At 64.1% G+C, this 57,671-nt stretch carries 46 protein-coding genes, 1 tRNA gene and 4 pseudogenes; 15 read left to right on the top strand and 36 right to left on the bottom strand.

All coding sequences use genetic code 11. From position 1 onward, the window contains the following. Positions 1-57 precede the first annotated feature (57 nt). From LY284_RS16075 to LY284_RS16060, 4 genes and pseudogenes are all read right to left on the bottom strand, one after another. A pseudogene (locus LY284_RS16075) lies at positions 58-382 on the bottom strand (hypothetical protein). A 96-nt stretch (positions 383-478) separates the two neighbouring features. Further along, the gene (locus tag LY284_RS16070; protein ID WP_233387253.1) at positions 479-886 is read right to left on the bottom strand and encodes a hypothetical protein; all 408 of its coding nucleotides are present in this window, start codon (positions 884-886) and stop codon (positions 479-481) included. Positions 887-1,201: 315 nt separating this feature from the next. Further along, positions 1,202-1,672 carry an RES family NAD+ phosphorylase gene (locus LY284_RS16065; RefSeq protein WP_233387252.1) on the bottom strand — a complete coding sequence of 157 codons (471 nt, stop codon included), beginning with the start codon at positions 1,670-1,672 and terminating at the stop codon, positions 1,202-1,204. Continuing rightward, positions 1,669-2,124 (bottom strand): antitoxin Xre/MbcA/ParS toxin-binding domain-containing protein, encoded by a 456-nt coding sequence (locus LY284_RS16060; RefSeq protein ID WP_053568901.1) that lies wholly within the window; start codon positions 2,122-2,124, stop codon positions 1,669-1,671. The genes LY284_RS16065 and LY284_RS16060 overlap by 4 nt, the downstream gene beginning before the upstream one ends. Before the next feature lie 681 nt (positions 2,125-2,805). Between LY284_RS16060 and LY284_RS16055 the strand changes: the two genes are divergently transcribed. Then, complete coding sequence (locus tag LY284_RS16055; protein WP_233387251.1) at positions 2,806-4,749, top strand: AAA family ATPase; 1,944 nt, start codon at positions 2,806-2,808, stop codon at positions 4,747-4,749. A gap of 485 nt (positions 4,750-5,234) precedes the next feature. Here LY284_RS16055 and LY284_RS16050 read toward each other — a convergent pair whose 3' ends face one another. Next, complete coding sequence (locus LY284_RS16050; RefSeq protein ID WP_233387250.1) at positions 5,235-7,076, bottom strand: ABC transporter transmembrane domain-containing protein; 1,842 nt, start codon at positions 7,074-7,076, stop codon at positions 5,235-5,237. Positions 7,077-7,569: 493 nt separating this feature from the next. Between LY284_RS16050 and LY284_RS16045 the strand changes: the two genes are divergently transcribed. Further along, positions 7,570-7,839: a phage tail protein gene (locus tag LY284_RS16045; protein WP_014250348.1), complete on the top strand. Its 270-nt coding sequence runs from the start codon at positions 7,570-7,572 to the stop codon at positions 7,837-7,839. A gap of 646 nt (positions 7,840-8,485) precedes the next feature. After that, on the top strand, positions 8,486-8,974 hold the full coding sequence (locus tag LY284_RS16040) for an Hcp family type VI secretion system effector (protein ID WP_233387249.1): 489 nt from the start codon (positions 8,486-8,488) through the stop codon (positions 8,972-8,974). A gap of 125 nt (positions 8,975-9,099) precedes the next feature. Here LY284_RS16040 and ltrA read toward each other — a convergent pair. The 11 genes and pseudogenes from ltrA to hfq form a co-directional block, all read right to left on the bottom strand. After that, positions 9,100-10,467, bottom strand: a pseudogene (gene ltrA / locus LY284_RS16035) (group II intron reverse transcriptase/maturase). A 213-nt stretch (positions 10,468-10,680) separates the two neighbouring features. Continuing rightward, complete coding sequence (locus LY284_RS16030; RefSeq protein ID WP_233388326.1) at positions 10,681-11,640, bottom strand: spore coat protein U domain-containing protein; 960 nt, start codon at positions 11,638-11,640, stop codon at positions 10,681-10,683. Next, positions 11,637-11,921: a FimD/PapC C-terminal domain-containing protein gene (locus LY284_RS16025; protein ID WP_233388323.1), complete on the bottom strand. Its 285-nt coding sequence runs from the start codon at positions 11,919-11,921 to the stop codon at positions 11,637-11,639. The genes LY284_RS16030 and LY284_RS16025 overlap by 4 nt, the downstream gene beginning before the upstream one ends. A 139-nt stretch (positions 11,922-12,060) precedes the next feature. Beyond that, a pseudogene (locus tag LY284_RS16020) lies at positions 12,061-12,444 on the bottom strand (fimbria/pilus outer membrane usher protein); the annotation flags it as partial. A gap of 121 nt (positions 12,445-12,565) precedes the next feature. Further along, entirely contained in the window at positions 12,566-14,164 is a 1,599-nt protein-coding gene (locus LY284_RS16015) for a fimbria/pilus outer membrane usher protein (protein WP_233387248.1), read from the bottom strand. A 317-nt stretch (positions 14,165-14,481) separates the two neighbouring features. Next, the gene (gene ftsH, locus LY284_RS16010; RefSeq protein ID WP_233387247.1) at positions 14,482-16,404 is read right to left on the bottom strand and encodes an ATP-dependent zinc metalloprotease FtsH; all 1,923 of its coding nucleotides are present in this window, start codon (positions 16,402-16,404) and stop codon (positions 14,482-14,484) included. A gap of 600 nt (positions 16,405-17,004) precedes the next feature. After that, complete coding sequence (locus tag LY284_RS16005) at positions 17,005-17,451, bottom strand: GreA/GreB family elongation factor (RefSeq protein ID WP_233387246.1); 447 nt, start codon at positions 17,449-17,451, stop codon at positions 17,005-17,007. Beyond that, positions 17,415-17,777, bottom strand: a complete 363-nt coding sequence (locus tag LY284_RS16000; RefSeq protein WP_233387245.1) for a hypothetical protein — start codon at positions 17,775-17,777, stop codon at positions 17,415-17,417. Before LY284_RS16000 ends, LY284_RS16005 begins: the two co-directional genes overlap by 37 nt. Continuing rightward, positions 17,770-18,213 (bottom strand): hypothetical protein, encoded by a 444-nt coding sequence (locus LY284_RS15995; RefSeq protein ID WP_233387244.1) that lies wholly within the window; start codon positions 18,211-18,213, stop codon positions 17,770-17,772. Before LY284_RS15995 ends, LY284_RS16000 begins: the two co-directional genes overlap by 8 nt. Before the next feature lie 605 nt (positions 18,214-18,818). Further along, positions 18,819-19,466, bottom strand: coding sequence for a hypothetical protein (locus LY284_RS15990; RefSeq protein ID WP_233387243.1), 648 nt, complete (start codon positions 19,464-19,466; stop codon positions 18,819-18,821). 129 nt (positions 19,467-19,595) lie between these two features. Next, a complete protein-coding gene (gene hfq, locus LY284_RS15985; RefSeq protein WP_255724575.1) occupies positions 19,596-19,871 on the bottom strand; it encodes an RNA chaperone Hfq in 276 nt (91 codons plus the stop codon). Between hfq and LY284_RS39240 the strand changes: the two are divergent. Beyond that, positions 19,762-20,169: pseudogene (locus LY284_RS39240) on the top strand (TniQ family protein); the annotation flags it as partial. The gene hfq and the pseudogene LY284_RS39240 sit on opposite strands and share 110 nt — an antisense overlap. 129 nt (positions 20,170-20,298) lie before the next feature. Further along, positions 20,299-21,099 carry a hypothetical protein gene (locus LY284_RS15980; protein WP_233387242.1) on the top strand — a complete coding sequence of 267 codons (801 nt, stop codon included), beginning with the start codon at positions 20,299-20,301 and terminating at the stop codon, positions 21,097-21,099. A gap of 273 nt (positions 21,100-21,372) precedes the next feature. Here the strand turns inward: LY284_RS15980 and LY284_RS15975 are convergent. From LY284_RS15975 to fdnG, 9 genes are all read right to left on the bottom strand, one after another. Further along, positions 21,373-21,468, bottom strand: a tRNA-Sec gene (locus LY284_RS15975). A 67-nt stretch (positions 21,469-21,535) separates the two neighbouring features. After that, positions 21,536-22,171 carry a DedA family protein gene (locus tag LY284_RS15970; protein ID WP_077158156.1) on the bottom strand — a complete coding sequence of 212 codons (636 nt, stop codon included), beginning with the start codon at positions 22,169-22,171 and terminating at the stop codon, positions 21,536-21,538. 31 nt (positions 22,172-22,202) lie between these two features. Then, positions 22,203-24,206, bottom strand: coding sequence for a bifunctional DedA family/phosphatase PAP2 family protein (locus tag LY284_RS15965; protein WP_233387241.1), 2,004 nt, complete (start codon positions 24,204-24,206; stop codon positions 22,203-22,205). A gap of 42 nt (positions 24,207-24,248) precedes the next feature. After that, positions 24,249-26,156 (bottom strand): selenocysteine-specific translation elongation factor, encoded by a 1,908-nt coding sequence (gene selB / locus LY284_RS15960; RefSeq protein ID WP_233387240.1) that lies wholly within the window; start codon positions 26,154-26,156, stop codon positions 24,249-24,251. Beyond that, positions 26,153-27,589, bottom strand: coding sequence for an L-seryl-tRNA(Sec) selenium transferase (gene selA, locus LY284_RS15955; RefSeq protein ID WP_233387239.1), 1,437 nt, complete (start codon positions 27,587-27,589; stop codon positions 26,153-26,155). Before selA ends, selB begins: the two co-directional genes overlap by 4 nt. Continuing rightward, on the bottom strand, positions 27,586-28,560 hold the full coding sequence (gene fdhE, locus LY284_RS15950; protein WP_233387238.1) for a formate dehydrogenase accessory protein FdhE: 975 nt from the start codon (positions 28,558-28,560) through the stop codon (positions 27,586-27,588). The genes selA and fdhE overlap by 4 nt, the downstream gene beginning before the upstream one ends. A gap of 107 nt (positions 28,561-28,667) precedes the next feature. Continuing rightward, on the bottom strand, positions 28,668-29,318 hold the full coding sequence (locus tag LY284_RS15945) for a formate dehydrogenase subunit gamma (protein ID WP_233387237.1): 651 nt from the start codon (positions 29,316-29,318) through the stop codon (positions 28,668-28,670). Beyond that, positions 29,305-30,249, bottom strand: a complete 945-nt coding sequence (gene fdxH, locus LY284_RS15940) for a formate dehydrogenase subunit beta (protein ID WP_014250278.1) — start codon at positions 30,247-30,249, stop codon at positions 29,305-29,307. The genes LY284_RS15945 and fdxH overlap by 14 nt, the downstream gene beginning before the upstream one ends. Before the next feature lie 9 nt (positions 30,250-30,258). Further along, positions 30,259-33,327, bottom strand: a complete 3,069-nt coding sequence (fdnG, locus tag LY284_RS15935; protein ID WP_233387236.1) for a formate dehydrogenase-N subunit alpha — start codon at positions 33,325-33,327, stop codon at positions 30,259-30,261. A gap of 242 nt (positions 33,328-33,569) precedes the next feature. Between fdnG and LY284_RS15930 the strand changes: the two genes are divergently transcribed. The 3 genes from LY284_RS15930 (at position 33,570) to LY284_RS15920 (ending at position 37,589) form a co-directional block, all read left to right on the top strand. After that, a complete protein-coding gene (locus LY284_RS15930; protein ID WP_233387235.1) occupies positions 33,570-34,898 on the top strand; it encodes a YihY/virulence factor BrkB family protein in 1,329 nt (442 codons plus the stop codon). 349 nt (positions 34,899-35,247) lie between these two features. Continuing rightward, complete coding sequence (locus LY284_RS15925) at positions 35,248-36,402, top strand: porin (RefSeq protein WP_014250274.1); 1,155 nt, start codon at positions 35,248-35,250, stop codon at positions 36,400-36,402. A 209-nt stretch (positions 36,403-36,611) separates the two neighbouring features. Further along, positions 36,612-37,589, top strand: coding sequence for a glycerophosphodiester phosphodiesterase family protein (locus LY284_RS15920; protein ID WP_233387234.1), 978 nt, complete (start codon positions 36,612-36,614; stop codon positions 37,587-37,589). Between the two features lie 7 nt (positions 37,590-37,596). Here the strand turns inward: LY284_RS15920 and LY284_RS15915 are convergent, their stop codons facing one another. The 4 genes from LY284_RS15915 to LY284_RS15900 all read right to left on the bottom strand — a co-directional run bounded on the left by LY284_RS15915 (position 37,597) and on the right by LY284_RS15900 (position 41,677). Then, the gene (locus tag LY284_RS15915; protein ID WP_233387233.1) at positions 37,597-38,463 is read right to left on the bottom strand and encodes a proteasome-type protease; all 867 of its coding nucleotides are present in this window, start codon (positions 38,461-38,463) and stop codon (positions 37,597-37,599) included. A gap of 69 nt (positions 38,464-38,532) precedes the next feature. Next, complete coding sequence (locus LY284_RS15910; RefSeq protein ID WP_233387232.1) at positions 38,533-39,303, bottom strand: transglutaminase family protein; 771 nt, start codon at positions 39,301-39,303, stop codon at positions 38,533-38,535. A gap of 3 nt (positions 39,304-39,306) precedes the next feature. Then, positions 39,307-40,260, bottom strand: a complete 954-nt coding sequence (locus tag LY284_RS15905) for an alpha-E domain-containing protein (RefSeq protein ID WP_014250270.1) — start codon at positions 40,258-40,260, stop codon at positions 39,307-39,309. Position 40,261: 1 nt separating this feature from the next. Beyond that, positions 40,262-41,677 (bottom strand): circularly permuted type 2 ATP-grasp protein, encoded by a 1,416-nt coding sequence (locus tag LY284_RS15900; protein WP_233387231.1) that lies wholly within the window; start codon positions 41,675-41,677, stop codon positions 40,262-40,264. A gap of 126 nt (positions 41,678-41,803) precedes the next feature. On the opposite strand from LY284_RS15900, the gene LY284_RS15895 reads away from it, so the two are divergent. Then, on the top strand, positions 41,804-43,402 hold the full coding sequence (locus LY284_RS15895; protein ID WP_233387230.1) for a 3'-5' exonuclease family protein: 1,599 nt from the start codon (positions 41,804-41,806) through the stop codon (positions 43,400-43,402). Between the two features lie 7 nt (positions 43,403-43,409). On the opposite strand, the gene LY284_RS15890 is transcribed toward LY284_RS15895, so the two are convergent. After that, the gene (locus LY284_RS15890) at positions 43,410-44,159 is read right to left on the bottom strand and encodes an SDR family oxidoreductase (RefSeq protein ID WP_233387229.1); all 750 of its coding nucleotides are present in this window, start codon (positions 44,157-44,159) and stop codon (positions 43,410-43,412) included. A gap of 122 nt (positions 44,160-44,281) precedes the next feature. Here LY284_RS15890 and LY284_RS15885 point away from each other — a divergent pair, with 122 nt between their 5' ends. After that, a complete protein-coding gene (locus LY284_RS15885) occupies positions 44,282-45,178 on the top strand; it encodes a LysR family transcriptional regulator (RefSeq protein WP_014250266.1) in 897 nt (298 codons plus the stop codon). An 86-nt stretch (positions 45,179-45,264) separates the two neighbouring features. Here the strand turns inward: LY284_RS15885 and LY284_RS15880 are convergent, their stop codons facing one another. The 3 genes from LY284_RS15880 to LY284_RS15870 form a co-directional block, all read right to left on the bottom strand. After that, on the bottom strand, positions 45,265-45,723 hold the full coding sequence (locus LY284_RS15880) for an HU family DNA-binding protein (RefSeq protein WP_014250265.1): 459 nt from the start codon (positions 45,721-45,723) through the stop codon (positions 45,265-45,267). Positions 45,724-45,922: 199 nt separating this feature from the next. Then, positions 45,923-46,690: an endonuclease/exonuclease/phosphatase family protein gene (locus LY284_RS15875; protein WP_045453008.1), complete on the bottom strand. Its 768-nt coding sequence runs from the start codon at positions 46,688-46,690 to the stop codon at positions 45,923-45,925. Further along, positions 46,687-48,969 carry a VTT domain-containing protein gene (locus tag LY284_RS15870; RefSeq protein WP_233387228.1) on the bottom strand — a complete coding sequence of 761 codons (2,283 nt, stop codon included), beginning with the start codon at positions 48,967-48,969 and terminating at the stop codon, positions 46,687-46,689. Before LY284_RS15870 ends, LY284_RS15875 begins: the two co-directional genes overlap by 4 nt. A 112-nt stretch (positions 48,970-49,081) precedes the next feature. Between LY284_RS15870 and clcA the strand changes: the two genes are divergently transcribed. The 5 genes from clcA to LY284_RS15845 all read left to right on the top strand — a co-directional run bounded on the left by clcA (position 49,082) and on the right by LY284_RS15845 (position 53,179). After that, positions 49,082-50,416: a H(+)/Cl(-) exchange transporter ClcA gene (gene clcA / locus LY284_RS15865; protein ID WP_014250262.1), complete on the top strand. Its 1,335-nt coding sequence runs from the start codon at positions 49,082-49,084 to the stop codon at positions 50,414-50,416. Between the two features lie 73 nt (positions 50,417-50,489). Beyond that, positions 50,490-51,518 carry an aldo/keto reductase gene (locus tag LY284_RS15860; RefSeq protein ID WP_233387227.1) on the top strand — a complete coding sequence of 343 codons (1,029 nt, stop codon included), beginning with the start codon at positions 50,490-50,492 and terminating at the stop codon, positions 51,516-51,518. A gap of 138 nt (positions 51,519-51,656) precedes the next feature. Further along, complete coding sequence (locus LY284_RS15855) at positions 51,657-52,271, top strand: LysE family translocator (protein WP_014250260.1); 615 nt, start codon at positions 51,657-51,659, stop codon at positions 52,269-52,271. Positions 52,272-52,602: 331 nt separating this feature from the next. Further along, positions 52,603-52,767, top strand: coding sequence for a hypothetical protein (locus LY284_RS15850; protein WP_156903107.1), 165 nt, complete (start codon positions 52,603-52,605; stop codon positions 52,765-52,767). Between the two features lie 250 nt (positions 52,768-53,017). After that, a complete protein-coding gene (locus LY284_RS15845; protein ID WP_035509367.1) occupies positions 53,018-53,179 on the top strand; it encodes a DUF1328 family protein in 162 nt (53 codons plus the stop codon). 102 nt (positions 53,180-53,281) lie between these two features. On the opposite strand, the gene LY284_RS15840 is transcribed toward LY284_RS15845, so the two are convergent. From LY284_RS15840 to LY284_RS15830, 3 genes are read right to left on the bottom strand one after another with little or no spacing between them, the layout of a single operon-like run. After that, on the bottom strand, positions 53,282-54,400 hold the full coding sequence (locus tag LY284_RS15840; protein WP_014250259.1) for a diguanylate cyclase: 1,119 nt from the start codon (positions 54,398-54,400) through the stop codon (positions 53,282-53,284). 35 nt (positions 54,401-54,435) lie between these two features. Then, positions 54,436-55,419, bottom strand: coding sequence for a chemotaxis response regulator protein-glutamate methylesterase (locus LY284_RS15835; protein ID WP_233387226.1), 984 nt, complete (start codon positions 55,417-55,419; stop codon positions 54,436-54,438). Beyond that, positions 55,416-57,671, bottom strand: a complete 2,256-nt coding sequence (locus tag LY284_RS15830) for a hybrid sensor histidine kinase/response regulator (protein WP_233387225.1) — start codon at positions 57,669-57,671, stop codon at positions 55,416-55,418. Before LY284_RS15830 ends, LY284_RS15835 begins: the two co-directional genes overlap by 4 nt.

Raw genomic sequence — 57,671 nt, 5'->3', positions numbered from 1 at the left:
GGATAAAAGGTGCAGCATTGCACTTCATTTGATACCGCACTTCGCTCGGCGGAACCGTCATCGGGGCTTTGTCGGCCTTCGCCGTGGTTTTGGATCGACGCCTATGCGTGGATCACGTGAGCGTACAAGCGATGTGACATGACAAGCGACATCCTCAAATGCAGGGTCGCTCTGCTTTACGCAAAGCCACTTCCCCAGCACCTGATGTGGCTGTACATACAAGCAGCCCATTCCACGGTTCGGCCCGGTCGGCGACCACCAGGCTCAACAATCCGTCGACGTACGCCGCGTCGCAGCCAAACATTCGTCTTCGGAAATATGTCTCGTCGTTCTCGAGAGCCTCGAAAATCCAGAGCAGTGAGTTTCTGACCTTAGACGGCATCTGATTTCAGCGGATTATCCTGCTAGTTTCAGCCTCGACACATCGTTGACAGACCGGAGGAACGATCCGGTTGAGCGTCAGATGAGCACCCGACGTTCATCGATGGATGTTCAGGGCTGCCCCCCCCCCCGCAGACCACGCCCATGCAGTTGCCTCCGGGTCGGAGCACTGAATGACGGCCCGATATAGTGGCGCGTCTGGGTGCATGCTCGTTTCGTCTATGAGTTGTAGCATCTTGCGTTGCCCTGCATAGAGGTTGCCGTCCATCAACGATCGAAAGCAGCGTGGAGTAATCGCAAGATGGCCTGTCTCGTGAAGCGGGGTGGATAGCCGACATTCCGGATCGACGGCCAAGGTGCCATGATCGATCCGGCAACCCTTCGAAAAGCCGGTCGCGCCGGTCTCGTAGCGCGAGATGATACCGATTTCGTTCAAAAATCGCATCGCCTCGTCCCGCTTGGGCGAAGCATCAAACACATAGTCATTCAACGCCTGTTTTTGCATTTTCAGAGTACGCTCAGATTGATAACTTCACCGCCCGGGCGGCATGGTGGATCCGTCTCGCTGCGGAATGCAGGCGAATCTGAATATAACGACCAGTCGTGATGCCACCATGCAATTACGGCTGCGGTGTCTCGCTCGGTCCTGGCGCGAGCGACCTGCTCGATCTCGTCGGCTACCTCGTCCCACCAACTAGTTCATTCACCGTCTCTTGCGCGCGGGTCGGTCGCTTCGCGGTATTTCGCCTTGTTCGATTTTGATTTTCATCGACTGTCCGTTGTCCGTCTGCATGATCACCGAAGCCAGACCGTAGCCCGCTCAGGGACGTGTCAGTAAGCGCAAGATGCGCGGATCATGCCGGACGTCAATCACCATCTCAATCTTGATATTGGCTGCGTCGGCTTGCACTGGGTTGAGAATGTAGTTGTATGCAAAAGGCATCACTGCGCTGGGTACTTTGAGCAACGCTGTCGATCCCCCTTCAAGCCATTCGCTCCCAGCCGATTGCGTGTACGACCGATCCTCTCTCCAGTTCTCCGGTAAAACGCTCTCGCCCAACTCGGCAATGGACGCGCTTTCGCTGACTGCAACGCGCAGGAGCCGACAGGTGTCGGGCAGATCCGAGGTGGACCGAATTTCTTGATGAACGAGTGTCTCGAGCAGCGCGCCGGCCGGATGCTCGGCCAAATACACCACCGGCCGTCCGGCAAAGTGCCAACCACCCGGTGCACGCAGGCCGCCTATGCCTTTGAGGTCGGCGTAGTTGCTGATCCTCCACAAGACCATCAAGCGAAGTATCCTTCGTCAATCTGTACCAATGCGTCCTCAACGAGGCGAGCACCATGCTCGGTGGCGGCCATTTCGAGGGCGGTACGGCCGGCGAAGCGCTTCTGCGGATTGCGCAACCAACTCAAGGCCTTTTCGTTGCTGCCAAATGCGGTGTTCGCTTGCGCGACGATCCTGGCCAAACGGATTGCTCGATCGGACTCTTCTGTCGACAGGCGTTCGTGTTGCTGCCGGCGATGCGTGAGCGTGCGTCGCGGGATGATGAAGGCTAACTCGTCTGCCTTCAGTCCTCGGGCACTGAGCCGCTCGATTACGTCGACGTCGATACGCCCCTGAGCCAATCCGGCGAGATCAGCGTCATCCCGCACGCGCGCATCCAGTAACTTGCCCAGCAATGCGTACTCAGCCCGTCGCGGATTGCCGGCGCCAGTGGGAGTAAATGCCATCGTTCCCATAATCTCTCCTTTGGCAAAATGCCACATGATTATAGGCGTTTTGCCACGAAACACGCAACTCACCGGAGTCATCGCGTTTTTATCCCTCTCATCCGCTTGTCCGGAGACACGCTCTAACCCATTGTTTTTGCGTGATTTTATCTTCACGCTATGTTTATAAGATTGAGGCAGCGGAAAAAATGTCGAAAACAAACGCGGTGATCATAAAGCCCCGCCTGCCCCCGCCGACCTCCCATGCACTGCAGCCTACACTGCTCAAAACGCTCGTTGGATGGCAGCGCGGGCCCGCGTACAGGCGTCTGCCGTTGCCTTGGACTGACGGTGCGACTTGTCGAGACGTCACGGATCCCCGCCCGATCCTCGTCGGGCGCGGCTCATTTGGGGCTCTTCGCCCTCTCCAATCGATCGTTCTCGCTTGGTCACGTCCGCTGCTTTCCCCCGAATCGGTGTTCATCAGAGAAAGACACATGATCGACCGAGACTCGTCCACGGCCCCGGCAACGATTGGACGCCCCCGGTCGAAGGCGGTGGTCCGTACGGACGGGAATCTTCATCGCGTGCAACATTTGTAGCCTGCGCTCGTGCGTCGCCGCCAACGCATAGAGGACGCAAGGGTCGGCGCATGGGAGGCGAGTCCCCGCACGAGAGGGACGCACATCTTCGCGATACGGGGAAAAACGTATGAAACCGGGAAGGAACGGCCGATGGACCTGGCGTGGCCGGCGGCGGCTCTTCATCGCCTTCGCTGCGCTTGTCGCCGTGCTGATCGCGATCGGCTCAGGCGTGCTGCGACATGTCAGGGCGGACCGGCACGACAGTGCGCTTCAGGCGACGAGCATCGTCTATCACATGCGGCAGGATCCGTCGCCGTGGACGCATACCGAGGAGGACGCCTCACGCATGCTCGCAGATATCCGCGAAAAGCGCGTGGCCGCGATCGGCGTGACGGTCGATGCCATGCTCGTTTCGACGAAAAGCGGCACGCGCTATTTCGTCACCGATCGTTTCGCCGTGTTCTCCCAATCGCTGCTGCTCAATCCGACCAAAGGCGACGGCGCGCCGGACTACCAGATCGCGTGGTTGCCGAACGTTTCCGTCGGTGCGCAAGCAGGCTTCGGCCCGCTGCTCGGCGTGCTTCGCGACTGGGCCAGCATGCTGGTGTACGCGCTGATGCTGGCCCTGATGCTCTGGTACATGCGCCGTGAGATGAGGGGCGACGTCACGGTGATCGACACGCCGCCCGACATGTGCTTTGACGACGTGATCGGTGCAGTCGAAGCGAAGGCCGCGCTTGACGACATCAAGGCCTATCTGCGCGATCCGAAGTCGTTCACAAAGATGGGCATCCGTCCTCCCTGCGGCGTGCTGATGACGGGCGGTCCCGGCGTCGGCAAGACTCGGCTCGCGCAGGCACTGGCGGGCGAATGCGGCGCGCATTTCATCGCCATCACGGGGAGTTATTTCAGCGCAAAGTATTACGGCGCCGGCATTCAGAAGGTCAAACATCTGTTCAGGACGGCGCGCAAGCACGGCCCAACGGTGATCTTCATCGACGAAGCCGATGGGCTCTCCGCGCGCACCAGCGGTGCATCCAGTTCCACCGATGGCGAAAGCAACCGCATCATCAATCAGTTGCTCGCGGAGATGGATGGTTTCGAGAAGAACGAAGGCGTGATTCTCGTCGCCGCGACCAACTTTCCCGACAACCTCGACGAAGCGCTGCGTCGTCCAGGCCGCTTCGATCGCATCGTGCCGGTGCGTCTGCCGGATGTAGCAGATCGCGTGAAGATATTCGAGTACTACCTAAGCAAGCTGCCGTCACGTTCGACGGACATCGACTGCGATCAACTCGCGCGGCTGACGGTCGGTTTGTCGCCCGCGTCGCTGTCGATGATCGTCAATCAGGCCGGGCTGATCGCGCGCAAACAAGGCGCGGGCATGGTGTGCGCCGGGCATCTGCGCGAGGCGGTCAAGGTGGTGCGTATCGGCGATGTGAGCGGCGCGCAGAAGGCGCTCGATGCAGACGAAGTGCGTCGCGTCGGCGTGCATGAAGCGGGACATGGCATCGTAGCGGCACTGCTGGGCGCGGGCGTGCTGGAGGAGCTGACGGTATTGCCGCGCGGCGGCGCATTGGGCATGGCGCTCATCACGAAGCCGCAGGACAAGCATCTGTATCGGCGCAGCGAACTGGAAAAAGAACTCATCGTGCTGCTCGGCGGACGCAATGCGGAATTGCTGATGTTTGGCGAGGCGTCGAGCGGCGCGGCGCAGGACTTGCAGGAAGCATCGCGCATCAGTCTGGAGATGGTGTCGCGGCTCGGATTCGGCAGCGATGGCAATCTGTTCAGTCTCGCCGCGCTGCCACGCGAGAGCGCCGGACGGCAACTCGACAGCGCGATCGAACAGGCCAACGCGCTATTGAAGGAGATGAACGAGCGCTGCTTCGACCTTCTCAGGCGCAATCGGTCGATTCTGGAAGATGTCACGCACGCGCTGACAGAGACCGAGACGGTGCCCGGCGCATACGTCTATGAACTCATCCGCAAGAGCGAAGTCACGCCATTGCGCGAGCGGGAAGCGGTGTGTTTCAGTGTTGTGGCGTCTGATACGAAAGCACGCGGGTGAATGCCTCCCGAGCGCTTCCACGACAATCACGGCTGGTTGCCGAGTTGCTTGCAGGAGATCGTCAACGCGATTCATCGATGCAAGGTGACGATCGTGCGCACCTTGCGGCAAATCCCGGCTGAAGACCGTACTGCGAGGCGCGAGAATATATCGCACATAGGCGATCTCGGCGACCTGCCGGTCACGTCCCGCTGACTGGATCGCAGACGACATGCGGAAAACTTTCGCCGCGCCACCACAACAGCGAATCGCGCACGCGCAAGGCCGCCGCGTAGGCGGACCATCCGCCCCGCGACGTCGTTTGACCGGCGCCCGCCCTCGCCCTGCATCGATGCGCCGAGCGGTCCGCCCTGCGTCACGCCGGCCATCGCGTGAACATCGAGGCGAGCGCGCCGACGCGCACGGTCTGCGTGAGCTTGCCCTGCAATTCTTCGGCGTTGACCTGGCTAGCAGCTGCCCAGCGAAATTGTCGGGGGAATAAAGTGCTACGTTTTGGCGTCCGAACTTCGAGCAGCTACCTGGCACGGACGCGACTGTTCAACCCGATGTGCATCTCGGCCTCCGGGCGATGGCTCGTAAAACTGTAGTGCAGCAAGTCGGGCGTAGAGTGGCGAGTGCTCCAGCAACTCGGCGTGACGGCCTTGCGCAACGATGCGACCTTGGTCAAGTACGACGATTCGATCGGCCTGTTGCACGGTCGCAAGACGGTGAGCGATGACCAAAGTCGTGCGGTTGTGGGCGGCATTGTTCAATGCCGTCTGCACAAGCCGTTCGCTCGCCGCATCGAGCGCGCTGGTAGCTTCATCGAGAAGCAGGATCGGCGGATCCTTGAGAATGGCGCGCGCAATGGCGATTCGCTGACGCTGTCCACCTGATAGCCGCACGCCCCGCTCACCCAGATACGTGTCATACCCTTGCGGCAGTTGGTTGATGAAGTCGGCAGCAGCAGCCATCTCAGCAGCTCGTTGCACCTCTTGGAGTGTCGCGTCGAGCTTGCCGTAGCGGATATTGTCGAGCACGCTTCCCGAAAAAATCACCGATTCCTGCATCACTACGCCAATCGTCTTTCGTAACTCGGCGAGCGACACTTGCCGCGTCGGAACACCGCTTATGAAAATGTTTCCAGATCGCGAGTCGTAAAAGCGAAGTAGAAGTTGAAATAGTGTGGTTTTCCCCGCCCCGGATGGGCCGACCAGCGCAACGTGCTCGCCGGGGCCGACCTCGAGTGTGAATCCGGATAGTGCCGAGATACCAGGACGAGACGGATAAGAAAAGCTGACGTTCTCGAAGCGAATGCCCTCGGCATGACGCGGAAGCGGGATCGTCGTTTCCGGCTCCGCTACAGGCGAACGCATCGCCAGCAGTTGAAGCAGTCGCTCGGCAGCACCGGCGGCTCGCTGGAGGTCTCCCCACACCTCTGCGACCGCTCCAACGGCACCCGCAGTAAATACCGCATAGAGGATGAACTGGGACAGTTGCCCAGCCGTCATCTCGCCGGCCAGCACGGCCTTCGCGCCGAGCCAAAGCACAAATACGACCGCAGCAAAAACAAACACGATGACCACGGCGGTCAAGCCGGCGCGCGCCCGAATCCGTATCAGCGCTGTATCGAAGGCTGCTTCCACGGCTCCCTCGAAGCGCCTCGATTCGTGCGCCTCCCGCGTGTATGACTGCACCGTCGGCATGGCATTGAGCACCTCGCCCGCGAGCGCGCTGGCGCTTGCGACCTTTGCCTGACTGTCACGTGAGAGCCTGCGCACCTGACGCCCGAAAATGACGATGGGCGCGACCACCACGATTAGCGTCGCGATGATGTAACCCGACAACACCGGGCTCGTTATTATCAGCATCGCCAAGCCGCCGAACGTCAGCAACGAGTTGCGCAATCCGAGCGACAGACTGGTTCCTACCACTGTCTGAATCAACGTCGTGTCGGTCGTGAGCCGCGACAGTACCTCTCCCGTTTGGGTAGTCTCGTAGAACTCCGGACTCATCCTTGTCGCGTGATCGTAGACGGCTCGGCGTATGTCAGCCGTCACCCTTTCTCCCAGCCACGAGACACAGTAGAAGCGCAGCGCCGTGGCACCGGCGAGGACCAGCGAAAGGATGAATAGCGCGATGAAGTAGCGGTCGATGTGCGCGTGCTCGCCACTGGCGAAACCGCGGTCGATCAGATATTTGAAGGCCACGGGGAGCGCCAGCGTCGCGCCGGCCGACGTCAAGAGCGCCAGGAACGCAACTGCCCAACGCGCGGCGTAAGGACGTAAAAACGGCAGCAGAGCGAAAAGCGGACTGACACGCGACGGAGGAAGTGCGGCAGGCGACATGGGGTAACCCGAAGCGAGTCTGAGATGCACCTATTATCCCAGTCCCTGGCATTGAGCCGTCACCACGGACGCCTGTTTCGACAATGAACTCGTCACGACCGCCGAAGGACGGCGCCAATATCGCCAAGAAAACGGTCTACCGAGGCGCGATCAAATTTCTAGTAGACCCAGTTCTTGATCTTCCTGGGAATGACGAACCCCGCTTTCGCCACATCCGGGGCCGCTCAGGATTGGCTATTGATGTGTCGCACAACGACATATGACGGCGTCATGTCAGCATTCGACCGCCCAACCCCGCCTGCGAAACGGAATCGCGCCGGTAGTCAGTGATGACTCGGTTTCACACCATGACTTTGTGGCTGTCCGTCCTATTGCTGCCGCAAAAGCACAGGAGATTGCCGCCTATAATGATTACGCCATCGTTTCGTGTAGGTCGAGCAGCAGTGTGGTGCAGGCGTCGTTCGTTTGATCAATGACAACCAAGGAGAAGTGAATGGACGCGTATATTGGCGAAATCCGCATGTTCAGCTTTGACTGGGCGCCCAGGGGCTGGATGCTGTGCCAAGGCCAGACGCTGCAAATAGCGCAATTCCAGGCGCTGTTCGCATTGATTGGCAATTTCTACGGTGGCGATGGGACGCAGACGTTTCAATTGCCCAATCTAACGCCACTGCCGGTAGCCGGCGGCGGGGCCAACGAAAAGACCGGCCCGGCGATGAACTTTGCGATCTGTATAAACGGCATCTTCCCGACTAGGGATTGACCATACCCGGGCGCGGCGACTCATTTTCCCGGTCGCCGTTCCGAGGTTGAGACCGTCGCTGCCGAGATTGCTTCGAACGACGAGTTCCGTCTTCGTGAGATTCGAACAGACTCTCTCTCCGTGGTCCCAGAAGATCTCACCGCTTTTGGTCAGATGCCCTCAAGCCAGCGTCTTCGCTTGCCCATACCCGATGAGTTCCCAAACCACGCTTCGTCCTGCTAAGCGCGCACACCGCGTATCCCTGGCGCGCGGTCTCTACCCTTGCGCTTGCAACCGTATGCTCCGATGACGACCCCGAAGATGACGACCAAAAGCATCAGCCGACGCACTTTCCTTCTCGGCATGGGGGCATCGAGCCTCCTCGCCGCATGCGGAGGCAGTCCGGGTTCGAACGCGGCGTCGGGATCCACGGGTTCGTCGACCAGTCCAGCGCCCTAATCGGCGCTCCAGGCGGGAGGCGTGCAACCCACCGCGAAGGCGCCGCTGACGCCCGATCTAACGCAGACCGATCTGCCGGCCGGTGCTTTGGGATCGTGTTTCATTCGTAATCTGAATCCCCATTTCTGAAACGCGGCCGTAACGGCACGCCCATAGAATTCCTACCATGCGCTAAACGAGACGCGCGAATCTAACCGGAGAACAAATCATGCCCATGCCGTGCTACCTCACCCTCGAAGGCAAGAGCCAGGGCAAGATCGAAGGCTCGAACAAAGTCCAGGGTCACGAAGGAAAGATTCTCGTACAGGCCGTCGATCACACCATCGAAATCCCGAAGAGCCCGCAAACGGGTTTGCCTACCGGCAAGCGCGTGCATGGGGCGATGACGATTACCAAGGAAATCGACAAGTCCTCGCCCAAGCTGTTTCAGGCGCTGACCTCGGGCGAGCAGATGAAGGACGTGTCGCTGGAGTTCTACCGCATCTCGCCGAAGGGCACGGAAGAGAAGTACTACACCGTGAAACTGTCGAATGCGATTCTGACGAATATGAAGTCGTGGACGCCGAATGCGCTGGATCCGAACAACAAGCAAATTGGCCACATGGAAGACCTCGCGTTCACGTACGAGAAGATCAGCTGGACATACGAACCGGACGGTATCGAAGCCGAAGATTCGTGGCTTGCGCCGAAGGCTTGATGCTGGATTGATGAGAGAAGTCCACCTCTCGCAATTAGGATCGGCATAGGGGACGGCCATGAGGCCGTAGCCCTGCCACACCACCCGGCATGCGGGTCCGCACCGGGCGGTTCGGGACGTTGAGGTTAAGAGAGGCTTTGCACACCCAGCCGATCGAAGTAGGCGAGGATCAGCACGCTATTCAGGAACTGGCTGCTGTTACGCCACCAGCGACGGCTGTTCGCCGCCACCTGTTGCGCCACAGCGGGCGGTGCCCCCAGCGCCCGTATCTCCCGGTAGATGGTCGGCCCGCGGCGCCATTGCTTAAGCTGGATAACCCGCAACCGGTGACGCATCCACTCGTCCAGCGCCAGCCAGACTCGTGGCGTTTGCGCCAATCGGAAGTACGCCCTCCAGCCCTGCACATAAGACCGTAGCCGCGCCACCACGTCCTTCATGCTGCGCCCGCCGCTACGGCCGATCAGTTCACGAATGCGGCGTTTGAACATCTGCAGCGGTTTGGCCGCCACCTTGCACTTAACAATACCGCCGGGCGCTACCCACAGGCTGTAGCCCAGAAACTTGCGACCGAACACATTGGCCACCGCGCTCTTGGTCTCGTTGACCTTCAGGCGCAAGCGCCCATACAGGCGACGCAGCAGCGCCATCACCCGCTCGCCCGCGCGGCGGCTGCGAACTTAGACATTCGCATCGTCGGCGTAGCGCGCGAAGCAGTGGACTCGCTGCTCAAGTTCGCGGTCCACCTCATCGAGCAACACGTTGGCCAGCAACGGCGATAGCGGCCCGCCTTGCGGCGTGCCCTGTTCGCGCTGCTGAACCACACCGCCATCCATTATGCCGCTGTTCAGGTACGCCCGAATCAGCCGGATCACCCCGGCGTCTCCGATACGTTTCTGTAGACGCGCGATCAGGATGTCGTGGTTGACCCGGTCGAAGAACTTCTCCAGATCAACGTCTACTACGAGTCGCCGCCCCGACTGCACGTACGACTGCGCGGCCAACACCGCGTCGTGTGCACGCCGTCCAGGACGGAAACCGTAGCTGTGCTCGCTGAAGGTGGGGTCCAGAACCGGTTGCAGCACCTGCAGCAACGCCTGCTGGATCAGCCGGTCCGTCACCGTCGGGATGCCAAGCTCACGCTCGCCTCCGTCCGGTTTCGGGATCGTCACCCGCCGTACCGGACTGGGCCGGTACGTCCCCTTCAGCAACTGTTCACGGATCGCCGGTTACGCTGTCACCAAATGGCGCGACGTCTGGTCAATGTCCAGACCGTCCACGCCAGCGGCTCCCTTGTTGGCCCGTACCCGCTTGAACGCCTGCTTCAGGTTCTCTCTCGTCAGCGCCGCCATCAGCAGCGATGACCTTGTGTCCCCGGATTCATGCCGCGAGCCGCAGGCTTCGTCGCTGGCGGGTAGACGCACGGCTTCACCGCGCAGATTTCCCGCCCGCCCCGTTTGCACGAGCTTCTGCCGCATTGCCTGCCGCTTCGACATGACGCTGGACACTCCTTCCCCTTCAGCCCTTCATCACCAGCTTCGGTCTCATCGACCTGTCCTTTGACTACTACGACCTCTGCTGACTTCTCGCTCCGGCTCGACGCACCATCTGTTCTTCGGTAAAGCGGCTCTTCTTCATGACTTCGGCTGTTTTGCAGTTTACACGAACAGGTGGCTGAACTTTTGTAATCCGGACGAGTTGTGCGCCGGTCAGTAGGTGATCGTTGCGACGATCCTATCGGTGTAGGTGCCGGCGCTCGGCGTCGTCTGCGGCGGCACGCGGCCATACACGATGAGCCCCTGATTCGAGCCGGTGCCGAAGGCGCTCACGACGGACGTGCCATTGGTGCCGTCGCCCCAGGGGATCGTGCGCGCGGCGTTGGTGTACAACTGATACTTCACCTGCTCGGTGCCCCCGCCCTTCGTCATGCGCCGGTCGGCCACGCTCGCGCCGGTGCCGCCGCCCGCCGAGAGCGTGATCGTATAAGCGTCGTTGTTGGTGCACGCGACGCTCAGCGTGCCGGTCGCGGTGAGCGCGCCGTTCAGCACGCCCGCCGCGCCGAAGTTGATGTTGGTGGCGGACAGCGAGCAGTCGTTGATGACCGGCGCCAGCACGGTGAACGACAGCGCGGTGGCATTCGAGGTGACCGTGGAGCAGTCGGGCGCGAGCAGGAGATAAGCCGTGTAATCCATCTCCGCCGAGCCCGTGCCGAAGAATACGGAGGCGTAGTTGCCGGCGGTGAGCGCCGTCTGGGCTGGCGCCGTGCGGGCGTACACGGTCACGGAGCGGCTCACCGAGGACACGCCGATTGGAAACGTCAGGTCTACTGCAACGGGCGCAAAGGTCCCGGACGCGCGTGATCCCCAGATCGTGGAAAATGAGGCATCGGAGTAGAGGTTGTACTGAATCGTGCCGGTGCCTGTGCTGGCCAGGCGCGGTGAGTACGAGGCGCCGCCGCCGCCGGTGCCGAAGTTGAGGCATACGCGCACCGGCGGGTTCAACGCAGCAGGCGTGCAGGTGATGTTGACGGTGCCGGTGGCGGTTGCGAGGGAGGTCGTCGCGGGAGAGATCGAGCCGAAGGTGACGCCCGATGTCGTCGCGGTGCAGCTCTGCGCCTGCGCCGTCGCGCTGAGCAGCAGGCACACGACGAACAGCACGATACGCTTCATGGCGTCGCATCCCCGCACGTGAAGGGGCCGAGCGTCGGCAGGCCGTGACCCTGAGCCTTGTAAGGCACCTCCACTTCGCAGGGCTTGCCCGCCGGCGCGGCATCGAGCGTGTTCGATTGGGAGAGATCGTCCACGAAGGCGAGACCGTCGTAGCCCACCACGTACTGCTTGCCGGTTTCGCGATGCGTGATCTGGGTGCCGACCGGCAAGGGCTGGCCGTTCGCTGACAGCAGTTGCACCTGCGCGCCCTCGAAGTCCTGCAGCGGAAAGCGTGCGAGCACGCCGGCGCGCGCCTGCGGCGCGAGATTCAGCTGGGTCGTGGCGATGGACGTATCGGCGGGGAGGCCAAGCGGATCGATGGAGATGATTCGGCTGATACGAAACCAGATCCGGCACCATCAGATGCCGCGCCGAATTGGTCTTGCCGATCTCGCGGTTCTCGTGCAGCACCGGAACGCCCGCTACGCCGTCCGTCGAGACGAGGGCGAAGGCATCGTCGATACGCCGGCCCGCGAGCACGTCGCCCGCCATCAGCACGATGGAACCGGAGGCGTCCAGTTCGCCGTAGGTACGCGAATCGACGTTCGCGACCGATGCCAGCAAGTCGCCGTAGCGGCCGCGATACGTGCCCTGCGCGAGCGACTGCTGTATGCCGTTCTGGCGCGAGCTCTGAACCTGCCAGCCGAAGCCGCCGCCGTAGTCGGCCGTCTTCGACAGCGCCGCGCCGAAGATCGGCTTGCCGTGATCCGAGCCGGCATTGACGCTCGCGTTCAGCGCGCCGCCGATCACGAAGCTTAGCGCCACGAAGACGCCGGTCGTGCGGCTGTCGCCGAAGTCGTGATAGACACTCGCGGACAGCGACGCGCCGCGCGGCAGGCTGGTCGTGTACGCGAGCGAGCCGATGCGCGAATCGCCGTAGTACGGATCATCCAGGCCGACAAAGCTCGCACTCGCCGTGCTCGACGAACCGAGCGCGCGCAGCGCGCGCGGCGAGTGTCGCACGATAGGTCGCGCGCGGCACCGGCGTGCCTTCGGCGGCGGCGAGGTCGCTGTAGTGCGGCGTGGCCTTGGTCGCCTGCAAGTCGACGGAAATGGCCGGCGTGCGCCATTGCCAGCCCGCCGCGACCTGCACGCCGCCGCCGCCCGTCGACGGTTGCCGGGGAATGGCCGTGGCTTGCGGTGCAATCGACGAAAAGCCGTCGTAGTAGCCCGCCGGATAGACATAGAGCGGCGCCGGGTTGGCTCCGCCATTGCCTGCGCTGCCCGCCACCGCCATGTTGAACACGCCCCACTGGCCAATGCCGAACAGCATGCCGACGCCCGCGTTATAGACACCGCGCGTGATTTCGCTGTGCGCTTCGAGCGTGAATTCACCGGTAATGCCGCGCCGCAGCGATGCCGACAGCGACGGCTCGCCGGCGTAGTCGAATGAGTCCTGCGAATAGGCGCGCCGCACGAAGCCCGCTTCAACCGAAAAATCCGTGAGGCCGCGCGCAAGCAGACGGGCATCGATATACAGCGGCACCGTGGTCATCACGCTGCGCCCGAGCGTATCGCGGCTCACGATGACCGCTTCGCCCGCGCCGTTGATCGCGGGCACGGCGTTGATGACGAACGGTCCAGAAGGCGCGTTGCCGCTGAACTGGCGCACGTTGTTCACATACAGGTCGATCGCGCTCGGCACGGCCGCCGAGCCGGCCAGCGCAGGCACTGGATAGGTGATCAGGTCCGGCCGCAGGCTGAAGTCGCGCGACACCTGCGCGCCGCCCATGCGCACCGGCCGCGTCCAGGTGAGCGAGGACGAGATGGTGTCGCCGAGACGCGTGGTCACGAGCGTGTCGGTGTCGGAATGGCTCCATGACGTATCGAGCCGCACGTAGCGATGACGGTCCGAATACCAGTACGCGGTGCCCGTGTTGTCGAACACGCCGCCCGGATAAAAGAAGCGCTCCTCGCTGTAGAGGCCGTATTGCGTCGGCGAGTTGGTCTGCACCGTCGCGTCGTAGTTGATGACGAGGCCCGTGCCAGTGGCGGCCGTCGGCGGACGCGCGGGCGCGTTGGCGAGCGCGGCCGGCAGACGGCGGGAATCGTTGGTTTCGAGGTTGATGCGCTGCCGCTCCGGCTGGTACGTATAGCGCAGGCCCGGCACGAAGCCGAGCCCGACGCGGCTCTGGGCGTCGGGATGAAGGTCGTCGGTGCGCAGGCCGAGGTCGCGTAGCTCGCTGATCGTCGTGTCGGTGATGAAGAACTGCGCGATCTTCTGCGTCGACATGCCGTTGATGGCCACTTCAAGATACAGGTCACCCGTCGCGCCTGCGATGCCGTCCGCCAAGGGGAAGCCGCCACGCAAGGCGGCCAGCGTGGCGGGAAGGTCACCGGCGGCCAGCGTCGCTGGAACGTCATCGGCGCGCGCCGGCACGCATGTCGAAGCCAATATGCAGACCGCGCAGACCAGCAGCGCCCAGCGCATGCGCCTCAAGGCATGGCCGCAGGTGTGGCACGAATGCCGGTGGGGCGAGTGCATCCACGGGTCACCGATCGGGTTGCGGTCCGACGACGCTCACGCGCATTATCACCGGTTCGCCGTTCACGAGCGCCTTGAGCGTCGCCGAGGTCATGCCCGCGGGTGCGCCCGGCACCGGCCGGCACAACTGGCAATCGCGTCGGCATTGATGGACTTGATTGAATGTGCTGACGGCGTCGACCGCTTGCATTAGAGGGTTGAGTGATGGAGTCGAGTCCTCCGCGCGGCTGCGGACCTCGAGTTACTCATTTGGCTCTTCTATATTCGGATTCTCCGCCCGTTGTCAAACCTGCGTGGGCAGCGCATTTCAATTCCCGCTACAACCGAGTCTCAGTCGGCGCATCTGGCCGTCGAGCGGGCTGTTCCCGCGCGTTGCCCGGCTTGGCCTCCGTGCCGCTGCTGCCACCCGAAGGCGTATCGCCCGACGGCGGCGGCATGTTCTTCGGCGGACGCGGCGGACGATCCGCCATGATGTCGCTGATCTGGTCCGCATCGATGGTTTCCCATTCGAGCAGCGCCTTGGTCATGGCCTCGACCTTGTCGCGGCTGTCTTCCAGCAGCTTGCGGGCGAGTGCGTATTGCTCGTCGAGAATGCGGCGGATTTCCGCATCGACCTTCTGCTGCGTGGCTTCGGACACCGACTTCGCGCCCATCTTGCCGAACATGCCGTTCTCTTCGGTGTCGACGTAGACCATCGTGCCGAGGACATCGGACATGCCGTAGCGCGTCACCATGTCCCGCGCCATCTTGGTCGCGCGCTCGAAGTCGTTCGAAGCGCCGGTCGACATCGAGTTCAGGAACACTTCTTCCGCGGCACGGCCGCCGAACAAGATGGCGATTTCCTCCAGCATCTTGTCGCGATAGAGGTTCACGCGATCATGTTCCGGCAATTGCCACGTGACGCCCAACGCCCAGCCGCGCGGCATGATCGTGACCTTGTGCACCGGATCGGCATGCGGGAGCAGCTTCGCCACCACCGCGTGGCCCGACTCGTGGTAAGCGGTGTTGCGGCGCTCTTCCTCGCGCATGACAGCCGACTTGCGCTCCGGACCCATGAAGATCTTGTCCTTCGCGTCCTCGAAATCCTGCATTTCGACGATGCGCTTGCCGCGACGCGCCGCGAACAGCGCTGCCTCGTTGACGAGGTTCGCGAGATCCGCGCCGGAGAAACCCGGCGTACCGCGCGCGATGACCGATGCGTCCACGTCATTCGCGATCGGCACCTTGCGCAGGTGCACCTTCATGATGTGCTCACGGCCGCGGATATCCGGCAGACCGACGTACACCTGACGGTCGAAACGGCCTGGGCGCAGCAGCGCCTTGTCCAGCACGTCCGAACGGTTCGTTGCGGCGATCACGATGACGCCCGAGTTCGCCTCGAAGCCGTCCATCTCGACGAGCATCTGGTTCAGCGTCTGCTCGCGCTCGTCGTTGCCGCCGCCCATGCCCGCGCCGCGATGACGGCCGACCGCGTCGAGTTCGTCGATGAACACGATACATGGCGCAAGCTTCTTCGCCTGCTCGAACATATCGCGAACGCGCGCCGCGCCCACGCCGACGAACATTTCCACGAAGTCCGAACCCGAAATGCTGAAGAACGGCACTTTCGCTTCGCCCGCGATGGCGCGCGCCAGCAGCGTCTTGCCCGTACCCGGAGGGCCGACCAGCAGCACCCCGCGCGGAATTCGCCCGCCGAGCTTCTGGAACTTCTGTGGATCGCGCAGGAAGTCGACCAGTTCGGACACTTCTTCCTTGGCTTCGTCGCAGCCCGCGACGTCGGTGAAATTGATTGTGTTGTTGTTTTCGTCGATCAGCCGCGCCTTTGACTTCCCGAACGAAAACGCCCCGCCTTTTCCGCCTCCTTGCGACTGCCTCATCATGTAGAACCAGAAGCCAATGATCAGGATGGCCGGGCCGAGGTAGTACAGCGCGGAGACGAGTACGTTCGGTTCATCGTCAGCCTTGCCGCTGACCTGAACGCCGTATTTCATCAGATCGCCGACCATCCAGATGTCGCCGGGCGACACGATCTGGTATTTCTGGCCGTCGTTCGGAGTGACCGTGAGATTGCGGCCCTGAACGGTGACATTCTTGACTTTGCCGTTCTTCGCGTCGTCCATGAACTGCGAATAGGAAGCCCCTTCCTCGACGCGGGGCTTATCGAACTGCTTGAACACCGTAAACATCACCAGTGCGATCACAAGCCACACAGCCGCCTTGGCGAACACATTTTTGTTCAAAGCACCACTCCTCACTTGTAGACGGGCGCCTAATGAAGCCGCGTCTTAAATGTATTCTAGTCCGGACGCCCATAGCGTGGGAGAGGCTGCTCGGCTCCGGTAGCGACAGGCGGAATGGCACGATCTGGGTGAGATGATGAGCCGTTGTTGTCCTCTTGTCGAACCGACACACAGATGTTCCGAACGGCCCGGGGGTGCGCATGGCGAGCCAGCGAATGATCGAAGCTTTAAGGTTGCCCTCAACTCCGGAAATCACGTGATCAGCCGCATTCCCTCAGTCTTCGTCGCAGCTTGGTCGAAAGTGGCCATGTGTATTCGCTCCATCTCATGGCGGGAGCACTCGATCAGACAGTCTGCAAACTCGCTAAGTACACGCACGATGCGCGTGTCGCAATCCTTTGATCGGGGCGGTGGTGCTGATGTGCTGGCATTCGACTCCGCTGCTGGGGCAATCTATGTGGCGGGTTCTCGCAGGTCGTCCCCACGAGATATCGCTAATGCTAGAAGCTGGCGCCAACCTGCAAGACGCATCGGAACATCTAAGGTAGGAGCGCTCGCCGGCCACACTACCAGCTTCTTTGGTACCTCCCCCTGACATCATCAGCCTGATAAGTGACGACTCTCCGGCTGCAGCAGGATCTTCTCGATGACGTAATGAACTGGCACGCCGCTCGGCGGAAGGCACATGATGACTTGTCCGCAACGCGCACCCAACAGTGCGATGCCCGTTGGCGAGAGAACCGACAGTCGCCCACGCTGATAGTCGGCCTCGCGCGGGTAGACCAGCGTCCATTCATGTGTAACGGTGCCGTCGCTGGTCGTACATTCGACCGTTGTATTCATCGTGACGACGTCCGGTGGCATCGCAGCGGAATCGACAAACAGGGCTGTCGCTTCCACGGCGTCCAGAAATGCGCGCTCTGGCGACGACACGGTCAGCAGACGCGCACATTCCCGAAGTCGTTCCATGTCGGATTCGGACACGACCGGCTGGCCTTCCAAGTGGCCGGTCATGACCGCGACTGAATTGTTCTTGGCAGACAACATGTGTGCCTCCGGCTGGAATACAGATTACAGATATCCGCGCAATCGCGGTCATTCCATACGTCGAGCCACGAACCGTCCAGGAAAATGAGTCGATCGATGGTTCCAAACTGCCGTATTTCGAGCAACGCGCTGCGGTTGACGAACGCACCGGGTCGATCGTCGGGAAAGACCACCTGCATCAGGGGACCCAAGCGCTCGATTATCTCGGTGACGCTCGCATCACTGGACGGCTCGGTCACGCCAAGCCAGTAGACAAGCGCTGCTGTTGGGCTTCCTGCCTTCCGAGCAACAAAACGGAGTGTCTTTTCGCCCGAGAATTCATTCATGGTTACCAACCCAGTCAGCACGTTCCTCTTTCAAAGGTGGTTCGGCGCAGCTTGCCGAGCTTGCCGAGCTTGCCGACCCGCCGCCCTCCGCGGCGACCTTCGTAGGCCTGTGGTCAACCCATATCCGTCCCCATCGGATGGCGTAGCGCAAAGCCTGTGCTGGGTCGTAGAAATAGTCCAGCGCGTGGAAGCAGCGCGGTGTCCGGCAGCCAGGCCCTTCGATCACAAGATGGGCCGCGTACAACGCACTCTTGACGGGTTCTGCACGAGCCGTCAAACGATAGCCCTGATCTTCGGCCTGATCGCTCAAAGCGGCGATGCACCTGCCTTGCGAAACGTTCCACTGCGAGGCCAAGTCGTTCTCGCCACTGATTGTGACGATGCATTCCTGCCTGACCTTCGGCATCTCGTCCTGACGTTTTGTTTGCGGTCTCATGGCTTCTCGATCCTTCGAAGACGATCCCATCCCGCCGCTGAGCTGTCGCGCGGCCAAAACGCTGCGCTGGGCAGCGCAACGGATGGCGAGTTCGTTCGGCACGCGAGCAGACGCCCATCACGCAAGTCGTGATGGAGTACAGTCGGTGGTCGACAGAAAGATGGTGAGCCCGGCTCTCGCTTTACTGACTCTAGGCTTATGCGAAGAACCGGGCAGAAGAAAGTGCTGCTTTATCCGCGCGGCTGGCGCGGTTTAGCGTGCGCTTCAAGGTATCGGCTTTTCGATGCCCGCGGGTACCCGCCCCCGCTTGTGCAGGAATGCTGAAAAAGGCAAGGCGGGAACTCTTGACGAAAAACACTACGATGACCTCGCGTCAGTGACCAATGGGTGATCTAAGGCAGGCATGCCTATTAGAGCTCATCTGTTAGCATTTTGCAAGGTTGGCGGGTGCCGTTGCCGTGCCGAGTCTGCGCTGAGCTGGCGAATTCGCACTTCGATGAGCGCTGTACGAGGTCGGGTAGCGCCCGGATCCGTGAGATTCGGTCAAACGATGACATCGTTTACCCTCGTGATTCTTCGCAAGAACAATGGGCCCCCACAGCAGCTCAGCTTCGGAGATTTTTCTCGCAATCTTCCCGGTACCGCAGCGGGTCGTGATGATCTGGATAACGCAAATCGAGCCACGCGGCGAGCTTCGTCCAATCTGGATGCTGGGTGCCCGTGCGCGCCGACCAATTGGAAGACCGCTCGAGAATTCGACCGTTCCCCCGATCGCGAACAAGCACGCTTCCCAAACCGCTCGAGCTGTTTGTCTGTGACTCGATCAGATAACGTGGCAGGATCCTGAGCTCGGCATTCTTGGCCCATCCGAATAAACCGCGGACTACGCCAGACGGATCGCGCAACTCGCTGGGGCCACTTACTGGGCGAATCGCCGTCCAGCCTTCCGGAAACTCGGCGACGACCTCGTCTTTGCCCTCCCTTACCCACTTCACGCGCAAAGCCTGCGTCATCGCTTCGCGCATACGCGACACCGAGTCATAGCCTTTGGGCAACTCGATTGCCACCGGGAGCGTGATCAGGTTGTCTTTCCAGAGCGCGGATTCGTCTTCGACGCGCTTGACGACGTCGGACACTTCTGGCCCGAAAGGATTCTCGGGACGGCTAGACACCCTCGCGGTTGCTCCCGCAGGCAGGCCCTCGAAAAGGCGCTCAGCGTCTTGACGGGTTAGTTTCGTCTTTGCCTTATTCATAATCTCGTACGGTCCTTGGCTGGAAGCGAACGCGGCTGGAAAGCAGTCGACCGTGCGAAGCCACCCTTTCATGCGACGTACTTCGAGATGCACCAGGAACCACTGCGCCCCTGGAAACGTCGTAGCTGCCTATTTTGCGTGAGAACGATTTGTGAAGTCGCGCGATCCGCTCGCCCGGCTGTTCGACCGAACGGCCGGACCCGTATCTTCGCCGATCGTCGAGATCGAGTGCTTGAAGATCATCTGGGATCCCGTGGTCGAATTGAGATAAAGCATGTACGTATCAAATGACTGGATGTGTCCAACCAATCTGATTCCGTTGACGAGATATATCGCCACGCGCTTTCGTTCCTTCCTCATCGCATTGAGAAAGTCGCCTTGTATACCGGGTTGGTTCTGCGCCATTTCAGTTTTGTCTTTAAGATTTGATGGGATCAAGCGCATTCGATCGTGTCCGAGCTGCAAGCCACGGAAGCGAAAGATGGCACAGATGTGGGTTGATAGCCTGAATGGCATGGTAGGACGCAATGACCTGCGGTTGCTGACCCTTCTGCCTTGGAAGCCCTACCTTGGCCGCTTCTCCCGCCTGACAGGTGAGGGCCGACAATGGTGTCCGCTTTGCCTTGAAGAGGATCTTCAGTCGCGGACACCGGTCTACGAGCGCCTCATCTGGTCAATGCGCTGGGTCGGACACTGCCCGCGCCATCGTTGCAGGCCCGCAGAGCGCTGCTCTGAATGTGGCTATCAGCAAGCGGGTGAGCTATCACCACTGCAGTCATGCGGCTTCTGCTCCAGGTGCCAGGGATGGCTTGGCACGGAGCATCCGGATCCAGTGTTCGATCGCCAGACTGCTGACGGGGATTACGAAGTGTGGGCGGCACAAAGCCTTGCGGATCTTGTCGCACATCCGCCCGCGTCGACCTTGCCTCGAACAGGCAATCCTGCTTCCAGGGTCATCGATCGGGGTATCGCCCGCTTCTTCGACGGGAATGCAGCCGCTTTCTGTGAGCACATCGGCATATCGAAGACATGTCCAACCTACTGGCGATGTGCGGGGGCACCAAACGCGGCAGTGCTCATGGCCATCTCATATTGCCTGCAGATTTCTGTGCGTGATCTTCTGACGGGAAAAGACGTCTTCAGCGGCAGTTGTCTCCCTCCCCTGCCCCCAATCCTTTTACGTACTAATCTGCGCCCTGTTGCCCGCAGAAGGAACTGGAACGACGTTCGGCAGTTCCTGACGGAGGTTGCGAACGGCACCCGCTACTACGGTAGCCTTACATCCGCCGCAGAATCAATACATCTGTCGCCCAGTCAGGCGTATGCCCGGTTTCCAGACCTGTGTCGCCAGATAGCGGAAGCACTGCGGGAAAGACGCCGGGAAGTTGTCAGGACTGCCCGCGAGCAGCGGAAAGACCGGCTTGATAAAGCGATCAGGATCGAAGCGGCCCGCATGATCTCGACGGGCCAGTACCCAAGCGTCGACCGGCTGATCACGTACGCGAAACAGCATGGTCTGGGCGCGGATAAACCTGCGGACCGCTCGTGCATCCGGCAAGCACAGCTCGGCACACTTACGGGCGCGCCCGGCAGCGGCCTCAGACGCAGGAACAACGCTGCGCCGGACGGATGAGTCGCGGCAGCCTCACTGACCAATGCAACAGAACCATGAACCATCGCAACTGCGTCCAGTCGGCGCGACGACTAGAAACTGACGCCGCGCGAATACCGTGCGACTCGAACTGGCGTCGCCCGACCATCTCCGTCACTGCATAGCGCATTGTGGTCTGAAGGGCTTTGGCGTCTATCATGTGTTACATCCTGCGGCACAGAAAACACCATATCGCTTCCAAACGGAAGTTTTATGGTTTCTCCCACACGTACGCTTCTTCAACTGCGCCCATCATGGCGGAAGGCAGCCAGAGTCGAACTGACCAGAGAGTGTCTGACACCCCCTACCGGGTTTGAAGCCCGGCCGCACCACCGGATACGGATGCCTTCCTTCATCATGCCTCATGCCCGTCCCGAACGCGAAAAACGCGCGGGCGTCCGATTATAACGACGCATCCTCAACCGCCGCCATCGCGCGAATGTGACCCCGAACGCGCGCGCGGCTCGCGCCGCCGCGTCAGTCGATAAGCGCAATACAGCAAGGCCAGCGCCGCGAGCAGATCGACCACTGTCGCGCCGTGCGATTCGAGCGCCATCACCGCGAGATGCAGCTGCCGCTCGAACAGCGCGCCGCCCAGCGTCCAGAACGACGCCCACGCGACGATGCCCGCCGTATCCCAAAGGAAGAACGCCAGCACGGCGATCCGCGTCGTGCCCATCAGCGGCGGCGTGACGAGGCCGAGCCCCGGCACGAACTTGGACAACGCGACGATCGGCGCGCCGTGCCGCTCGAACAGTTCGCCCGCCGTGCGCATGCCGGAATCGACCGCATACGATCTGCGCGACAGCGCCGCGACGAGCCGCCGGCCATAGAGACGCCCCGCCGCGAACCACACGCCGTCGCCGAGCAGCGCACCGCACAACGCCGCGAACAGCACGTGCGCGAAGGACAGCCGTCCGGTCGCCACGACCGAGCCCGCGAACACGAGCAGCGGCGCGGACGGCAGCGGCACGCCCAGGCGCGTCAGCAGCACGTTGGCGAACACGGCCGCGCCGCCCCACTGCACGATCGCCGACGGGGGAATCTGGATCAAGCGGCACCTCTCGTTCGCTGGCTTCGATACGTCATTCGGCCCTCGATTCGACGAGTATCACCGGCACGTCGCCACATCCCGCGCTGCTCGCAATTTCGATGCCGCGCCACGGCGAACGTTCGCCACGGTCGATGACCATCGGATCGACGCGCCGGTCCGGCCGCAGCACGTTGAAGGGCCACGACGGCCGCCGCAGGCGTTCGTGCACGACCGAGCCGAGCCAGATCGGCGCCGGCGGCGCGCCGGCGCGTTCGCGCACCGCGTAATGCGTCGGCCAGAAACGCAGCACGTCGCGCTCGTCCGCGCCGTGAACCGAGCGCGCGAACACCAGCGTCGACGGCTCGCCGTTGTTCAGGCGCGGCAGCGCGGGCAGCTCGATGGCGGGCGCATTCGGCGAGACCACCGACATCACGCTTTTCAGGCTCACGCGCGAAACCTCGGTCCAGCCGCGCGCGCTCAGTTGCGCGCGAATCTGCGCGGGCGTCGCGGCCCATTGCACGGTAATCGGCTCGCGCCGGTCGCCCTCCATGCTCGCGCGGTAGCAGGAAAACGTGCGCCATACCGAATCCGTCCACTGGATCGGCGAGATGACGGTGGTCGATGGCACCGCGCTATGCGCCTCCGTTTCATCGCTCAGTTGCAGCGCGACGCTCGCGCCGATCACGGCGAGCACGGCAATCGGCATCAAAGGCCGCGGCTTCGGCTTGACCGGATTGCGCCAGACGGCAGTGAGCGCGATCAGGAAGACCCATACGGCGGCGAGCGCGGCGCTGCCGAGCGCATCGGAGATGGTGAAGCGCCCGAAATACAGTCCCGCGATGCCGACCGCCGCGACAATCGCCGATGTCGCCGTCGCAACGAACACGCCCGTCAGCATGCCCACGCGCCGCAGCAGAATGAACGCGAGAAAGCCGTAGATCACGACCGTCGCCGCGACGTGGCTGCTCGGGAACTCGTGCTCGGTCGGCGCGAAGGAGACGAGGAGCGGCTTGTGCGCCGTGAAGCGGATCGCCAGCACGAGCAGTTGCGAGAACGCGATCGCCGCGAGCCAGTACGCGACCGTGCGCCAGCGCCGCTCGAAGCTCATCCACACGATCACCATGACGCCGAGCGCGAGCAGCGTCTGCGTGCTGCCGAGCGTCGCGGCGGCATCGAGAATCGAATCGGTCCAGGTCGAGCGGAACGATTGCAGAAGCCGGTAGATCGATACGTCGACCTGCACGATCGACGCGCCGCGCGCCACGTTCGCGAGCACCGAAAAAAACAGAATCGCCGACGCGAGCAGCAGCACCGAAATGACGACGATGAGGCCCGTCGCCGGATTGCCCGGATCGAGCGCGCGCGAGACGAGCCGCGCGGGCAGGCCGCGGCCCCGCTGCGCCCACGCGAGCAGCATTTCGCGCGACGCGACGGTCCAGCGCATCGCGTGCGAGACGATCACGCGCGCGAGATTGAACACGACCCAGCCGATCGCGGTGACGAAGATCAGGATCACGACGAGACGGATCGACACCGCGCCCGCCAGCTCGATCGACGCGCCGAACACGACGCCCGGCAGGATGTGCGCCGGCGCCCAGATGAGCGCGCTCAGGATGTTGACGAAGAGAAAGCGCGCGGGCGCCATGCCGGTGACGCCCGCGACGACCGGCACGACCGCGCGCATCGGCCCCACGAAACGCGCGAGCACGACGCTCTTCGCGCCGTGCTTGTCGAAATATTTCTTGCCCGCGACGAGCGCGCCGGGATGCGCGCGAAACGGCCACATCTGCGCGATCCGGTCCGCGTAGTGCTGGCCGAACCAGAAGCTCACGGCATCGCCGGCGATGGCCCCCACGATCGCGCAGACGAGCACCCAGCCGAGATTCAGCGCGCCTGCGCCGACGAGCGCGCCCGCGATGAACATGGCCGTGCTGCCCGGCACGAACGTGCCGACGAACGCCAGGGATTCGAGAAACGACGCGAGCAGCACGACCGCGAGCGTCCACTCCGGGTGGCCCGACAGGACGTGCAGCAGCTTGTAATAGATATGCTCCATCGTGATCGGCGGTCGACGGCGCGCATCGAGCCCGGGCAAACGTCAGACGGACTCGTGCCAGCGGCTATCGGCGCGCAATAGATGCAAATCGCGGTGGAAACGAGTGTACCCAACGCGGTCGAAGAACTCCAAAATCTGTATCGCACGCTTGCGGCCGAGCGCGCTGGCGTCACGAAAAGCAGCCGCGCCGATCGCGCCGCCCTGCGCGCTCGCGGTTTGCGCGACGAGTTGCGCAAGCGCGCCGATCGATGCGCGCGCGTAAAACAGATCGCGCACGACCTGAAACACCTCGCCGCGCCGGGCGAGCTTCTTCAGCAGCCTGCGCATCTCGTCCTCGCCGACGCCGTGCGCGCTCGCCAGATCGCGCACCCACGGCGGATCGAAGCGTCCCGCGTCCAGCGCGGCGAGCACGGCGCGGGCGAGCTCGGTTTCGGCTTCGTCGAGCGTCACCGCATGCGACGGGGCATGCAGCCACGGCCCGCTCTTCGCGATGGCGCCGCTCGCCACCGCTTCATCGACGAGCGCGCGCCACAACGCATCCGGCGCGAGCGGCGCGGCCATGCGGCGCAGGCGCGCGACGTCGGGGCCCTGTTCGTCGGGGAAACGTTCGTGGAAGGCGGCGAGCGCATCCATCAGGCGCGTTTTCAGCGCATCCCAGTGACGCGCTGCAATATAGAGCGTGTCGTCGTGCGCGGGCACCGCGCGCAAGTCGTCGGGCGAGATCGCGTGTCCGCACAGATGCTCGATCAGCGAGCGCGGCAAGCCATGCGGCGCCTGCTCGAAGAGCGCGTCGGCGCGGCCCGTGTCGAGCCTGTGCGCGAGCGCGTCGAGCCATGCGCGGCGCTGCGGCGTGCGGCGGCGTCGAGCCGGCGCGAACGGATCGAGCACGCGCCCGCCGCCGACGGTTCTGCTTGCCTGCGCATTGCGCACGATGAAGCGGTCGCCGGGCAGCGCGCAAACGGGTTGATCGAACACCAGTTGCACGCGAGCGCTGTGTCCGGCGTCGAGCGTATCGGCTTCGAGCAGCGCGACATGCGCCACGCGATGCGTCGTGCCCAGATGCACATGCAAGGGCGCCCAGTGCGTGAGCGCGAGTTGCGCATCCTCCAGCAGCGTCAGTTCGACGTCGAGCCTTTCGGACGCGCGCGCCAGCCGCGCATCGAGGATCCAGTCGCCGCGCGCGAGCGCGTCTTTATCGATGCCGGCGAGATTGAGCGCGCAGCGCTCGCCCGCGCGGCCCGTCTGCGCCGCGCGATTCTGCGCGTGAATGCCGCGCACGCGCACCGGCTCGCCGCCCGCGCCGCGCGGCGCGAGCATAAGCGTGTCGCCAACGTTCGCGCGCCCCGCGAACACCGTGCCGGTCGCGATCGTGCCTTGCCCCGTCAGCGTGAACACGCGATCGACCGCGAGCCGGAAAAAGCCGTCGTCGCGGCGCGTGCGCCAGTGGGCGGCGGCATCGTGCAGATGCGCGTTCAGTGCGGCGACGCCGGGGTCGTCGGCTTGCGTGGCATCGGTATCGAAGCGGGGCGCGTCGCGCAACGCTGTTTCCGCGAGCAGCGCGGCGATGTCCGCGTGGACCTCGCGCACGCGCGCGGCATCGACACGATCGCATTTCGTCACCGCGACCGCGCCTCGTGCGACGCCGAGCAGGTCGAGTATCGCGAGATGCTCGCGCGTTTGCGGCATCACGCCATCGTCGGCGGCGATCACGACGAGCGCGAAGTCGATGCCGCATGCGCCGGCCGCCATCGTATGCACGAGCTTTTCGTGGCCCGGCACGTCGATGAAGCCGAGCACGCCGCCGTCCTTCAACGGCACGTAGGCGTAGCCCAGTTCGATCGAAATGCCGCGCGCCTTCTCTTCCTTCAGGCGGTCGGTGTCCACGCCCGAGAGCGCGCGCACCAGCGTCGTCTTGCCGTGATCGATATGACCCGCCGTGCCGACGATCATTCGCGTGCGTCCAGTTGCGCGATGAACGCGGCTTCGTCGGCTTCTTCGAGGCAGCGCAGATCGAGCCGCAATGCGCCATCCGCGATGCGCCCGAGCACGGGCCGCGGCAAATCGCGCAGCCGCTTCTCGACGCGGTTCAACTGGCCGCCCGCCCGCTTGCCGCCCGCGGCGCGCACGGCGAGTCCGTAGCTCGGCAGGACATCCACGGGCAACGCGCCGCTGCCGATCTGGCTGAACATCGGCTCGGCGCTCACGGCGAAGGCATCGCCGACCATGCGTTGCAAGGCGGGCTCGATGCGCTCGGCGGCGAGGCGCATCGCGTCGGCGGGACGCGTGAGCAGGCGCAAGGTCGTCAGCCGTTCGACCAGCGTTTCGGGCGTGCGATAGAGCCGCAGCACCGCTTCGAGCGCCGCGAGCGTGAGCTTGCCGACGCGCAGCGCGCGCTTCAACGGATGCTTCTTGATCTTCGCGATGAGATCCTTTCGTCCGACGATCAAGCCGGCTTGCGGCCCGCCCAACAGCTTGTCGCCGCTGAAGGTGACGAGATCCGCGCCCGCCGCGACCGTCTCGCGCACCGTCGCTTCGCGCGGCAGGCCCCATTGCGCAAGATCGACGAGCGTGCCGCTGCCGAGATCCACGGCGACGGGCAGGCCACGCGTCCTCGCGAGCAACGCCAGTTCGGGAAGCGTCACTTCCTTCGTGAAGCCGGTCACCGCATAGTTGCTGCAATGGACCTTCATCAGCAGCGCGGTTTTCGGGCCGATCGCTTCGTCGAAATCTTTCAGATGCGTGCGGTTGGTCGTGCCGACTTCGCGCAGCTTCGCGCCCGCGCGGCTCATGATGTCGGGAATGCGGAACGCCCCGCCGATCTCGACCAGCTCGCCGCGCGAGACGATCACTTCGCGGCGCGATGCGAGCGCCGAGAGCGTGAGCAAGACCGCCGCCGCGTTGTTGTTCACGACAGTCGCGGCCTGCGCGCCCGTGAGTTCGCAAATCAGGTCGTTGATGAGATCGTCGCGGTCGCCGCGCGCGCCGGTGTCGAGGTCGAATTCGAGATTCGCGGGGCGCGTGAGCATTTCCGCGACCGCGCGCACGGCTTCGTCGGGTAGCAGCGCGCGGCCGAGATTCGTATGCAGCACCGTGCCGGTGAGATTGAAGACACTGCGCACGTTGCTCTGCGCGCGTTTGGCGAGCCGTGCATCGACCGATTGCGCGAGCCGCGCATCGCTCAATGCATCGACGGAGGCGCGGCCCGCTTGCGCATCGGCGCGCCAGGCATCGAGCGCCGTGCGCAATGCGGCGAGCGTCTGCGTGCGTCCGTAGGCGGCGATCACCGGCTCGAATTCCGCCGATGTCAGCACGCGCTCGACGGACGGCACGCGCGCCATCAAGGCGCGCAGCGCGCCGCCGTCGTTTCCTGCGACGTCGCTCATCGCTCTTCTTCCGTTTGTTCGGGCCACAGCCACGGATGGGGCGCCGCGCGCCGGTAGCCCGCATCGCCCATCAGGAGATCGAGCGTGAGACTCGCGAGATCGTCGGCGTAGGGCTCGAAATCGTAGGCCTTGTCCTGATAGCCGATCTTGCGGTACGTGCCGCATTCGTCGCACGACTCCGCCTTGAGCGGCGCGCTTTTTGCCTTCGCGGCCTTCGCTTCCTCGCTTTCGTCGCCGCTGCCCATCGCGTGATAGGCGATGCCTTTGGTCGAATCGCAGTTGGTGCACTTCGCGCGGACGACGTGCAGTTCCGTCGCGCACAGCCCGCATTGCGCGTAGCGGTAGCCGTCATACGCGCCGCCCACGCGCACGATGCTCGCGACCGGCACCGAGCCGCACACGGGACATACGCCGGGCGCATCGAGATAGGGCACGTCTTTCGCGTCGATACGGCTCGCGAGATCGGTCCACACGACCTGCAGCGCGGCCGCGATGAAGGGCGCGGCGGCCGGATCGATTTCGGCGAAGCGCAGCGCGAGGACCGCATCGGCCTGATTGTCGAGCGTGCGCGCGTCCAGTGCGCGAAGGCGGGCGACGAGTTGCACGAGCGCGGGCGTCAGTGCGCCCGCGGATTCGATGCTGTCCAGCAGCATGAAGAGCACGTCGCGCCACGCGGGGCCGCGCGAATCGGTGAGCGCGGGCACGATCGGCATCGAATGACGCTGATTCAGCTCGATGGATTCGCGCGAGGGCATCGGCGCCGTGAACTGGGCGAGCACGCGCTGCTGGGCATCGGCGAGCGCGGCCATCAGACGCAGATAGCCGGCGATGGGATTGCTCGCGTCGGCGAGTTGCAGAAGGCGTGCGGCGCGCGCGGCGAATACGGTGGCGCGCTCCGGCATGCGCAGACGCGGAATCGCCGATGGATCGAGCGATTCGATTCGCGCGGCTTCGACTATGCGTTGGACCACGGGGGTTCCTCGCGGGGGGGGGGGGGTGGAGTCGATCAAGAGTATCAGCTTATTCGATCTTCAATGGACCACCCCGCACGTATGGGTCCAGCTTCGCCGTCGGGAAGCTACTTCCCAATCACATCCCTGAACCACCGCGGATGATGCTTCCTCGCCCATCCGTACGTGACCGTGCCGCGCACCATCGCGCCGATCGAGCCTTTCACCCACAGTCCTGCGTAGACATGGATGATGATCGTCAGAATCAGCACGAACGCCGTCGCCGCATGCACCACCGATGCAATGCGAATCACGGTAATCGGAAAGTAGAACGCGAAGTACGTGCGCCACATCACGATGCCGCTCAGCAACAGCAAAATGAGGCTCGCGAACATCACGAAAAAGACGAGCTTCTGCCCCGCGTTGTACTTGCCGATCGCCGGCAAGCGCTCCTCGCGGTTCGCGAGCACGTCGTTCACCTGCTTCATCCATTGAACGTCGCTCTGGTCCAGATAGTTGTGATGCCAGAAGCGCAGCGCGAGGATCATGAACGAGATGAACATCACGCAGCCGACGAACGGATGCAGAATGCGCGTCCACTGCCCGCCGCCGAAAATCGCGTAAAGCCATGCCATCGACGGATGAAACATCGCGAGACCGGAAAGCGCAAGCAGCACGAAGGTGATCGCCGTGATCCAGTGATTCGTGCGCTCGTTCGGCGTATAGCGCACGATCAGACGATGACCCTTCACATCACGCAGCTCGTTATCGTGTTTCATCGATACGCTCCTGTCCGCCTTCCCGGCGACGGCGCACCTCTTCCGCTTCGCGGTGCGCTTCCACTTCGTCTTCCTCGCTAACTTCGTTCGGGCCGATGCGCGTGTAATGGAAGAAGCCCGCGAGCGCCGCGATGCCCAGGCCGATCATCGCGAGCGGTTTCGTCACGCCTTTCCAGACCGACACGAGCGGACTGATATGCGGATCTTTCGCGAGACCGTGATACAGCTCGGGCTGATCCGCGTGATGCAGCACGTACATGACATGCGTGCCGCCCACACCCGGCGGATCGTACAGGCCGGCGTTGGCGAAGCCACGCTCCTTCAGATCGACCACACGCTCGGCGGCCTGATGCTGCATATCGACCTTGGTGCCGAACATGATCGCGCCCGTCGGGCACGTTTTCACGCATGCGGGCTCCTGCCCGACCGCGACGCGATCCGAACAAAGCGTGCACTTGTACACGCGATGATCTTCCTTCGACAGGCGCGGAATGTTGAACGGGCAACCGGTAATGCAGTATCCGCAGCCGATGCAGTTCTCCTCGTGAAAATCCACGATGCCGTTCGTGTACTGCACGATCGCGCCCGGCGACGGACACGCCTTCAGGCATCCCGGGTCCTCGCAATGCATGCAGCCGTCCTTGCGGATCAGCCATTCGAGGTCGCCCTTCGGATTCTCGTATTCGGTGAAGCGCATCACCGTCCACGAATGCTCGGTCAGGTCGCGCGGATTGTCATACACGCCGGTTGTGTGACCGATATCGTCGCGCAGATCGTTCCACTCCATGCAAGCCGTCTGACACGCCTTGCAGCCGATGCACTTCGACACGTCGATGAGCTTCGCCACCGTGCCCGTCACGGGCTCGCGCACCTGCGTCTGCGGCGTGGTGGTCGCCGAAACGCGCTTGATATCGAGCGATTGCAGAGCCATCTCGTCCCCCTATGCCTTCTCGACCTTCACCAGGAACGACTTGAACTCGGGTGTCTGCGAGTTCCCGTCGCCCACGGAAGGCGTGAGTGTGTTGACGAGATAGCCCGGCTGCGCGAGGCCCTTGAAGCCCCAATGCAGCGGCAGGCCGACGGTGTGCACTTTCTTGCCCTCGATGGTCAATGGTTTGATGCGCTTGGTCACGAGCGCCACCGCGACGATATGCCCGCGATTGCTCGACACCTTCACGCGATCGCCCGCGACGACGCCCACTTCCTTTGCGTGCTCCTCGCCGATCTCCACGAACTGCTGCGGCTGCACGATCGCATTCAGGCGCGCATGCTTGGTCCAGTAATGGAAGTGCTCGGTGAGGCGGTACGTGGTCGCCGTGTCCGGGAACTTGTCGGCGGTGCCGAACGCGGCGCGGTCGTCCGGGAACACGCGCGCGGCCGGATTGCTCGTCGCCACCTTGTTGTCGGGGAAGAACGGGTTATGACCGAGCGGCGTCTCGAAGGGCTCGTAGTGCGTCGGGAACGGCCCTTCGTTCATGCCGTCGCGCGCGAAGAAACGCGCGACGCCCTCCGGGTTCATGATGAACGGGCTCATGCCCTTGTCCGGCGCTTCGTCCACCTTGAAGTCGGGAACATCCGGGCCCGTCCATGCGCGGCCGTTCCACGCGACCAGCTTTCTCGACGGATCGAACGGCTTGCCGTTGACATCGCACGATGCGCGGTTGTACAGCACGCGCCGATTCGCCGGCCACGCCCACGCCCAGTTCAGCGTCTGGCCGATGCCCGTCGGGTCGGAGTTGTCGCGCCGGCCCATCTGATTGCCGTTCTGCGTCCACGAGCCGCAGAAGATCCAGCAGCCGCTCGCGGTCGATCCATCGTCGCGAAGTTGCGCGAAGCTCGACAACTGATCGCCGCGTTTGGCGAGCACCTTGGTCTGATCCGCCGGATCGGTGACGTCGGCGAGCGCGCGGCCGTTGAACTCCATCGCGATCTCTTCGGGCGTCGGGCTTTCGGGGTCCGCATAAGGCCACGTCATCTTCAGGATCGGATCGGGATACTTGCCGCCCTTCTCCTGATACGCGCGCCGCATGCGCAGCCATAGACCCGACATGATCTCGAGGTCGCTCCTCGCCGCGCCCGGCGCCGCCGCGCCCTGCCAGTGCCATTGCAGCACGCGAGACGAACTCACGAGCGAGCCGCGCTCTTCCGCGAAACAGGTCGTCGGCAGGCGGAAGACTTCGGTCTGGATCTTCGATGCATCGACGTCGTTGAACTCGCCGTGGTTCTTCCAGAATTCGGACGTCTCGGTCGCGAGCGGGTCCATGATGACGAGCCATTTCAGCTTCGACAAACCCAGCCCGATCTTGGCCTTGTTCGGCGCGGCCGCGAGCGGATTGAAGCCCTGGCAGATATAGCCATTCATCTTGCCCGCGGCCATCAGCTCGAACACCTGCAGCATGTCGTAGGACTTGTCGAGCTTGGGCAGATAGTCGTAGCCGAAATTGTTCTCGGCGGTCGCGTTGTCGCCCCACCACGACTTCATGAAGCTCACGTAGAACGCGCGATAGTTCTTCCAGTAGCTCAACTGATTCTGCCGCAGCGGCTGCGACGCGCGCTTCTTGATGTACTCGTCGTACTCCTGCTCGCCTTCCATCGGCAGGGTCATGTAGCCGGTCAAGAGGTTCGACATCAGGCCGAGGTCCGTCAGACCCTGGATGTTCGAATGCCCGCGCAGCGCATTCATGCCGCCGCCCGCAATGCCGATATTGCCGAGCAGAAGCTGCACCATCGCGCCCGTGCGGATCATCTGCGCGCCGACGGAGTGATGCGTCCAGCCGAGCGCATAGAGAATCGTGCCCGCGCGATTCGGCGTGGCCGTCGATGCGAGCATCTCGCACACCTTCAGGAACTTGTCGGTCGGCGTGCCGCAGACCTTCGTCACCATCTCCGGCGTGTAGGCCGCGTAATGCTGCTTGAGCAGGTTGTAGACGCAGCGCGGGTCCTGCAGCGTGGGATCGGTCCTGACGTAACCGTCTTCGCCGCGCGCGTAGTCCCAGCTCGACTTGTCGTACTTGCGGTGCTCGGCGTCATAGCCCGAGAACACGCCGTCCTTGAACGCGAAATCCTCGCGCACGATGAACGACAGGTCCGTGTAATTCTTCACGTACTCGTGCTGGATCTTGTCGTTCGTCAGCAGATAGTTGATGACGCCGCCCAGGAACGCGATGTCCGTGCCGGTGCGTATCGGCGCGTAAAAATCCGCGACCGAAGCCGTGCGCGTGAAGCGCGGATCGACCACGATCAGCCGCGCGCTGCGATGCGCCTTCGCTTCCGTCACCCACTTGAAGCCGCACGGGTGCGCCTCGGCCGCATTGCCGCCCATCACCAGAATCACGTCCGCGTTCTTGATGTCGACCCAATGGTTCGTCATCGCGCCACGGCCAAACGTCGGGGCAAGACCTGCCACCGTCGGGCCATGTCAGACACGCGCCTGATTGTCGAATGCGAGCATCCCGAGACTGCGAACCGTCTTGTGCGTCAGATAGCCGACTTCGTTGCTGCTCGCCGAGGCCGCCAGAAAGCCCGTGGTCAGCCAGCGGTTGACCTTCTTGCCTTCAGGCGTGCTTTCGACAAAGTTCGCGTCGCGGTCTTCTTTCATCAGCACGGCAATGCGATCGAGCGCGTCGTTCCACGAAATCTGCTTCCACTCGTTCGACCCCGGCGCGCGATATTCCGGATACAGCAGCCGGCTCGGGCTATGAATGAAGTCGATGAGCGAAGCGCCTTTCGGGCAGAGCGTGCCGCGATTGACCGGATGGTCCGGATCGCCTTCGATGTGAATGATGCTCGCCTTGGCGTTCTTCGAATTGTCGCCGAGGCCGTACATCAGGATGCCGCACCCGACCGAGCAGTACGGGCAGGTGTTACGCGTTTCCGTGGTGCGCGACAGTTTGTATTGCCGGACTTCGGCGAGCGCCGGTGCCGGAGAGAAGCCCATTGCCGCCAGGCTCGATCCGGCGAGCGTGCTCGCGGAAACCTTGAGGAACTGTCGCCGTGACATTTGGAGCATGGTTGCCCTCGGCGCGTCGTTTGTGGGTGATTCAAGTATATGGTGCACGATGAAATGCGGCAGTAAGTTTGCTACCGGATTTGCACCAATGCGCCCGCTTCTTCATGTCCTGCATCAAAAGCAGACGATTTCGTCACTGCGCAAGACGCGCGCCCGGTCACGTCCGCTCTGGAATGGAACGTGCTCGACCGCATGAACGTCGCCGGGCATCCGCGCTCCATTCATCGAACCGAGAGGCCGTCATGAGTACCGTGTCAACGCAGAAGATCGAAGCCGTCGTCAAGAAAGACGCTTCGTGGGCGCTCGGCGCGCTCAAGCAATTCTCGGAAAACCGCTGCGCCGCCATGGCCGCGAGCATCGCGTTCTACTCGGCGTTCTCGCTCGCGCCGACGCTCGTCATGGTGATCGCCGTCGCGGGCTGGATTTTCGGGCCGGAAGCCGCGCGCGGGCAGCTATTTCATCAGGTGAACGGACTCATCGGCGATCAGGCGGCGTCGGGCGTGCAGAGCATCGTCGAAAACGCGCATCGCAGCAGCGGCACGGGCATCGCGGCGATCATTTCCTTCGTGCTGCTGGCGGTCGGCGCGTCGGCGACATTTTCATCGCTCAATACGGCGCTCAACATCGTCTGGCCGATGGCCGGGGACGCGCGCTCCAGCATCATGACGATGGTGCGCGTGCGGCTCGTCTCGTTCGGGCTCGTGCTCGGCGTCGCGTTCCTGCTGATCGTCTCGCTCGTGCTCGACACCGCGATTCAGGCCGTCGGCATGTGGCTGTGGGCGAATTCGCCGTTCGTGATCGTCGGCGATATCGTGCAGCTCGTGGCCGGACTCGCGATTCTCACGGTCGCGTTCGGCGCGCTGCTGAAGTTTCTGCCCGATGCGCCCGTGCAATGGCGCGATGCGCTCGTGGGCGGGCTGGTCGCGGCGCTGCTGTTCTCGGCCGGCAAGAAGCTTTTCGCGCTGTACCTGACGCACGCGGGCACCGCGAGCGCGTTCGGCGCGGCGGGCTCGCTCGCCGTGCTGCTCATGTGGCTGTATTTCTCCGCCGCCGTGCTGCTGCTCGGCGCGGAATTCTCGGCGGCGCGCGCGCGGCTGCACGATCCGCGCGGCGCGTGGGGCCAGCAGAACAACGGCCGCGTGCCGCCGGGCAGCCGCGCGAAGATCGGCTCGCTGCTGGCGGCATCGACCCGCACCGCGGTGCCCGTCGCGGCCGCCGAGGCAGCGGCGATGACGCCGATCGCGCCCCCCGATGCGCCCGTCAGCGCGAGCGCGCGCCGGACGATCGGCGGCCGTGCCCAGCGCGCGCAGCAGTTGACGGGGCAGGCGCGCAAGAAAGTGTCGGCGGTGGCGCGGGCGCTGGAGTTGTCGCGCAAGCTCGCGCGGGCGGAATCGACCGCCACGCGCGTCACCGCCCTTGCGATGGTAGGCGCGGGCCGCAAGGCGTCGCACGCCAATGCCGTGGTGCGGCGGCATCCGTGGCGCGCAGTGCTGGTCGCGGCGAGCGCGGGCATGGCGGTCGCGCTGCTGTCGCGGCGCGAGGCCGCGCGGCGCAACGATCCGGCATCGTGAAATTGCGAACGACCGGCGCCGCTATCCGGTCAATCCGAAAAATCCGACGCCATTAAAGCGGTTTGTTATTTGGATCGACGGTAATCCGATTAGCGCGGCAGGCGAGGATAATCGGATTAGCCGCCGCGACCCGTCTCTTTAAAATCCCGCGACGGCGCGGAACTTTTCCACACCGCGTCTGTCTCCCAAAATTCGCTCCAACGATCGTCTCGGACCCTTGACCAGCGGGCATCTGACCCGAGTGTGTGTTTTTCGAGACAGTCTTTATTTTCCATTTCTAAACTTACGAAACGTTGCGTTATTCTCTGCGCCGGCAACAACGATTTTAATCATTCGCGTGGAGAATTCGATGAAACGATTCGCACTGACGTCCCTCTCGCTGGCTATGCTCGGCGCAGCTGGCGCGGCACAGGCACAAACGAGCGTGACGCTGTATGGCGTGATCGACGCAGGTATCGGCTACGTGAGCCATGCCAACGCAAACGGCGACAAGCTGGTCGGCATGATCAACGGCAACCTGTCCGGCGACCGCTGGGGCTTGAAGGGTCAGGAAGACCTGGGCGGCGGTCTGAAGGCGATCTTCCAGTTGGAAAACGGCTTTGACGTCGGCACCGGCCGTCTCGGCCAGGGCGGCCGCGAATTCGGCCGTCAGGCGTTCGTCGGTCTGTCGGGCAACCAGTGGGGCACGGTCACGCTGGGCCGTCAGTACGACCCGCTCGTCGACATGGTCCAAGGCATCACGGCTGATAACTACTGGGGCGCGATGTTCGCGACGCCGGGCGATATCGACAACTACGACAACTCGCTGCGTACGTCGAACGCCGTCAAGTACGTTTCGCCGAACTTCGCCGGCTTCCAGGTCGAAGGCCTGTATGGCTTCAGCAACCTGGCTGGCGCGACCGGCCAAGGTCAGACGTGGTCGGCAGCCGCAACGTACAACAACGGCCCGTTGGCTGTTGCTGGCGGCTACTTCTACGCGAACAACCCGACGGCTGGCCGCGTGGCCAACGGCTGGGGCAGCCCGTCGTCGGACTCGCTGTTCAACAGCCCGGTCAACGCAGCTTACGCAACGGCTCACGCGATCGGCATCGCCCGCGGCGCGATCCAGTACTCGATCGGCGCATTCACGGTCGGCGGCTCGTACAGCAACGCGCAATACAAGGCAGACGGCTCGTCGCTCCAGGGCTCGCAGCACTTCAACGTCGGCAACGGCTTCGTGAACTTCCAGGTCACGCCGGCTCTGTTGACGGGTCTGGGCTACACGTACACGAAGGCAAGCGGCGACGCTTCCGCGACGTACCACCAGGTCAGCCTGGGCGCCGACTACTCGCTGTCGAAGCGCACCGATTTCTACGCTGTCGCTGCTTACCAGCACGCCAGCGGCGATCAGCGCAACGCGGATGGTTCGCTCAGCTCGGCGCAAGCAACGGTTGGCTCGTACGGCTTCGAAAGCGGCCGCAGCCACCAGGAAATCGTCATCGTGGGCGTGCGCCACAAGTTCTAAGAACAACCGGCTGGCGCGGCACGCAAGTGCCGTGTCTTTCGGACAGCAGCATCCTGAAACAGCCATCGGCTTTGCCGGTGGCTGTTTTTTTATGTGCGCCGCCAACGCGGCGAAGCGCAACAAATTGTTGAATCAACCGCGTGCGCGCACGGTGCGGGCATGACGGGAAGCAGAATCACCGGGTTACGAACGTCCGGGAGATTCACGCCATGCCATTACGCTCGACGCTGCTGCGGTCTTTCGTACTCGCCGCATGCCTGGCGAGCGCCGGCTGCGGAGGCCGCGCCGTATCGCCCTCCAGTGCCGACGAATCGCCGCGCCCGCCGATGATCGTCGCGCATCGCGCCGGGGCCGCCGATTATCCCGAGAACACGCTGACCGCCATCGAAGGCGCACTGCAACATCGCGCCGATGCGATCTGGCTCACGGTGCAGCTCACGCGCGACGGCGTGCCCGTGCTCTATCGCCCGGCGAATCTCTCCACGAACACCGACGGCCAGGGCGCCGTCGCGAGCCTGGACTTCGCCGCGCTGGCGCGTCTGAACGCGGGCTGGAACTTCGCGCGCACCGATGCGAGCGGCGCGAAGCGCTATCCGTATCGCGATGAACCCGTGCGCATTCCGTCGCTAGCGCAGGCGTTGCGCGCGATCCCGCCTGCCGTGCCCGTGATGCTCGACATGAAAGCACTGCCCGCCGAGCCGCAGGTGGCGGCCGTCGCGCGCGTGCTGGACGAAGAAAACGCATGGCAGCGCGTGCTGATTTACTCGACCGAAGCCGCGTATCAGAAGGCGTTCGCCGCGTATCCGCGTGCGCGCCTGTTCGAATCGCGCGATGCGACGCGCGCCCGCCTCGCCGCCGTGGCGCTATCGCAGACGTGCGAAAACCCGCCGCCGCCCGGCACATGGAGCGCATTCGAGTACGCGAGAAAGATGGAGCTGGTCGAGACGTTCACGCTCGGCGAGGCGCGCTCGCACGTGACGGCCACGCTCTGGACGCCCGCAGCGGCGAAATGCTTCCGCACGAACGGTCCGGTGCACATGCTCGCGATCGGCATCGATGACGACGCCGACTATCGCGCGGCCGCTTGCCTGGGCCTCGACGCCGTGCTCGCCGATTCGCCGCGCACGATGGACGCGATCAGAACGAACATGCAGACGCCGCCGCAATGCCCTGCGTCCGTGCGCTGAAGCGCGGCTATTGCTGCGGCGCGTTGCCGGTCGGATTCATGTCTTCCGCGAGCGTCTGCGCGGGCGCGTCGGGGCACGGCAAGTCGCCGATGACGAGGCGCGGCACGGTGCTGCGGGTATCGCGCGGGCGCAGCGGCACGTTGTCGAGATCGGTCCACGACGGGTTCGGAATCTCGCCGAACAGTTGCCGCAGCCGCTCGCCCCAGGTCTTGTTGATCATCTGGTAGTACGCGCTGTTATTGTCGAGCGTGGCGAAACGCGTCACGCGCAGCGAGTCCCTTTCGTAGACCAGCAGATCGAGCGGCAGGCCCACCGAGAGATTCGAGCGCAGCGTCGAATCCATCGAGATGAGCGCGCATTTGGCGGCCTCGTCGAGCGGCGAGGCCGGCGTGATCACGCGGTCGATGATCGGCTTGCCGTACTTCGATTCGCCAATCTGAAAATACGGCGACACACGCGTCGATTCGATGAAATTGCCCGCCGCGTAGATCATGAACATGCGCGGCGGCTGGCCGCAGATCTGTCCGCCGAGAATGAAGCTGCAATTGAAGTCGACGCTGAATTCCGCCAGCGACAAGGCATCGCGCCGATGCACCTCGCGCACCGCATCGCCGACGATACGCGCGGCTTCGGCCATCGTCGGGACGCTATAGAGCGTGGGCGCGTGAGGATCGGAGGGCTCCGCGAGCAGATGCATCACCGCCTGCGTCAGCGCCAGATTGCCCGCCGCGAGCAGAACGATCACGCGCTCGCCCGGCTGTTCGAAAACAACCATCTTGCGCGCGGCGCTCACGTGGTCCACGCCGGCGTTGGTGCGCGTGTCGGACAGGAACACGAGGCCCTCGTCCACGCACATGCCCACGCAATAAGTCATGTCGGTCCATCCTGAAGCAAACAAACCCTCATTGTACTGAGCGCGTCCGTGTGTCGCATGCACGGTGTGTCATTGATCGGCCCGGGCGTCGATGTCGATGCGCACATCCAGCGTCGCCTCCTTGCCGCCCACACGTGCGCCGCGCACCGGCGCCGCCGCCTCGTAGTCCCGCGCCACCGCGAGCCGGCAATGGCGTTCGTTCGCAAACGCGGCCTCGGTAGCGTCTACCGACACCCAGCCGTGTTCGATCCACACATCGACCCATGCATGCGCGTGCGCGCCCAGATAGCCGCTGACGCAGCGCGCGGGCACGCCGCGCGCGCGGCAGCACGCGAGCATCAGATGCGCGAAATCGCGCGCGTCGCCGCAGCCGTTTGCCAGCGCCTGCGCCGCCGTTCCCGCCGCCTCGATGCGATAGCGCACGCGTTCCGCGATGCGCTCCATCAGCGCGATAAGCGCCGCGGCCGTGTCGAGCGCGGGAACACGGTCGGCGAGTTCGCGGATGGCCGCATCGGGCGCGGTCAGCGGCGTCGCGCAGGTGAAATGTTCGAGCGGAATGGGACCGGCTTCGTCGAAGAGACGGCCATCGGCGAGCGCTTCGGTTTCGACTTCGCCCGCCACGCTCACCTGCATCTCGCTGTGCGGCTTCGTCAGCACGAGCGTATGCAGCGCGTTGCCGTAGGCGTCGCGCGTCGCGTCGAGCTTGCCCGGCGCCTCCACATGCCAGTGCCGCACGAGCTGCGACGAACCGCTCGCCGGGCTCACGCGGAACTGCTGGATCGAATACGTGACCGGCGCGGCGTAACTGAAGCGGATGTCGTGGCGAATGATGAGCAGCATGATTCACGCGATCGGCAGCATGAGGAAGGTATGCATCACGCGCAGGCCGAGTTCGTCCACGCGCTTCAGAAACTGCGTGAGCCACGCGTGGACGCCCGTCTCCAGAATCTGGCGGATGTCGGCATAGAGCACGTCGGCGCGCAGCTTGCCCGCGAAACGCTCGCAGTCCTTCGATGCATCCGTGCGCAGCTTCGCGAGCGTATCGCAGACGCCATCGAGCGATGCGATCAGCGAGCGCGGCATCTGCTCGTTGAGGATCAGCAATTCGACGACGCGCGTGGGCGTCACCACGTCGCGATACACCTTGCGATAGATCTCCAGCGCCGAGACCGAACTCAGGATCGACGTCCAGTAATAGAAGTCTTCGAGCTGACGCGCGGCCTCGCGCGAGTTGGGCGTGGCATCGGCGAAGCGCACGTCGAGAATGCGCGCCGTATTGTCCGCGCGTTCCAGATACGCGCCGAGCTGCATGAAGAAGAATGCGTCGTCGCGCAGCGCCGTGCCCTGCATCACGCCGCGGCACAGATTCGCGCGGTACTTGACCCATTCGAAGAGCGCATCCGGACTCGTTTCGAGCTCCCTGTTCGCGAGCCGCTGATTGAATTCGAGCCAGGTGAAGTTGATGGTCTCCCAGCCGTCGGTCGTGAGCGTGCCGCGCACCGCGCGCGCGTTTTCGCGCGTCGCCTGCAGGCACGACAGCATGCTCGACGGATTGCGCGCGTCCGCGGCCATGAAATGCAGCATGTCCTCGCGCGAGCGCGAACCGGGATGACGCGCGTCGAACATGTCTTCCAGTTCGGAAATCTTCAGCACCGAGCGTTGCGCGCGCGCTTCCTGTTCGGGCGTTTGAGGCAGCAACGCGCCTTGCATGTCGATGTCGAGCATGCGGGCGGTGTTCTCCGCGCGCTCCATGTAGCGCGCCATCCAGAACAGGTGATCGGCTGTTCGGCTCAGCATGTCATTCGATCATCCATGTGTCTTTCGTGCCGCCGCCCTGCGACGAATTGACGACGAGCGATCCCTCGCGCAGCGCGACACGCGTGAGGCCGCCCGCGCACATCGACACTTCGCGGCCGGAAAGCACGAACGGCCGCAAGTCGATGTGCCGCGGCGCGATGCCCGCATCGACGAAGGTCGGGCAGGCGGACAGCGCGAGCGTCGGCTGAGCGATATAGCCTTCGGGTTTCGACACGAGCCGCGCGCGAAAGGCTTCGATTTCGTCATGCGTCGATGCAGGCCCGACGAGCATGCCGTAACCGCCCGCGCCGTGCACTTCCTTCACGACGAGTTCCGGCAGATGCGCGAGCGTGTAGGCGAGATCGTCCGGCTTGCGGCATTGAAACGTGGGCACGTTGTTCAGAATCGGCGTCTCGCCGAGATAGAACTCGATCATGTCGGGCACGAACGGGTAGATCGATTTGTCGTCGGCGATGCCGGTGCCCATCGCGTTCGCGAGCGTCACGCGTCCCGCGCGATACGAGGTCAGCAAGCCCGCCACGCCCAGCGCCGAATCCGCACGAAAGGCGAGCGGGTCGAGAAAGTCGTCGTCGACGCGGCGATAGATCACATCCACGCGGCGCGGCCCGTGCGTCGTGCGCATGAACACATAGTTGTCGTCGACGAAGAGATCCTTGCCTTCGACGAGCTCCACGCCCATTTGTTGCGCGAGGAAGGTGTGCTCGAAATACGCGGCGTTGTACATGCCCGGCGTCAGCACGACGACGGTGGGATCGTCCACGCCTTCGGGCGCGATCGAGCGCAGCGTTTCGAGCAGCAGATCCGGATAATGCGCGACCGGCGCGACGCGGTTCTGCACGAAGAGCTCGGGAAAGAGCCGCATCATCATCTTGCGGTTTTCGAGCATGTACGAGACGCCCGACGGCACGCGCAGATTGTCTTCGAGCACGTAGAACTCACCCGCTTCGCCCGCGCGCACGACATCGATACCGGCGATATGCGCGTAGACGTCGAGCGGCACATCGACACCCTGCATCTCCGGCCGATACTGCGCATTCGTGTAGACCTGCTGCGCGGGAATGCGTCCCGCGAACACGATATCGCCCTTGTGATAGATATCGTGCAGAAAGAGATTGAGCGCCTGCACGCGCTGGCGCAGGCCCGCTTCGAGCACGCGCCATTCGTCGCCGGGAATGATGCGCGGAATCATGTCGAAGGGAATGAGCCGCTCGGTGCAGGACGAATCGCCGTTCACGCCGCTCACCGCGAACGTGATGCCCACGCGCCGGAACAGAACGTCGGCCTCGGCGCGCTTGCGCGCGATGGTATCGGCGCTTTGCATCGCGAGCCAGCGGGAAAACCGCGCGTAGTGATTGCGCACGGTATCGTCCTGACGCATTTCGTCGTAGATCCGCATGATTGCGTCCTTCGTTTGCGGCGCGTTTCATTGCAGTATCGGACGAAAGTGCGGGATGTGCGCTGTTTTTTCGCGCGCGATCGTGGTGCTCGCGCTAGACTTGCCGCTTGCATTCAGCGTTTCATCATGTCCGAAGCCTTCCAAGACGAAGCCGATTCGTTTTCCGACTCGTGTTCCGACTCCTTAGCCGACGCCCTGCTCGCAGGACTCGCGCGGCCGATCGTGTTCGTCGATCTGGAAACCACCGGCTCGAACGCGACCGAGGATCGCATCACCGAAATCGGCGTCGTGGAAGCGAGCACGGCGGGCATCGAGCGCTGGAGCGTGCTGGTCGATCCGGGCGTGCCGGTGCCGCCGTTCATCTCGCGCCTGACCGGTATCGAAGATTCGATGCTGCGCGGCCAGCCCACCTTCGAAACACTCGCGCCGGCGCTGGCCGAGCGGCTGCACGGCAAGCTCTTCGTCGCGCACAATGCGCGTTTCGACTACGGCTTTCTGAAGAACGCGTTCCGCCGCGCGGGCATCGCGTTTCGCGCGGATACGCTGTGCACGGTGCGCCTGTCGCGCGCGCTCTTTCCATCAGTCGAACGTCACGGGCTCGATGCGCTGATCGCGCGTCTGAATCTCGCGCCCGAAGGGCGTCATCGCGCGCTCGCCGACGCCGATCTGCTCTGGCAGTTCTGGCAGAAGATTCACGCGCTGTATTCGCAGGATCTCGTCGATGCCGCGATCAGGACGCTCGTGAGGCGCGCGAGCCTGCCCGCCGCGCTGCCCGAAGGCGCGCTCGATGCGTTGCCCGCGTCGCCCGGCGTCTATCTCTTCTACGGCGACGACGACGTGCCGCTCTATGTCGGCAAGAGCATCCATCTGAAACAGCGCGTGGCGGCGCATTTTTCGGGCGATCACAGGCTTCAGAAGGACTTGTCGATCTCGCAGGCCATTCGCCGCATCGAAACGCGCGAGACGGCCGGAGAACTCGGCGCGCTGCTGCTCGAAGCGAAGCTCGTGAAGGAGCTGAAGCCGACGCACAATCGCCTGTTGAAAGGCGCGTCGAGCGCATGCGCGTGGCAATGGCTGCCGGGCGCGAGCGCGCCGGCGCTCGTGAAGGCGAACCGGCGCGATCTCTCGCGCGAGGAACATCTGTTCGGCGTGTTCGCCTCGCGCGCGAAGGCGCACGCGTTCATGCGTCATTTCGCCGACGAACATACGCTCTGTCACGCGACGCTCGGCCTCGAAAAAGCGCCGCTCTCGCGTGGCCGCGGCTGCTTCGGCTATCAGGTGAAACGCTGCCTCGGATCGTGCGCGGGCATCGAAACGCTCGCGGATCACGCAGCGCGCGCGCTCGATGCGCTGGAAAGCTCGCGCGTCGCGAGATGGCCGCACGAAGGACCGATCGCGATCTTCGAGCGTGACGAAACGGCGGGCCGCGAAGCGTGGCATGTCATCGATCGATGGTGCTACATCGGCACATGCGCGACACGCGACGACATCGCGGCGCTCATCGCCGACGCGCCCGACCTGCGCCCTTTCGATTCCGATGTCTATGGCCTGATCGCGAAGCGCCTCGCAGCGGGTCAACTGACATGGATCGCGTGCGATGCGCGGCCTTCGTTTCATCTCGTCGTACAAGATGCGCCCGCGCGCGCCGCCCTCGTCACGCAACCGGTCAAACGCGCGGTCAGACACCGCGCGATTGCACCGGATCAGTTCGCGCTGTCTTTCTAGTCGTCGCTTACGCGACGCCGCCGTTGGCGCGCAACACCTGCCCGTTCACCCAGCCCGCATCGGGTCCGACGAGAAACGCGACGACCGCCGCGATATCGTCAGGCTGACCGAGGCGCTCCAGCGGCGGCATCTTGGAGAACGCGGCGATCTGCTCGTCGGTCTTGCCGTCGAGAAACAGCGACGTCGCAACCGGTCCCGGCGCAACCGCGTTCACCGTGATGCCGCGCCCGCGCAACTCCTTCGCGAACACATGCGTGAACGATTCGACGGCCGCCTTCGTCGCGTTATAGATCGCATAGCCGGGCATGTTGAGCGCGAGCGTCGTGCTCGAAAAATTCACAATGCGCCCGCCGCCGTTCATGCGCGCCGCCGCTTCGCGCAACGTGTTGAAGGTGCCGCGCACGTTGATATCGAAAGTCTGATCGTAGAGCGCGTCGCTCGTGTCGGCGAGCGGCACGGTCTTCAGCACGCCCGCGTTGTTGACGAGCGCATCGACTTTGCCGAGTTCGGCTTCGACGGTGTCGAACATGCGGCGTACGTCGTCCGCATTCGCGACGTCCGCTTTCACGGCGAGCGCCGCGCCGCCCGCTTCACGCAATTCGGCGACGAGCGCATCCGCTTCCTTCGCGCTCGCCGCATAGTTCACCGCGACAGCGAAGCCATCCTGCGCGAGACGCCGCGCGATCTGAGCGCCGATGCCGCGCGATGCACCCGTGACGATCGCAACGCGTTTCGAGTTCGATTGAGTCTGACTCATGATGTGCTCCTCAAAGTGGGCTGTTCGATGAGAAGCATGATGAATCATTCCGTTTCCGCGATCATCGCGTCTGGCTTAGTATCATCGTTCCAGTTGCTTCAACAATCGAAAAGCTCATTGCCATGGATCGATTCCAGGAAATGCAGGTGTTCGTGCGCATCGCCGAGCGGCGCAGCTTCACGCAGGCCGCCGACGATCTGCAGATACCGCGCGCCACCGTCACCAATCTGATGAAGCGTCTTGAGGAACGGCTCGGCGCGCGCCTGCTCGAACGCACGACGCGCTCCGTGCGCCTCACGCACGACGGCGAAGCGCACTACCGGCGATGCGTGCGTCTGATCGCGGATCTGGAGGAAGCGGAAGGCTCGTTCAGGCATGCCGAGCCGAAAGGTCTATTGCGCGTGAACCTGCAAGGCACGCTCGCGCGGCACTTCATCATGCCGGGGCTGCCCGCGTTCATCGAACGCCATGCGCAGATCGAGCTGCATATCGGCGAGGACGACAGGCTCGTCGATCTCGTGCGTGAAGGCGTGGATTGCGTGCTGCGCGCGGGCACGCTGCAAGATTCGTCGATGATCGGCCGGCGTGTCGCGCTGCTCGAACAGGTGACGGTGGCGAGCCCGGCTTACCTTGCGCGCGAAGGCGTGCCGGACGATCTCGAAGCGCTGGCGTCGCATCGTGCGGTGAATTATCTGTCGAGCGCGACGGGCCGCGTGCTGCCGCTCGAATTCACGGTGGGCGATCGCATCGAGAGCATCGAATTACGCGCAACGGTTTCGGTCACGGGCGTCGAACTCTATACGCAGGCCGCGCTCGCGGGGCTCGGTATCGTTCAGGTGCCGCGCTATCACGTCGACGACGCGCTTGCCGATGGCCGCCTGCACAGCGTGCTGCCCGACCTGCCGCCGCCGCCCATGCCGATCTCCGTGCTCTATCCGCACAACCGTCAGCTCTCGGCGCGCGTGCGGGTTTTCGCGGATTGGCTCACCGAGATCTTCGCCCGGCACAACGGACGCTGATAACGAACGTCAAGCGCGGCAAAGCAAAAGAGGCCAGCTTCCCGATGAAGGGAAGCTGGCCTCTTTTTCAACGCGGGCGGAACGACTTAAGCCGCTGCGTCCTTCAGCTTCTTCAGCGCACGCGCCTTGATGCGAACGCTTGCCGGCTTGGCCGGGAACCAGCGCTCTTCACCCGTGAACGGGTCCTTGCCGAAGCGCTTCTTCTTTGCCGGCACGGCTTGCGACGAGATCTTCAGCAGGCCCGACAGCGTGAATTCGCCAGCGCCCTTCTTGTGGATCGAGCCGAGGATCGTGTCTTCCAGCGCGACCAGCACGGCCTTCACCGCCTTCAGGTCGACAGCGGCGCGCTCCGAGAGATGCGTCGCGAGCGATGCCTTGGTGAACGTGTCCTTGACCGGCGAGGGAGCGCCCGTGGTCTTCTTCGCGGCTACCTTCTTTGCGGCAACCTTCGGTGCTGCTGCTTTCTTCGCCGGTGCGGCGGCGGTCTTCGCCGTGGCCTTCTTGGCCGGGGCTTTCTTGGCAGCGGTTTTAGCGGAAGTCGACATGTTTCTCCTACCTGTTTTTTGGTCAGTGATGTACGAATACGTCCGCACCGATGCGTTCGTATCACGCCGGATTCTACATAGGCCAGGCGAGTTCGTGCGAGTCTTTTACGCTTTTATATCGTTTTTACAGGGGTTTTTCGTGGCGTCGCGCTGACACGCGATGTTCTTCGATGCTAAAGCCGCGAAGACGCGATGCGTTTTAGCCCTGCACGGAAGACGTAAACCTGCGACGCGCGATGTGAGCGATCAACGGATAGTGATCGGATGCGATGCGCGAAAGCCGCGTGCGATGCACATCGACACGCATGAGACGTTCGCCCGGATGCACCCAGATGCGATCGAGCGCGAAGAGCGGATAGCGCGTCGGAAAGGTGCGCAACGCGCTCGCGCGATGAAAGTGCGTGACGAGCCGCCGCAGCGTGCGGCCATACACGAACCACTCGTTGAGATCGCCGAGCAGGATGACGGGCAGCGCGGGCGTATCAAAATTTTGCAGCACCTGCTCCACTTGCGCGCGCCTCTCGCTCGATGCGAGGCCGAGATGCGTCGCGACCACACGCCATACTTCACCGCCGCAATCGATGTCGGCATCGAGCGCGCCGCGCGGCTCGCGACTTCTGAACGACAGGTCGAGCGTGCGCACCGCCCGCACCGGATAGCGCGTGAGCACCGCGTTGCCGTAACGCCGCTCGGGCGTATCGAGCGTCGGGCCCGGCACCGCGTGCAGGTTCGTCATGCGTTGCAGCGTGTCGAGCACGTCGGGCGAACCGCTGCCGCCGAGCGGCACCTCCTGCAGCGCGAAGATGTCGGCGTCGATCTCTGCAAGCACTTCGCCGATGCGTTGCGGCGCGAACTTGCCATCCACGCCCACCGCGCCATGCAGGTTGTAAGTCGCGATGCGCAGTTCCTTCGCGTGCGCTGAATGGATGATGTCCTGTTCGATGACCGCTTCGTGCATCGACGTCATGAGTTGACCTCGTCAGGGCGCGCGTTTTTCGATTCGCGCGGCATCGTGCCGTTCTCGCGCAATTCGCTCGCGCGTTTTGCTTCGTCGCTCGCGCGCGGCTTGTCGGCATCGCTCGGTGCGCCTTCGTGCGCGTCATGATGCTCCGCGCGGCCCAGAAAGCGCTGCAGCAGCAGCGATACGCCGATCAGCACCGCGCCAATGCCGATCAGCACCGCGAACGAGCCGACCGTCGGGCGATGCAGCGAAGCGATCAGCTGATGCGCGAACGCGACCGTCAGGATGATGCCGGGGCCCATGCCGAGCATCGTTCCGATCATGAAATCGCGCATGCGAATATGCGACGCGCCCGCGACCATATTGACGATCGCAAACGGCGCGACCGGCAGCAGCCGCAACACCACGACCGCGACGATCCCACGCTTCGCCACGCGCTCGGATAGCCGGTTGACGCGCGCGCCCGCGAGCTTGCGCACGGCGTCGCGGCCAAGCCAGTTGCCGAGCGAATACGACACGGCGGCCGCGATCGTCGTGCCGGCGAGCGCATAGACCCCGCCCCACGACGCGCCGAAGACGACGCCCGTCGTCGCGATGAGCAGCGTGATCGGCACGGCGATCACGGCCGCGGTCACATAGGCGAGCACGATCCAGAGCGGCGCGAGCGGCAGCGCATCGATGCGGCGCGTCGCGCCGGTGAGCGACTTCAGGTTGACGTAATCGGCGAGCGGCGTCCAGTGCCACAGACCCGCGACGACCACCACCATCAACGCGAGCATGCCGAGCAGCGCGAAGCGTCCGATGAGCGGGCGCGTCTTTTCCGCGGGCACGAACTGATCGACGAGTTCATCGGCGGCGATCGGCGTTTCGGGATCGATGAGCGCTTCGGGCGGAATCAGCTGATCGAGCTCGCGCGACACTTGCGGGTCGAGCGGCACCAGCGTGCGATGCGTTTCGCGATCGCGCAGCAGCGCCTGAATCGCCGCGTTCATGCCGCCGCGCGCGTGACGCTCGCGCACCACGTCGTCGATCTCGCAGCCGAGATGCTCCGCGAGCAAGGTATCGCGCATCGTCGCGATGGCGCGGCGGATGCGCGCGTCGGCGCCCGCATCGATCGACACGTTGCACTCGCTGTCGAGCACCATCGAACGATTGTTCAGGTTGGCCGAGCCGACGATCAGCAATTCGTCGTCGACGATCATCAGTTTGCTGTGCACGTTGACGATCTCGTCGCCGAGCTTCGGCACGATCGGGCACATCAGCCGATAACGTCCGTGCGTGTCCGCGTGCTTCAGCAGATCGTGCAGGCGCGCGCGCAGCACGCCCATCGTCACTTCCTGCAGCCAGCCGCTCTGATTGCGCGGCACGACGATGGCGAGATCGGGGCCGTCCTCGCGCGCGAGCGAATCGGCGAGCGCGGCCCCGACGGTGCCCGACGTGAAGTACTGATTCTCGATGTAGATGCTGCGCCGCGCCCGCGCGATGGCGTCGAGATACTGCGTGCGAATCTGCTGCACGGATTCGCGTCCGAGATAGGCAGGCTCGGTGAGCGAGATGGCGATCTGCGCATCTTCGAGATCGACGCGCCGCGAGGGCGGCCACGGGTCCTGCTGAATCTTCGCGCGATGCGCGCGGATCGCGAGCCGCTTGCCGCATGCGCGCGCCCAGCGTTCACGCGCGAGCGCGCCGATCTCACGCGCGGCGTCGCCGTCGAACATCGTGTGGACGTCGTGGAACGGCTGGTACGGCGCGCCGTTGGCATCGCGGCGCAGCGGCTCGTCGGGTGCATGCGCGGTCGTGTCCCAGCGCGAGCGCGTGAGATCGAGCCCGCCGACGAACGCAAGGCGATCGTCGATCACGACGAGCTTCTGATGCTGCGAGCCGCCCAGCGGATGCTTGCCGTCCATCTGGAACGCGATGCGCCGGTTCGTGCGCCAGCCCATCTTGTAGACCGGCAGCCATTCGCGCTCGAAGGCGTAAAGCATGGCGAAATCCCACGCGAGAATATAGATGCGCAGGCGGCGCTTGTCGGCGGTCACTGCGTGCAGGAAGTCGCCGAGCGCGTCCGGATAGGTGTCGTCCGCGCCTTCGGGCGTGAGCTTCATGCGGCTGTCGATATCCCATCCGAGGATGAACACGGTGCGTTCCGCGCGGGTGATCGCCTCGCGCAGCACGCGGAAATAATCCGCGCCATCGATGAGAAGACTGAAGCGGTCCGCATGGCGCACGCTCGCGCAATTGCGTCCCGACTGAAAAAACGGCTCGTCGTCGTGTGCGTTGCTCATGTGCCTTCCAGCACTCGTCAGCCAAATGACTTTCGTTTTGCAAGCAACATGCCCGCCGGAACGCGTGATGCTACGCTCTCATGCACATGCCGATCCCGGAGCGACATGCGCGATGAACGATAACGAAGTCACCGAAGTGAACATCGAGAACGACGAGCGCGCAGGGCTCGTGCCGCTGGCGGCGGCATCGGTCGTCGTGGGCGCCGTGACGGGCGCGCTCGGCGTGCTGTTCCGCTTCGCCCTCGAACGCGCGGATACGTGGCGCAATGCATTCGTCGCGTGGGCGCATGCCGGGCACGACGCCGCCGTCATCCTCGTCGTGCTCGCGGCTGCTTCGGCCGCGGCGCTCGCCGCATGGCTCGTCGCGCGCTTCGCGCCGATGGCGAGCGGCAGCGGCATCCCGCATGCCGAAGCGGTCTTGCATGGCAGGCTGCCGCCCGCGCCACTCATCCTGATCCCGATCAAGTTCGTCGGCGGCGTGCTGGCCATCGGCGCGGGGCTCGCGCTCGGCCGCGAAGGTCCGACGGTACAGATGGGCGCATCGATCGCGCATGCGCTCGGCGCGTTCTTCAGACGCAACGCCGTGGATTGCCGCGTGCTGCTCGCGGCGGGCGCGGGCGCGGGGCTCGCGACCGCCTTCAACGCGCCGATCTCGGGCGCGGTGTTCGTGCTCGAAGAGCTGATGCGCCGTTTCGATACGCGCACCGCCGTGGCGGCGCTCGGCGCATCGGCGAGCGCGATCGCGATGGCGCGGCTGCTGCACGGCGATCTGCCCGACTTCCATGTGCCTGCGCAGCCGTTTCCCGGCTTCGCGATGACCGGCGCGCATCTCGTGCTGGGCGCCCTGCTCGGCCTGCTCGGCGCGCTCTATAGCCGCCTGATCGTCTGGACGCTCGATGCCGCCGACGCCCTCGCGTCGCCCCGGTCCGTCACGCATGCGACCGTTCGCGCGGCGGCGATCGGCGCGGCGATTGGCCTGCTCGCGTGGTTCGCGCCCCACCTCGCGGGCGGCGGCGACGCGCTCACCGAGCAGGCGCTGCTCGGCCGCGGCACGCTTCTCGGCGTGACGGCGATGTTCGCGCTGCGCTTCGTCGTCGGTCCGCTTTCGTACGCGGCGGGCACGCCCGGCGGCATCTTCGCGCCGATGCTCGCGCTCGGCGCGCAAACGGGCCTCGTGTTCGGCCGCGTGTGTCTCGAGTGGTTCCCCGGCATGGCGCCCGCCACCGGCGACACGAGCACCTTCGCGGTGGTCGGCATGGCGGCGTTCTTCGTCGCCGTGGTGCGCGCGCCGGTCACGGGCATCGTGCTCGTCACGGAGATGACCGCGAGCTTCTCGTTGCTGCTGCCGATGCTCACCGCCTGCTTCACCGCGATGATCGTGCCGATGCTGCTGCGCGTGCCGCCGATCTACGACACGCTCGGCGAGCGCGCGGCGAAACACCGCTGACGCGCGGCGCTGCATGCAAGGAGCGCTTGCGGTAGTCTCGTCGATGGACCGACTTCATCCACGAGGACAAGCAATGGAATATCGACATCTCGGTGCTTCGGGCTTCAAGGTTCCCGTCCTGAGCTTCGGCACCGGCACTTTCGGCGGCAAGGGCGACTTCTTCCAGGCCTGGGGCGAGACCGACGTGAGCGAGGCGCGCAAGCTCGTCGACATCTGTCTCGAAGCGGGCGTCACCATGTTCGACACCGCCGACGTCTATTCGCACGGCACATCGGAATCGAAACTCGGCGAGGCGCTCAAGGGCCGGCGCGACAAGGTCATCGTTTCGACCAAGGCCACCTTTCGCTTCGATCCGGACGACCCCAACGCGGTCGGCTCGTCGCGCTTTCATCTCGTTCGCACCGTGAACCAGGCGCTCGAACGTTTGCAGACGGATTACATCGATGTATTCCAGTTGCACGGTTTCGACGCGAAAACGCCTGTCGAAGAGACGCTTTCCACGCTCGACGATCTCGTGCGCGCGGGCAAGATCCGCTACACGGGCGTATCGAATTTTTCCGGCTGGCAGTTGCAGAAATCGCTCGACGTGGCGGACCGCTACGGTTATCCGCGCCATGTCGCGAATCAGACGTACTACTCGCTCATCGGCCGCGATTACGAATGGGAACTGATGCCGCTCGGCCTCGATCAGGGTGTCGGCGCGGTCGTGTGGAGTCCGCTCGGATGGGGGCGTCTTACGGGCAAGATTCGTCGCGGCGCGCCGCTGCCCGAGACGAGCCGCCTGCATAAAACGGCCGACATGGGGCCGCCGGCGCCGGAGGACTATCTGTACCGCGTCGTCGATGCGCTCGACGCCATCGCGGAGGAAACCGGCAAGACGGTGCCGCAGATCGCGCTCAACTGGCTGCTGCAGCGTCCGACGGTGGCGACGGTGCTGATCGGCGCGCGCAATGAAGCGCAGTTGCGGCAGAACCTCGGCGCGGTCGGCTGGAATCTGACGCCCGAGCAAGTGAAAAAGCTCGACGAGGCGAGCGCGGTGCGGCCGGCGTATCCGTACTGGCATCAGCAGGGATTCGCGGAACGCAATCCGTTTCCGGTCTGAAGCGTTGAATCGAAACGCGTCGGGGAGGCCGCCTCCCCGACACCGTACCGGAAACCTTTCCTCAATCTGTACCGGTACTGTACCGGACAGCTCCCGTACACTTGGCGCTCATCGAGTCTTCATTCATCGGAGCGCGCCATGCCCATCGACCTGCTCAACGCCCTGCCCGCCGCCGCGCTCTTCGCGTTGGTAACGACGATCACGCCCGGTCCCAACAACACGATGCTGCTCGCCTCGGGCGTGAACTTCGGCCTGAAGCGCACCGTGCCGCACGTGCTCGGCATCAGCGCGGGCATGGCGATTCTGATGATCGCGGTCGGCCTCGGGCTTTCGCAGGCTTTCGAGCGTCTGCCGTGGCTGTACACCGCGCTGGAGGCCGCGAGCGTCGCGTATCTGCTGTATCTGGCGTGGAAAATCGGCACGTCGTCGTCCGTGCAGATGCGCGACGGCCAGAGCCGCCCGATGCGCTTTCACGAAGCGATCGCGTTCCAGTGGATCAATCCCAAAGCGTGGATGATGGTGCTGACCGCTGCCACGACCATCCATCTGCATGCGAGCCTTTCGCTGAATGCAGCGCTGATGGCGCTCGTGCTGGTCGTGATCGGGCTGCCGTGCATCACGATGTGGGCGGCGTTCGGCATGTCGCTGCGGCGCTTTCTCGCGAATCCGCGCTACCTGCGCATCTTCAATATCACGATGGCCGCGTTGCTCGTGTTGTCGCTGTATCCGATCGTCGCCCATTTCTTTGCCTGACTCTTTGCGTGACTCTTTGCCTGACGCGCGCCGCGGCAATGACCGCGCGCGCCGGATGGAAAAGCGCGCCCCCTCTTTGCCTCGACGCCCGACCGGTGCATACTGATCTTTCGCGCCGGCACGCAAAATCTGCCGTCCCGCTTGCAAGATTGGGACTGCGTTTCTTCTTTTATCAGCGATGTCCGTCCGCCTGGCCGCCCCGAAGGTCCTTGAGCGATCCTTAAGCGATCCTTTAAGGCGGCGTTTCAGCCCGGCGCGTATATGCCTTGCTAGTCCGTTGGTTCGCGCCGAATTGTCGGCGCGGCTTTGAAATCTGTTCAAGGAGTACGCCATGTCTGGAGCCAATCGCCCATCCGGTCCCGCCACGCGCAAATCCCTCGACCTAGCCGATCAGATCGAACGCGATGAACTGGAGAACAACCTGCCGGATGCGCTCAACAACGTCGACGACGAAGACGACGATGAAACCGACTCCGATCGCACACTAGGCCGCTAGCCTCGACAGCCGGGCCCATCGCGCCATTGGAGGCGCGATCCGCAACGCCGCAATGCCTCCGGGCTTGCGGCGTTTTTGCATCGTGGCGCCTGGGCGATGCTTTGGGCACAACCGTTGCTTTAAGCGAATGCCGCGCGGCGCACCGGCCAGAAGCGCACAATGGTCGCGGCGAGCACCTGATGAGCGAAGCGGCGGCCGCATCAGTCCGCGTGCGAATCAATCGATCAACCGTTCCCCACGGGAGGGCTTCATGCTTCGTTACGCTGTCATCTTCTTCATCATCGCGATCATCGCGGCCTTCTTCGGCTTCGGCGGCATCGCAACGGGCGCGGCGGAAATCGCCAAGATCCTGTTCTTCATCTTCATCGTGATCTTTCTGGCGACGCTGCTGCTCGGAGTGTTCAGGCGATGACGCCACGCATGCGTCGGGCGCTGTAAGAAAAACGCGCGGGCTTCGTCGAAGTCCGCGCGTTTTTGCATGCGCTCAAGAACGCTCAGGTACGCTTAGATACCTTCAGGTAATGATCACCCGATTCTTGCCGTCCCGCTTGGCGCGGTAGAGCGCGAGATCCGCCGCTTCCACGAGTTGCTTCGACCCATCGTCATGCAGCGCCGTTTGCGTCGCGCCGCCGATGCTGATCGTCACGCGCCCGCTTGCCGATCCCGTATGCGGCACGTTGAGCGACTCGACCGCGATGCGAATCTTCTCTCCGAGCAGCCGCAGCCCCGGCGCCGACGTCGATGGCAGCACCACCGCGAATTCCTCGCCGCCGAAGCGCGCCGCGAGATCGGTGGGACTCGCGAGGCTCGTTTCGATCGTATGCGCGATGAGCTTCAGCACGTCGTCGCCCGCGACGTGGCCGTAGGTATCGTTGTACGACTTGAAGTTATCGACATCGATCATCAGAAAGCCGATGGCCGCATGCTCACGCGCGGCGCGGCGCCATTCCGCGTTCAGATAGTCGTCCAGACGGCGGCGGTTCGACAAACCCGTCAGCCCGTCCGAATGCGTCAGGCGCTGCAATTCCAGATTGGTTTCGAGCAGTTTCTGCTGCGACTGACGCAACGCGCGATACGCTTCGTCGCGCTGCAGCAGGTTCTGATACGAGCGCGAGTGATAGCGCACGCGCGCGACGAGCTCGATCGTATCGGGCAGCTTCACGAGGTAATCGTTCGCACCCGCCGCGAACGCCGCGCTCTTGATGCGCGGCTCTTCCTTCGTCGAGAGCACGATGATCGGGATATCGCGTGTCGCCGGATGCTCGCGATACTTGCGCACGAGCGTGAGGCCATCGACGCCGGGCATCACGAGATCCTGCAGGATCACCGTGGGGCGCGTTTCCTGCGCGGTGCGCAGCGCCTCTTCCGGATTCGCGCAGTAATGCAGATCGACGTTCGCCTCTTCCGCGAGCGCGCGGCGCAACGCCTCGGCGATGATCGCCTGATCGTCCACGAGCAGCACCATCACCGGCAGCTCGGCGGCCGGCGGCGCATTCAGCGCGGCGGCGAGCAGGTCGGACACGGCGCGCTCGTCGGCCATCGCGCGCGTGCCCGCGCGTTCGATGCTCGCCGCCGCCGCAGCCGCGGCCCGTTTCGCGCGCTCGGCGAGCGGGTCGGGATGAGGAAATTCCATGAGCGTGTCCTTGGTGGAATGATGTTGCGATGATGTCAGTCGAATGCCGTGGCGATCGCGCCGGCGATGCGCGGCAGCGGCAGGATCGAAACCGCCGCATCGAGCGCGGCCGCGGCCTTGGGCATGCCGTAGACCGCGCTCGTCGCCTCGTCCTGCGCAATCGTGTGATACCCCTTCGCGCGCATCGACTTCAGCCCGATCGCGCCGTCGCGGCCCATGCCGGTCAACAGCACGCCGAGCGCGCGTCCCGTCCAGCGCTCGGTCACGCTCTGAAAGAACACGTCGACGGAAGGCCGGTAAGGCAATTGCTCGGGATGCGCGGTATAGCCGAGGCGGCCGGCCGAGGCGAAATGCAGATGATCGTTGGTCGCGGCGAGCAGCACGACGCCCGGCGCCGGCCTGTCGCCTTCGCGCGCGATGCGCACCGGCAGCGCCGATTGCGCATCGAGCCATTGCGCCATGCCTTCGGCGAAGGCGCGATCCACGTGCTGCACGATGACGATGGCCGCCGCGAAATGCTTCGGCAATGCGCCGAGCAGCGTCGCGAGCGCGGAAGGCCCGCCCGCCGATGCGCCGATCGCAACGAGCCGCTCGCTGCTCTTCGACGCGATCACGACAGTGGACGAAGCGAGCCGCGCGCCGATCTGATCGATCTTGCCGATCAGCGCCGCCGCGCCGCGACGCGCATCGCTGCCCGCGAGCGCGGGCGTATCGACGGCGTCGAGCGCGCCCGCGCCCATCGCTTCATAGACGCGCCACGCGTTCGCGCCGACATCGACGGTGACGACGAGAATCGCGCACGGCGAACGCGCCATGATGGTTCGCGAGGCCTGCACGCCATCGACTTTCGGCATTACGAGATCCATCAGCACGACATCGGGCGTGTGCGCCGCGCAATAGTCGATGGCCTGCTGGCCGTCTTGCGCGATCCAGGCGATCTCGAAGTCGGGCCGCGAAGCGAGCGCGCGCCGGAGCGCTTCCACGGCGAGCGGGACGTCGTTGACGATGCCGATCTTCATGACCTGGCCTCGCCGATCAGATCGCGCACGGCGTCGATGAGCGCCTGATCGTGGAAGCTGCCCTTGGCGAGATAATAGTCCGCGCCCGCATCGAGGCCGCGCTGGCGGTCTTCCGCGCGATCCTTGTACGACACGATCATCACGGGCATGGCGCTCAGGTGCGCATCGCGCTTGATGAGCGTGACGAGCTCGATGCCGTCGAGACGCGGCATGTCGATATCGGTGATGACGAGATCGAAATCCGCGCCGCGCACGGCGTTCCAGCCGTCCATGCCATCCACCGCGACGGATACGTCATACCCGCGCGACGCGAGCAGCTTGCGTTCGAGCTCGCGCACCGTCAGCGAATCGTCGACGACGAGCACGCGCTTTGCGCTCGCCACGCTCGCGCGCGCCGCGCCCGCGCCCACGCGCCCGAGCTCGCCGTTGCCGACGAGCGTTTCGACGGAACGCAGCCAGTCGTCCAGATCGGCGATGAGCAGCGGATCGCCGTTTTCCATCAGCGCGCCGGCGGCGATGTTGCGCACCTTGCCGAGACGCTTGTCGAGCGGCTGCACGACGAGCATGCGCTCGCCGAGAAAGCGATCGACCACGACGCCGTAACTCGCCGCGCCCTGTCCGATCACGACGACATTGAGCGCGTCGCTCGCCGCTTCGAACGCGGCCGTCTGCAAAATCTGATGCGCGGTGACGAGGCCGACGCGCTTGCCGTCGAAGGAGAAATGCTGCTGGCCTTCTAGCGTATCGATAGCGCTCGCGGGCAAGACGAGCGTGCGCACGACATGCGCGAGCGGCAGGCCGTAAGGCTCGCCTGCCACGTCGACGATCAGGCTGCGGATCACCGAAAGCGTGAGCGGCAGTTGCAGGGTGAAGCGCGTGCCGGCGTGCGCTTCCTGCGTCACGCGCACGCTGCCGCGCACTTGCCGCACGACGTCCTGCACCGCATCGAGGCCGACGCCGCGGCCCGATACGTCGGTGACGGCATCGCGCATCGTGAAGCCCGGCAGGAAGAGGAATTCGAGCAGTTCGGCTTCGGTGAGACGCGCGGCGGTGTCTTCGTTCGCGAGTTGCTTGCGCACGACCGCGCGGCGCAACGCATCGAGATCGACGCCCGCGCCGTCGTCGGACACGCTGATGAACAGCGACCCCGCGCTGTGACGCGCTTCGAGCGTGATCGTGCCGGTTTCGGGCTTGCCGAGCGCGCGCCGCAACGACGGCTCCTCGATGCCGTGATCGACCGCGTTGCGCAACAGATGGCCGAGCGGCGCATCGAGCAGATCGAGAATGTCGCGGTCCACCTGCGTCGTCTCGCCCGCGATGACGAGCCGCACGTCGCGGCCGAGCCCGCGTGCGACATCGCGCACCATGCGCGCGAAGCCGCCGGTCGCATCGACGAAAGGACGCATGCGGCACGCGAGCGCTTCGTCGTAGATCTGCTGCGCGAGATGCGTCGAGCGGCGATCGTAATTCTCCAGCTCCGCGAGACGCTCGCTCAATTGACGATGCGCCTCCGCTGTCAGACGGCGCACTTCGTCGAGCGCGGCGTGCGCGCGTGCATCGAGTTGCGCGGCGCGGGTGTCGGTCAGCGTTTCGTGCAGGCGTTCGAGCGCGCGGCTCGCATCGTGCTGAATGCGCTTCACGCGCAGCATCGACTGCGAGAACGGTTTCAGCCAGCGCGATTCGACGAGCGATTCGCCCGAGTGACTCAGCAGACGGTCGAGCGTGTCGGCGCGCATGCGCAGCATGCGGGCGTCGTTCGTGCGCGAAGGCGCTGCTTCGTGTTCGATGAGCGGCTGGGGTTGCGGTTGCGGTTGGGCTAGCGCTTGCGTAAGCGTGAGTTCCTGCGCTTCCTGACCATCGAGCCGCGCATTGAGCGCCTCGACATAGGACTCCACGTCGCGTTCGAGCGCCGTTTGCGCGTCGATGTCGCGCGCCTCGCCGATCCGCACGATCAGATCGACGCCGCGCAACAGCATGTCGATATGCCCCGCATCGAGCACGATGCGCCCGTCCTGCGCCGCGACGAAACAATCCTCCATCGCATGCGCGAGGGTCACGCCGACCGGCACGCCGACCACGCGCGCCGCGCCCTTCAGCGAGTGCGCCGCGCGCATGCTCGCTTCGAGCGTGACCGGATCGCGCGGCGCGCGTTCGAGCGCGATGAGGCCATCGGAGAGAATCTGCGCCTGGGCGCGCGCCTCTTCCTGAAAGAGGTCGAGCAGCGACGAGCGGCCGGGATCGATGCCCGTCAT

Origin of the sequence: Caballeronia sp. PC1 (assembly GCF_021353155.1) — a bacterium.
Lineage (GTDB): Bacteria > Pseudomonadota > Gammaproteobacteria > Burkholderiales > Burkholderiaceae > Caballeronia > Caballeronia cordobensis.
The sequence above is the reverse complement of the archived record's forward strand: the minus strand, read 5'-3'. Positions and strand labels throughout refer to the sequence as shown.

Bases quoted from the DNA above. Each gene is read 5' to 3' on its own strand.
- LY284_RS15995 (WP_233387244.1), bottom strand. From the start codon at position 18,213: ATGAGACCGCAAACAAAACGTCAGGACGAGATGCCGAAGGTCAGGCAG.
- selA (WP_233387239.1), bottom strand. From the start codon at position 27,589: ATGAGCGACGTCGCAGGAAACGACGGCGGCGCGCTGCGCGCCTTGATG.
- LY284_RS16045 (WP_014250348.1), top strand. From the start codon at position 7,570: ATGGACGCGTATATTGGCGAAATCCGCATGTTCAGCTTTGACTGGGCG.
- LY284_RS15840 (WP_014250259.1), bottom strand. From the start codon at position 54,400: ATGGAATTTCCTCATCCCGACCCGCTCGCCGAGCGCGCGAAACGGGCC.
- LY284_RS15880 (WP_014250265.1), bottom strand. From the start codon at position 45,723: ATGTCGACTTCCGCTAAAACCGCTGCCAAGAAAGCCCCGGCCAAGAAG.
- LY284_RS15930 (WP_233387235.1), top strand. From the start codon at position 33,570: ATGAGTACCGTGTCAACGCAGAAGATCGAAGCCGTCGTCAAGAAAGAC.
- LY284_RS15875 (WP_045453008.1), bottom strand. From the start codon at position 46,690: ATGACGTCGATGCACGAAGCGGTCATCGAACAGGACATCATCCATTCA.
- clcA (WP_014250262.1), top strand. From the start codon at position 49,082: ATGAACGATAACGAAGTCACCGAAGTGAACATCGAGAACGACGAGCGC.
- LY284_RS16015 (WP_233387248.1), bottom strand. From the start codon at position 14,164: ATGCACTCGCCCCACCGGCATTCGTGCCACACCTGCGGCCATGCCTTG.
- LY284_RS15855 (WP_014250260.1), top strand. From the start codon at position 51,657: ATGCCCATCGACCTGCTCAACGCCCTGCCCGCCGCCGCGCTCTTCGCG.
- LY284_RS16000 (WP_233387245.1), bottom strand. From the start codon at position 17,777: ATGAATGAATTCTCGGGCGAAAAGACACTCCGTTTTGTTGCTCGGAAG.
- LY284_RS15945 (WP_233387237.1), bottom strand. From the start codon at position 29,318: ATGAAACACGATAACGAGCTGCGTGATGTGAAGGGTCATCGTCTGATC.
- LY284_RS15920 (WP_233387234.1), top strand. From the start codon at position 36,612: ATGCCATTACGCTCGACGCTGCTGCGGTCTTTCGTACTCGCCGCATGC.
- LY284_RS16060 (WP_053568901.1), bottom strand. From the start codon at position 2,124: ATGGGAACGATGGCATTTACTCCCACTGGCGCCGGCAATCCGCGACGG.
- LY284_RS15895 (WP_233387230.1), top strand. From the start codon at position 41,804: ATGTCCGAAGCCTTCCAAGACGAAGCCGATTCGTTTTCCGACTCGTGT.
- LY284_RS15925 (WP_014250274.1), top strand. From the start codon at position 35,248: ATGAAACGATTCGCACTGACGTCCCTCTCGCTGGCTATGCTCGGCGCA.
- LY284_RS15990 (WP_233387243.1), bottom strand. From the start codon at position 19,466: ATGAATAAGGCAAAGACGAAACTAACCCGTCAAGACGCTGAGCGCCTT.
- fdxH (WP_014250278.1), bottom strand. From the start codon at position 30,249: ATGGCTCTGCAATCGCTCGATATCAAGCGCGTTTCGGCGACCACCACG.
- LY284_RS15890 (WP_233387229.1), bottom strand. From the start codon at position 44,159: ATGAGTCAGACTCAATCGAACTCGAAACGCGTTGCGATCGTCACGGGT.
- LY284_RS15845 (WP_035509367.1), top strand. From the start codon at position 53,018: ATGCTTCGTTACGCTGTCATCTTCTTCATCATCGCGATCATCGCGGCC.
- LY284_RS15835 (WP_233387226.1), bottom strand. From the start codon at position 55,419: ATGAAGATCGGCATCGTCAACGACGTCCCGCTCGCCGTGGAAGCGCTC.
- selB (WP_233387240.1), bottom strand. From the start codon at position 26,156: ATGATCGTCGGCACGGCGGGTCATATCGATCACGGCAAGACGACGCTG.
- LY284_RS16070 (WP_233387253.1), bottom strand. From the start codon at position 886: ATGCAAAAACAGGCGTTGAATGACTATGTGTTTGATGCTTCGCCCAAG.
- LY284_RS16050 (WP_233387250.1), bottom strand. From the start codon at position 7,076: ATGTCGCCTGCCGCACTTCCTCCGTCGCGTGTCAGTCCGCTTTTCGCT.
- LY284_RS15910 (WP_233387232.1), bottom strand. From the start codon at position 39,303: ATGCTGCTCATCATTCGCCACGACATCCGCTTCAGTTACGCCGCGCCG.
- LY284_RS15870 (WP_233387228.1), bottom strand. From the start codon at position 48,969: ATGAGCAACGCACACGACGACGAGCCGTTTTTTCAGTCGGGACGCAAT.
- LY284_RS15860 (WP_233387227.1), top strand. From the start codon at position 50,490: ATGGAATATCGACATCTCGGTGCTTCGGGCTTCAAGGTTCCCGTCCTG.
- LY284_RS15905 (WP_014250270.1), bottom strand. From the start codon at position 40,260: ATGCTGAGCCGAACAGCCGATCACCTGTTCTGGATGGCGCGCTACATG.
- LY284_RS15915 (WP_233387233.1), bottom strand. From the start codon at position 38,463: ATGACTTATTGCGTGGGCATGTGCGTGGACGAGGGCCTCGTGTTCCTG.
- LY284_RS15965 (WP_233387241.1), bottom strand. From the start codon at position 24,206: ATGGAGCATATCTATTACAAGCTGCTGCACGTCCTGTCGGGCCACCCG.
- LY284_RS15850 (WP_156903107.1), top strand. From the start codon at position 52,603: ATGTCTGGAGCCAATCGCCCATCCGGTCCCGCCACGCGCAAATCCCTC.
- LY284_RS15830 (WP_233387225.1), bottom strand. From the start codon at position 57,671: ATGACGGGCATCGATCCCGGCCGCTCGTCGCTGCTCGACCTCTTTCAG.
- LY284_RS15885 (WP_014250266.1), top strand. From the start codon at position 44,282: ATGGATCGATTCCAGGAAATGCAGGTGTTCGTGCGCATCGCCGAGCGG.
- LY284_RS16040 (WP_233387249.1), top strand. From the start codon at position 8,486: ATGCCCATGCCGTGCTACCTCACCCTCGAAGGCAAGAGCCAGGGCAAG.
- LY284_RS16005 (WP_233387246.1), bottom strand. From the start codon at position 17,451: ATGTTGTCTGCCAAGAACAATTCAGTCGCGGTCATGACCGGCCACTTG.
- LY284_RS16055 (WP_233387251.1), top strand. From the start codon at position 2,806: ATGAAACCGGGAAGGAACGGCCGATGGACCTGGCGTGGCCGGCGGCGG.
- LY284_RS15900 (WP_233387231.1), bottom strand. From the start codon at position 41,677: ATGCGGATCTACGACGAAATGCGTCAGGACGATACCGTGCGCAATCAC.
- hfq (WP_255724575.1), bottom strand. From the start codon at position 19,871: ATGGCGCAGAACCAACCCGGTATACAAGGCGACTTTCTCAATGCGATG.
- LY284_RS16030 (WP_233388326.1), bottom strand. From the start codon at position 11,640: ATGAAGCGTATCGTGCTGTTCGTCGTGTGCCTGCTGCTCAGCGCGACG.